We start from the raw sequence: 56680 nt of genomic DNA on the forward strand, positions 1-56680 counted from the left end.
CGTGGGCCGCTGCTCGTCCGGGTTCCTGCCGGTGGCCCGGCGGCTCGTCACCACCGTCCCGTGGTGGGACACCGTCGACCTGCTCGCCGCCCATGTGGTGGGTCCGCTGGTCGCCGCCGAGCCCGGACTGAAGGCCGACATGGACGTCTGGATCGCGGACGACGACCTGTGGGTCGCCCGGACGGCCCTGCTCCACCAACTGCGCTACAAGGAACGCACCGACACCGAACGCCTCTTCTCCTACTGCCTGCGCCAGTCCGGGCATCCCGACTTCTTCATCCGCAAGGCGATCGGCTGGTGCCTGCGCGAGTACGCCAAGACCGACCCCGGGGCCGTGCGCGACTTCCTCGCGCGGGAGCGGGGGCGCTTCGCGCCGCTGTCGGTGCGGGAGGCGCTGAAGAACGTCGGGCCCTGATCCGGTCCCACCGGGTTCCGTCTCGACGAATCGGTCGATCTCGGTAAATCATTCGACGCGCCGGGCGGCGTCGGCGAGTATCGACGTCATGTTCCGGCACGCCTTCCACCTCGCAGCATCCGCGGTCGCGGATGTCCCGAAGGCTGCCGTCCTGATCCTCCAGGCCGCTGTCGACGGCGCCCGAAGCTGACCCTCCCCGGAACGTCCGGCGGACCCCGCAGGGGGAGGGTCGGCCGGTCACCGGGGTCCCAGCCACCATCGAGACGCTTCGAGGTATCGCCATGCCCAAGACGGCTTACGTGCGCACCAAACCGCACCTGAACATCGGCACCATGGGTCACGTCGACCACGGCAAGACCACCCTGACGGCCGCCATCACCAAGGTCCTCGCCGAGCGGGGCACCGGCACGTTCGTGCCCTTCGACCGCATCGACCGCGCCCCGGAGGAGGCCGCCCGCGGCATCACCATCAACATCGCCCACGTCGAGTACGAGACCGACACCCGGCACTACGCGCACGTGGACATGCCCGGCCACGCCGACTACGTCAAGAACATGGTCACCGGCGCGGCGCAGCTCGACGGCGCGATCCTCGTCGTCTCCGCGCTCGACGGGATCATGCCCCAGACCGCCGAGCACGTGCTGCTCGCCCGGCAGGTGGGCGTGGACCACATCGTCGTCGCCCTCAACAAGGCGGACTCCGGCGACGAGGAGCTCATCGACCTCGTCGAGCTGGAGGTGCGCGACCTGCTCACCCGGCAGGGGTACGGGGGCGACTCCGTGCCGGTCGTGCGGGTGTCCGGGCTGCGGGCGCTGGAGGGCGACCCCCGGTGGACCGCGTCCGTCGAGGCGCTGCTGGACGCGGTGGACACGTATGTGCCGATGCCGGAGCGGTACCTGGACGCGCCGTTCCTGCTGCCGGTGGAGAACGTGCTGACCATCACCGGGCGCGGCACGGTCGTCACCGGGGCCGTGGAGCGCGGCACGGTCCGGGTCGGTGACCGGGTGGAGGTGCTCGGGGCGGGCGTGTCGTCCGTCGTCACCGGACTGGAGACCTTCGGCAAGCCGATGGACGAGGCCCAGGCCGGGGACAACGTGGCGTTGCTGCTGCGGGGGGTGCCCCGCGACGCCGTGCGGCGAGGGCACGTGGTCGCCGCGCCGGACAGCGTGGTGCCGCGACGCCGGTTCACCGCGCAGGTGTACGTGCTGTCGGCGCGTGAGGGCGGGCGCACCACCCCGCTGTCCACGGGGTACCGGCCGCAGTTCTACATCCGCACCGCGGACGTGGTCGGCGACATCGACCTCGGTGAGGTCGCCGTCGCGCGGCCGGGCGAGACGGTGACCGTGCGCGTGGAGCTGGGGCGGGAGGTGCCCTTGGAGCCCGGCCTCGGCTTCGCGATCCGCGAGGGCGGGCGGACGGTCGGCGCCGGCACGGTGACGACCGTGGACTGAGGCGGGCGAAGCGGTGCGGGGCCGTCGTGGAGGAGGCGGCCCCGCACCGGCCCGGTCACCCGCACCGGCACAATGGAGCCGTGAGCGAGCCGATACCTGTCAGCCGAGTCGTCGATCACGGCACCGCCAAGCTGATGCCGGACGTCGACCGGGAGCGGGCCTGGCTGCTGACCGTCGACGGGGCTCCGCAGTCCTACGTCGACCTGGACGAGCCGACGCATCTGGAGTTCGAGTACGTGCGACGGCTCGGACACGTGCTGGACGGCCTCGCGGCGGCGGGGGCCCCGCTGGACGTCGTGCATCTCGGCGGGGGCGCGCTCACCCTGCCGCGGTACGTGGCGGCGACGCGGCCCGGCTCGCGGCAGGAGGTCGTGGAGGCCGACAAGGGGCTGGTGGAGCTGGTCGGCGCGTATCTGCCGGTCGCCGAGGGTGCCCGGATCGCGGTGCACGTCGCGGACGGCCGGGACTGGCTCGCGGGTGCCCCGGCGGACTCGGCGGACGTCGTCGTCGGCGACGTCTTCGGTGGCTCACGGGTGCCGGCCGGGTTCACCTCCGTCGGCTACGCCCGTGCGGTGGAGCGGGTGTTGCGCCCGGAGGGGGTCTACACGGCCAACCTGGCCGACGCCGCGCCGTTCGCCTTCCTCCGCTCCCAGCTCGCCACGTTCGCGACCGCGTTCCCCGAACTCGCGCTGATCGCCGAGCCGGCCGTGCTGCGCGGCCGGAGGTTCGGCAACGCGGTGCTGCTCGCCTCGCACCGTCCGCTCGACACGGCGGCACTCGCGCGCCGCACCGCCGCCGACGTCTTCCCGGCACGCGTCGAACACGGGCCCGCGCTCCGGAGGTTCATCGGTGACGCCCGCCCGGTCGGGGACGCGGACGCCGTTCCCTCACCCGAGCCCCCCGACGGGACGTTCGGCATCGGCTGAGGCCGGCTCGCCCTTGGCCACCGCATGGGTACGGCGGCGCAGGTTCCGCACGTCCGGGACGCACAGCACCGCCGCCGTGACCACCACCACGAGCGTCGCACAGCCCCACAGGGCCGCCGTCCGGCCGAACGCCACCTCGGCCGGGCCCGCCATGGCCGTCGCCAGCGGAACCATCGCGACCGACCCGAACCAGTCGTAGGCCGCCACGCGGGAGAGCTTGTCCTCCGCGATCTCCTGGTGCAGGGCCGTCATCCACGAGACGCCGAAGATCTCCAGGGTCACCCCGGTCACGAACATCACGGAGCACAGGCCCCAGACCGGCACCGGCACCGCCAGCGCCGCGGACGGCAGTGCCAGCGGGAAGACGCCGAGGGTACCCGCGAGCAGCAGCCGACGGGGTTTCCAGCGGGTCATCAGCAGCGCGCCGACCACCGTGCCCGCCGCGAAGAAGCCCAGGGCCAGACCCCAGGGCGCGGCTCCGCCCAGATGGTCCTGGGCGACCAGCGGACCGTAGACCGCCTCGGCGGCCGCCACCACCGCGTTGGCGATCGAGAACTGGACGACGACGCCCCACAGCCAGGGCCGCCCGGCGACCTCGCGCCAGCCCTCCCGCAGATCCGCGATCAGTCCGCCGCCCGGCTCGCGCGGCGGGATGTGGCTGACGTCGAGGAAGGCGCGCAGCGCACCGGCGACGGCGAACGCGGCCGCGTCCGCGGCGAGCACCCAGCCCGGTCCGATCGCGGCGACCATCGCGCCACCGACGGCCGCACCGCCCAGCGCCGCGCCCTGCATCGCCATCCGGAACACCGCGAACGCCCGGCTGACCTGATCGCCCTGCACGGAGGACATCAGCATGCCTTCGGCGGCGGGGCTGAAAAACGCCTGTCCGGTGCCGCCGAGCGCGCTCAGCAGCATCATGTGCCACAGCTGCGCCTCGCCGGCGAGGACCAGCACGGCGAACAGGCCTTGCGAGACACAGTTGAGGGCGTTGGCGGCGACCATCACGTGGTGCCGGGGCAGACGGTCCGCGACCGCGCCGCCGATCAGCAGGAAGAGCACCAGCGGAAGGGTGCGGGCCGCCGCCACGAGGCCCACGTCACCGCCGTCGCCGCCCGCCTCCAGCACGGCGAACGCGGCGGCGACGAGGGCGCCGTTGCTGCCGAGGTGGGTGACGACCGCGGAGGCCGTCAGCAGGCTGTAGTTGCGTCCCGCCCATGCGGGTCTGCGGGGGCGGGAGGCTCCGGTGACGGTGTTCACCGGCCGACTATCACCGCCCGACCCCCGACTTGCCAAACCGGTTCTGCGTCAGCCTCCGGTGGGCTCGCCGTGCAGCCGCACCGTGCTCAGGATCTGCATGATGGTCGCCTTGGGCACCTCGCCCGTGACGCCCTTGGCACCGTAGAAGTTCCACGACACGAAGTCACCGACGGAGTTCTTGAAGCCGAACGTGACCGCCTTGCCGTCGCTGGCGCACTTGCCCTTCTGGGGCGTGTTCGTCGACTCGGCCCAGGCGATGCTGCCCTCGATGCCCGACTTGGTGGTGTAGGGCTCGGCCTTCTCCTCGAACTTCATGCTCTTCTTGTCCGGCTGGGTGTAGCCGCCGTAGACCCACCAGGGGACCGTGTTGATGGCGACCTCGTCGGTGTCTTTGGCGCCGTCGGCCCCCTTGGTGCCCACCGCGGCCAGGTGCGTGTCCTCGGTGCGGCCGTCCTTGTTCTCGTCGGTCGTGCACCACTTCGACTTGTAGTACGCCGGCGCCGACATCACGATCAGCGGTTCACCGCTGTCCGACTTGTCGTCCTCGAAGCCGATGGTCACGCCCGGCGACTCGACCTCCCAGTCCGCCGGCACGTCGAAGGCCACGCCGCGCTTGGGGTTGATGACGACCTTCCAGCCGTCGATCGTCGGCTTCGCGGCCTCGCCGCCCCGTGGGTTGTCGTCCGAACCGGACGCGGAGTCGCTGGGCTCCGTGGACGTCGAGGGCGACCGGCTCGTCTTCGGCTTGTCGCCGCCGCCGGCCTTGTCGTCCTTGTCGCCGCCGAGAACCAGGAAGCCCGTGACAGCGGCGGTGAGGACCACGGCGGAGGCCGCGATGATCGCCACCAGCTTCGTCCGGTTGCCGCCGCCGCTGCCGCCGGGCTGCGGCTGCGGCGGCCCCATCGGCGCGGGCGTGCCCCACTGCGGCTGCTGCGCATAGGGGTTGGGCTGCTGGTAGCCCGCCTGCTGATACGGATTCGGCTGCTGGTACCCCGGCTGCTGGTACGGGTTGTTCTGTCCTTGCGGGTTCTGCTCGCCCCCGGGCGGCTGCTCTCCTGGCCACATGAGCGGTAACCCTAGTAGGGCCAGGGACACGATTCGGTCACCGGGCTTTGTCAGGGACGTAGCAATTCAGGATTCCCCGCGGCCGCCCCGCCGCCGCATGCGTCACGCCGCCGTGACGATCGTCGCGAGGACCTGGCCAAGCTGAGCTACTCGTGGGTAACATGCGGTCATGAGCGCAGACCAGATGTCGATCGGCGAACTGCTCGCCGCCACGGTGCCGATGGTTCGGACGCTGAACCTCGAGTACCTGGAGACCACTCCGGAGAAGGCCGTGCTGGCCCTGCCGGACCAGAGCGAGTACCGCAACCACGTCGGCGGGCCGCACGCGGGCGCCATGTTCACCCTGGGCGAGTCGGCCAGCGGCGCGATCGTCCTGGCCGCGTTCGGCGACCAGCTCTCGCGGGCCGTGCCGCTGCCCGTGCATGCCGAGATCGCGTTCAAGAAGATCGCCCTGGGCCCCGTCACGGCCACGGCGACCCTCGGACGCCCCGCCGCCGAGGTCGTGGCCGAACTCGACGAGGGCAAGCGTCCCGAGTTCCCCGTGACGGTCGCCATCCGGCGTGAGGACGGGGCGGTGACCACGGAGATGACGGTGGTGTGGACCCTCCGGCCCAACGGCTGAGACGTTCCGCGCCTGAGAGGGGCCCCGGCGATCCGCGAGGGCCCCTCTTGTTGTTCGACGACAGTTCCTGCGCGACGAGTTGAAGATCGTGTGCGCCGATGAGCCCGCTGGGAACGAGGCGTCCCCGGCATCGCATACGGGTGCGGATACCTCAGGTGACCTGGCACGTCCGGTCCGGAACTGGACCCCGCCGGGTGGGTACGAGAGCTGGGTCCGTCAGGTCGGTGGGAGGGGCCGTGACGCCGGGACGGGTGGGGCGGTGGCACCCGGTAGGCTGCGCGGCGTGCGCCCAGGTCCGGGCACACGCCGTCCGTGCCCAGGGCGCGACTTCAGGAGGAACCGGCCGTGCACGTCCAGGAGTGGCTAGAGACCGTACCGGCGGTCGCCATCTACGCGCTGGTGGGAGTGGTCATCGGCCTGGAGAGCCTGGGCATCCCGCTGCCGGGCGAGATCATCCTCGTCTCCTCGGCGCTGCTCGCCTCCCAGCACGGTGACATCGACCCCTTCGTCCTCGGCGCGTGCGCCAGCGCCGGCGCGATCATCGGTGACTCCATCGGCTACGCGATCGGCCGCAAGGGCGGCCGGCCGCTGCTCGCCTGGCTCGGCGGGAAGTTCCCGAAGCACTTCAGCGAGGCGCACATCGCCACGGCCGAGCGCTCCTTCGAGAAGTGGGGCATGTGGGCCGTCTTCTTCGGCCGGTTCGTCGCCCTGCTCCGCATCTTCGCGGGCCCGCTCGCGGGCGTGCTGCGGATGCCGTACTGGAAGTTCCTGATCGCCAACGTCTTCGGCGGCATCCTCTGGGCGGGCGGCACCACGGCGGTCATCTACTACGTGGGTGTCGTCGCCGAGGCATGGCTGAAGCGCTTCTCGTGGGTGGGCCTGGTCCTCGCGGTCCTGATCGGTCTGACGTCGATCCTGATCATGAAGCGCAAGGCCAGGAAGGTGACGGAGTCGCGGCCCGCCGCCGAGCCGGAGCCTGTCGGCGCCGCGGAGTAGACCACCTCAGGGGTGGTGCACGTCCCGGTGCACCTTGCCGAGCTCCGCGTACATCGTCCCGTTCAGCGTCACGCCCTCCCGCTCCTCGGCACTCAGTTCCCGTCGCACCTTCGCCGGCACCCCCGCCACCAGTGACCCCGGCGGCACCACCATCCCCTGCGGCACCAGGGCCTGGGCGGCGACCAGCGATCCCGCCCCGATCACCGCGCCGTTGAGCACGGTCGCGCCCATCCCGATCAGGCAGTCGTCCTCGACGGTCGCCCCGTGGACCACGGCGTTGTGCCCGATGGACACCCGCTCGCCGACGCGCACCGGGAACCCGGGATCGGCGTGGAGCGTGCAGTTGTCCTGCACGTTGCTGTACGCGCCCACGGAGATCCGCTCGACGTCCCCGCGCAGCACGGCCCCGTACCAGACACTCGCGCCGGCGCCCAGCGTCACGTCCCCGATCACGGCGGCCGTCGGCGCGACGAACGCCTCCTGATCGACCCTCGGCTCCTTGCCGCCGATGCCGGTGATCAGTGCCTGGTGCGTCATTCCCAGCTCCCTCGTCGTCGGGTACGAGGGAACCGTACGCCACGCCGTGGGGTGAAGATCACAGGCGCATGCCCTCATGACCGGACCCGGCGCTGAGTAACGTGAGCGGGTGCCGAAGCGCAAGAACACGTTCTCATCCTGGCGCCGCCGCCACGTGCAGCGGGCCGTCCACGCGGGCTGGGCGTGGGTGCAGCGCACGGCGTCCGTCACCGCCGAGCACCCCGGTCGGTTCCGCTTCGGCGCGATAGGAACCGGTACCAGGCTCGCCTTCCCGCTCGGCACGGTCTTCGGCGAACCCTGGATCCATCTGGGCTCCCACTGCATCGTCGGCGAGCAGGTCACCCTGACGGCCGGTCTGATGCCGGACCTCGACCTCGGCCCGGAGCCGATCCTGCGCATCGGTGACGGGGTGGTACTCGGCCGGGGCAGTCATGTGATCGCCGACACGACGGTCACCATCGGCAGCGACTGCTACTTCGGGCCGTACGTCTACGTCACGTCCACCAACCACTCCTACGACGACCCGCACCAGCCCATCGGCAAGCAGTGGCCGCGGATGGAGCCGGTGGAGATCGGCCCGGGCTGCTGGATCGGCACCGGCGCGGTGATCCTGCCGGGCGCCCGCATCGGGCGGAACGTGGTGGTGGCGGCCGGTGCGGTGGTGCGCGGGGACGTGCCCGACCACGCGGTGGTGGCGGGGGCGCCCGCCCGGGTCGTACGGCGGTGGACGCCGGTCGAGGGCTGGCAGCCGCCGCTGCGCACACCGGCGCCCGTGCCGATACCGTCCGACGTCACCCCCGACGAGTTGCGCGCCCTCGCCGCCCTCGACGAGAAGACGGTGCAACGACTGGCCGAACTGGAGCCGGAGGCCTGACGCGCCGGGCAGGCGTGCGCGGCCCGGGCCCGCTTCAGTCGTGGGCCCGATCAGCCCGTGGCCAGCAGCAGGGTGCCGGCGAGGGCCAGTCCGGCGCCCGCCGCCTGGACGGCGCGCAGCCGTTCGCTGAGGAAGCCGCGTGCGGCCAGGGCCGTCACCACCGGGTAGAGCGAGGCGAGGACGGCGGCCACGGTGACCGGTCCGTGCTGGGCGGCGATCGAGTACGTGCCGTTGGCCGCCACGTCCGCGAGGCCCACGAAGGCCAGCGCCGGGAGCGAACCCCACGGGAAACCTTCGGAGGGGAGGGCGGGAGCACCGCGCCGCACCGAGACGTACAGGGCGGTGCCGCCCGCGGCCACGTTGGTCACCCGCTGGACGAACAGGGCGAGGAACAGCCCGGTGAGCGTCGCCGACGCCTCCGCGATCAGGGCCATCACCGCGCCGAAGCCGAACGCCGCGAGCAGGGTGAGCAGCACGGCCTGCCGCTGCACCGGCGCTCCCCCGAACTGCGGACCGCCCGCGAGGACGACGCCGACCACGGCGACCGCGATGCCCGCGACCTGCAACAGGCCGGGACGCTCGCCCAGCACCAGGCCCACGCCCACGGGGACCGCGACGCCGAGCGAGCCCAGCGGGGAGACGACGCCCATCGGGCCGAGGGCGAGGGCCTTGTAGAAGGAGAGCATCGCCACCGGGCCCACCAGCCCGGCGGCCACGGCGAACCAGAGCTGGGGTCCCGCCTCGCTCCAGGCGCCGGTCGCGACGACGATCGCGCCGAGGACGGCCACCGCGACGGACTGCGAGACGACCACCACGGTCAGCGCGGGCGTACGCCGGGTCAGCAGCCCGCCGCCGAAGTCGGCCAGACCCCACAGGAGGCTGGTGGCCAGGGCGAAGAGTGCCGTCATGGGAGTTGCCTCGCAGTACAGTTCAGTGAACGATGTGGTGCACCACACCGTAGTTCAATGAGTTGCACTCTGTCATTCACAATATTAGACCGCTTGACTAGGCTTAGGTGGCTCACCTGATGGACGGAACGTGTCGGACCTCGACCTGCTGACCCAGTCGCTGGCCCGGAACGTCAAGCGCTGGCGCGCCGAGCGGGGCTTCACCCTGGACACCCTCGCCGCCCGCGCCGGAGTCAGCCGCGGCATGCTGATCCAGATCGAGCAGGCCCGCACCAACCCCAGCCTCGGCACGGTCGTCAAGATCGGTGACGCGCTCGGCATCAGCATCACCACCCTGCTCGACTACGAACAGGGCCCCAAGGTCCGGATCGTCCCCGCCGACCAGGCCGTCCGCATGTGGCACACCGACGCGGGCAGCTACAACCGGCTGCTCGCCGGGACCGAGGCCCCCGGACCGCTGGAGCTGTGGGACTGGCGGCTGATGCCCGGCGAGAGCAGTTCCTCCGACCCGCACCCCGCCGGCACGGTCGAACTCGTCCACGTCACCGCGGGCGAGCTGACCCTCACCGTCGACGGCGCCGACCACTTCGTCCCGGCCGGCGCCAGTGCCTCCTTCGACGCCGGGGTGCCGCACACGTACGGCAACACGGGCGCCGAACCGATGGAGATGGTGCTGGCCGTGTCGGTGCCGCCCGTGCACTGAGACGCCCGGTCACGTCTCGCGCGGCGGCTGTTAGCGTGCCGCCATGCGCGCACCCATCGGACGCTTCGACCAGGCGACGCCCGCCCCCGACTGCCTCGACGAGCTGATCGGCCCGGTCGCCGACGCCGTACGGCACTGGCGCGGCAGCGTCCCCGCCGAGCAGATCGTCTACGTCGAGACCGACCCGCAATGGGCCGACACCGAGGTCTTCGTGGAGCACTACGGCCGCGAACTGCTGGAGCAGTCCGCGAACTGCGTGGTCGTCGCGGGCAAGCGCGGTGGCGAGACCACGCTGGCCGCCTGCGTCGTGCTCTCCACCACCCGCGTCGACGTCAACGGCGTCGTCCGCCGTCAGCTCGGCGCCCGCAAGGCCTCGTTCGCGCCGATGGACACGGCGACCGGCGAGACCGGCATGGAGTACGGGGGCATCACCCCGGTCGGGCTGCCCGCCGGCTGGCCGCTGCTGGTCGACTCGGCCGTCATCGACCTGCCGTACGTCCTGGTCGGCAGCGGGCGACGGCGGGGCAAGCTGCTGGTGCCCGGCAAGGCCTTCGCGGAACTGCCGGGCGCGGTCGTCCTGGAGGGGCTGGGCGCCGCCTGAGACCGGGGGTCACGCCGTGGCGTGATGGGCGAGCGGCAGATGAGGGTCCGCCTCGCCGGGCGTGTGCGCCGGATCGGCGTGCACCAGCGCGGCGGTGAGGCGCGGTACGGCGTGCAGCAGGGCGTGTTCCGCCTCGACGGCGATCACGTGGGCCCGCCGTACCGTCACCTCTCCGTCCACCACCACGGCCACCTCGGCCCGCAGCCGGTGCCCGATCCAGCGCAGTCGCAGCTCGCCCACCCCCTGCACGCCGGGCACCGTCCGCAGCGCCTGCTCGGCCCGGTCCACCAGCGCCGGGTCGACGGCGTCCAGCACCCGCCGGAACACCTCGCGGGCCGCGTCCCGCAGCACCAGGGCGATCGCCGCGGTGATGGCCAGTCCCACGATCGGGTCGGCCAGTCGCACGCCGAGGGCCGCGCCGCCCGCGCTCAGCAGCACGGCCAGTGACGTGAATCCGTCCGTCCGCGCGTGCAGTCCGTCGGCGACCAGCGCGGCCGAGCCGATCGAGCGGCCGACGCGGATCCGGTAGCGCGCCACCGCTTCGTTGCCCGCGAAACCGACCAGGGCCGCCACGGCGACCGCCGGGATCTGCTGCACCGGCCGCGGGTCGAGCAGCCGGTCGATCGCCGCCCACCCGGCGAACGCGGCCGACGCGGCGATCGTCAGCACGATCACGATGCCCGCCAGGTCCTCGGCGCGCCCGTAGCCGTAGGTGAAACGCCGGGTCGCCGCGCGCCGGCCCAGCACGAAGGCGATCCCGAGCGGTACGGCCGTCAGCGCGTCCGCGGCGTTGTGCACCGTGTCGCCGAGCAGTGCCACCGACCCGGACGCCACGACCACGACGGCCTGCGCGAGCGCGGTCGCGCCGAGCACCGCGAGCGAGACCCAGAGCGCGCGCATCCCGCGGGCCGAGGACTCCAGGGCGGAGTCGACCTTCTCGGCGCTGTCGTGGGAGTGCGGGGTGAGGAGGTGTCCCAGCCGGTGCCACGGGCCGGTGGGTGTGCGGTGCTCGTGCGCGTGGTGGTGCCGATCGCTCACGGGGGATCCCCTTCCGGTCCGCGGCCATGTCGGGCGCGAGGTGGCCTCGGTGGTGGACGTACCCGCGCCCGGCCGTCATCATGTGCGTATGAGCGCACGCATGCACCTGTCATCTGCGCACGATGCGCATCCGCGCACCCCCGGCGAGGAGCAGTTCGCGCTCGCCGCCGAACTGCTGGCCCTGCTCGGCGACCGCACGCGCCTCGCGCTGCTGCACGCGCTGAGCACGGGGGAGGCGGACGTCTCGACGCTCACCGAGGCCTGCGGCGCGGCCCGGCCCGCGGTCAGCCAGCATCTGGCGCGACTGCGGCTCGCCGGGCTGGTCACCACGCGCAAGGAGGGCCGCCGGGTGATCTACTCCCTGCGCGACGGGCATCTGCGCAGGGTCGTCGACGAGGCGCTGAACCTCGCCGACCACCGCCTGACCGGCCGTCCGGAGCACGGGTGACGACCGGCCGACGTGCCGGAGGCCGGGTTCAGAGCCCGGGGTCCACGCCGAGGTACTGCTCCGCGAACGCGGAGGCGGCGACCGGTGAGCCGACCAGGCGGCGCAGACGGGCGAGAGTCGTGCCGGCCCGGTACGGATCGCCCGAGGCGGTGCCGTGGTACACGTCGGACAGCCACTGGGAGAACTCCTGGTAGTCCCAGACCCGGGCCAGGCAGGCGGCCGAATAGCCGTGCAGACCGCTCGCGTCGCCCTTCGTGAGCCGGGCGACGAGGGCGTCGCCCAGCAGGAACGCGTCGTGCAACGCGAGGTTCATGCCCTTCGCGGCGATCGGCGCGGTCAGATGCGCCGCGTCGCCGGCCAGGAACAGCCGCCCGTACGCCATCGGCTCGACCACGTAGTTGTGCATGTCGAGCACCCGCTTCTCGATCAGCCGGCCCTCGGTCAGCGGTGGGGCGTCCCGCGCGCCCATCCGCTCCTGGAGTTCGGCCCAGACCCGCTCGTGGGACCAGTTCTCCGGGTCGTCGCCGGGCGGACACTGGAGGTAGTACCGGGTGACCTCGGGGCTGCGGGCCATGTGCCCGGCGAAGCCGCGGGGATGGATGCCGAAGACCACGCAGTCGGAGGACGGCGGCGCCTCGGCGAGCAGCGCCAGCCAGCCGATGCCGTAGTCGAGGCGCGAGAGGCGGGACCGTTCCGGGGGCAGGGCGCCGCGGGTCACGCCGCGCGCGCCGTCGCAGCCCGCCACGAAGTCGCAGTGGATCACCTGGCGTTCACCGGTCCGCGGGCACAGGTACGACACCGCCGCCCGGTCGGTGTCCAGGTCGTGCAGCCGGACGTCGCGCACGCCGAAGCGGATGTCACCGCCGCGGACGTCGGCGTACTCCCGGACCAGGTCCGTCACCAGCAACGGCTGCGGATAGATCCAGTGGTGCTGCCCCGTCAGCTCGGCGTACGACAACCGGTGGCGCCCGCCCGCGAAGCGGAACTCGCACTGGGTGTGCCGCTGCGCCCGCGCCAGCAGGTTCCCCGTCAGGCCCCGTCGTTCGAGGCCCCGCACGGCCCACTCCTCCAGAACCCCGGCCCGTGGCCGCCGTTCGATGAACTCCCTGCTCTCCACCTCCAGCACGACACAGTCCACGGAGGCGGCCCGCAGGATGTTGCCGAGCGTCAGGCCGGCCGGACCGGCCCCCACGACGACGACCGGAATACGGTGCGGTGCGGGGGAGTTGGGGTGGGGGGAAGGTATGGCCACGCGTGCATTATGACGGTGGCCCCTCACGGCGATCCCCTTCAGGGGGGCGAGTGTGAGGAGCCCGTCGGGGGGCAGGCGGGACCGCGGGAGCGGCTTGTGCGGCCGGACACCGCTATAAACGTTCTGTGCGCCGCTGCCGTGGCGACGGTCGTGGGCCATGGGGAAGGAGAAGGCGCGTATGGAACCCGTCGTTGACGCCATGCCGCTTTCGGCATTGCTCGATGAGCGGCGGCATCTCGTGGAGGTCGCTCACTGGATGCTGGGCAGCCGCATCTCGGCGGAGCGCGTCACCGACGAGGCGTACCGGGAGTGGTACGGGCTCTCCGATCACCAGCGGGCGCGGATCGCCGTGCCGCGGGCCTGGCTGACCCAGGTCGTCGGCAGCATCTCGCTGACCCGACTGGCCCCGTCCGGCGACGACGGAGCCGCCCACGGTCCGGCGCACGCTCGGGTGCCGCACGACGTCGGCTTGGCGAACCAGGTCGACGCGGTGCTGCGGCAGGCGGTGGACAGGATGTCACCGGCTGAGAAGACGACGTTCATGCTCAACAGCCTCTTCGGGGCAGCGCAGGCGGCGGCGGGAGACGGCGAGCGGGGTCGCACCGACCCGGCCGACCGGGCCCGGCACAGCCCGGGCGTCCGGCGCGGACGGCCCGCGTCCCCGCGCCGACAGCACGAGATCGCGCAGGCCGTGCGGCAGGCGTGCGTCGAGGCGGACTCCGACCGTCTGACGTCACTCCTGGCCGACGAGGTCACCGCGTTCTTCGACGGCGGCGGCAAGGTCCGCGCTCTCACCAGGCCCGTCACCGGCAGCGATCACGTCGCCCGGAGCCTGCTGACCCTGCTCGCCCGGCAGCCCCGCACCACCCTGCACGCGCGCCCGGTCAACGGACGCACCGGGCTGGTCGTCCGCTACGGCGACCAGGTCGCCGCAGTGATCACCTTTGTCCTGGTCGGGGACCGTGTCGCCCAGGTCGGGGTCGTGCTCAACCCGGACAAACTGCATTCCTGGAACCGCCCTCGTGCCTGACGCGGCGCACCACGGTGTCAGCGGGCGCCGAAGTCGGTGTGGAGGGAGCGGGAGCGGAGGAATGCGGCGATCTTGCTCGGGTCGAAGACCCACATGACCTGGTGGATGCCCCGGTGCGTGGCCGCGACGGTCATGAACGTGGCGGGCCGGCCGTCCCGGTGGAGGAGGACCCCGCTACGTCCGTTGGCCTCGACCTGTTCGACCTCGACCGTCGGCCAGAACCGCGGATAGGCGGTCGACAGACTTGCCACGCGGGCTCGGCCGAGGACGGGGATCCGGGCCACTCCGCGCATGCCGTTTCCGTCGGACAGGCTGACCGCGTCGGGTGTGAGGAGTGCCTCCAGCGAGGTGACGTCGCCCTGCTGAGCGGCGGTGACGAACGCGTCGAGAAGTCTGCGGTGCTCGATAACGTCGACACTGTCCCTCTGGTCGTCGGTGAGATGCTTGCGGGCCCGGCTCACGATCTTGCGGACGTTGACGGGAGTGAGGCTCAGGATGTGGGCGATCTCGGGGTAGGAGTAGTCGAAGGCCTCCCTCAGGACGTACGCGGCGCGCTCGGTCGGGGGAAGCTTCTCCAACACCAGGAGCAGGGCCAGTTCCAGTGCCTCCGCCCGTTCGGCGCCGGCCTCCGGGTCGCTGCTGGTGTCGATGGGCTCGGGCAGCCACGGTCCGATGTATGACTCATGGCGGACCCGGGCGGACTTGGCCACGTTGATGGCCAGCCGCGTGGTCGTGCTCGACAGGAAGCCCACCGGACTGAGGACGACCGACCGGTCCGTCCGCTGCCAGCGAAGCCACACCTCCTGGACGACGTCCTCGGCTTCCGCCGCACTGCCCAGCACGCGATAGGCGATGCCGAAGAGCCGTGGTCTGAGCTCCACGAAGACGGAGACGGCCTCGCTCAGGTCGCCTTCCGCGGTGAACGCCTCTGGATGCATGTCCTTCGGTCTCCGATTCCTGTGGCCGGTGTCTTGACGGAGGCGACCGAACATCACATGTCGCCCGTACGTGACGGGCTGGTACCTCTGCTGCGAGGTCCCGCGACCCCCTCCGCTCCAAGAGACCGAGGGCGCGGACAGTTCGTTACAGGTCTCCCACCGTCTGTGTCGTGGGGCTCCGAGGACCGGGCCGTCGGCACCACCTCGATGTCACACAAGTGCCGATGGGGCGGTCCTTCCTTGTGAAGAGTCCGTTTTCTTCACAGGAGGTATTCCGTGGATTGGCGCACCAGGGGCCTGTGTCTGGGCGAAGACCCTGATCTTTTCTTCCCGATAGGCACCACCGGCGGTGGTCGGACGGCCGTACAGATCGACGAGGCGAAGGCCGTGTGCCGTCGCTGTCCCGTGGTCGAGCAATGCTTGTCGTGGGCCGTCGACGTCGGGCCCGTCGAGGGGATCTGGGGCGGCATGACGGAAGGAGAGCGCCGAGTCGTGCGCGTGCGGACAGTGCGTCGTGCCGTGATGACGCACACCGCGGTCTGAGCGGTCAAGGAGCGAGTGTGATGGTGGTCGGCGTGCCCCTCCATGCCATGCGCGCGTAGGGGCACAGGGCGTCGGCCCGCTCCATCAGGCCGGTGGCCGCCTCGCGAGCGACACCGGGCCACCGCACCACCAGATCGACATGCAGGAGATAGCCACCGTCCTCGGGATCGCGCCCGAAGGCGACGGTCGCCGACACGGAGATGGCCGCGGGGTCGAACGCTTCCTGCCGCGCCAGGAGGCTCAGCGCTCCGTGGTAGCACGCCGCGAAGCCGGCGGCGAACAACTGCTCGGGGTTGGTCCCCTGCCCGTCACCGCCCAGCTCGACGGGCATGCCCAGATCCAGGTCGAGGGTGCCGTCGGACGAGCGGGCCCGGCCCGAGGCCCGCCCGTGCGAGGCAACGCCGCCGTCGACTGTCACGGTCGTCGTGTAGAGGGGTGAGAATGCGTCGCCGTCGTAGTCCTTCTCCGTCGACAGGTCGGGCAAGGGGATCGGATCGGTCACGGCATGACTCCCACTTCGGCGGTCCGGGGGCTGACAACTGTATGACCGAGGAGCGCCCGCCCCCGTGACGCCGGCCCGCGGACCCCGTGGGAGGCCGACGGCCGGTCAGTCGAGGCCGTAGCGCTCGCGGGCCCGCGCGACCGTCGCGAAGGGGATCCGTCCGGTCCGGGAGAGCCTGTCCAGAGCGGTCACGACGATGGACTCGGCGTCCACGCGGAAGTACCGGCGCACGTCGTCACGGGTGTCGGACAGACCGAAGCCGTCGGTGCCCAGGGAGTAGTAGTCCTGCTCCACCCACTGACTGATCTGGTCGGGGACCTGTCGCATCCAGTCGCTGACCGCGAGTACGGGCCCCGGGGCGCCGGCCAGGGCGCGGGTGACGAACGGAACGAGCTCCTCGCCGCGCATCCGGGCGTCGTCGGCACGCATCGCGTCACGGCGCAGTTCCGTCCAGGACGTCACCGACCACACGTCGGCATGCACATCCCAGTGAGAGACGCCCGCCACTCGGCGGTCTCCTCCGCGTCGCGGTCCGGGACCTGGTCGAGCTCGCTGATCACCGGGGTATCAGTCGGCCGGGAGGGATCCCTCATGTCAGCTTTCCTGTCGGAGGGACGGCGCCTGCACATCGCTCGGTGACCGGCGTGGACCACGATCGGCGGCACCTCGTCGACTGCTGGACCGGTGGCTCTTGAGCCAGTCCGTGAAGCGGTGGTGGCCGAGATGGGCGTCAGCGCCGGGAAGCAGGGCCCGATTTTCGGGCACCGCACCGAAGAAGTGGGCCCGGGCGTCGGCGATCACCGGTCCCGGCAGGCCTCGGACGTCGAGCAGTTCGGCGGCGGCGTCCACGAGCCGGAGCTCTTCCGGTCCGGCCACCTCCAGCACGCCGAAGCGGGGCAGCCCCACCGCGGTGTGGGCGACCGCGGTCGCCACGTCGTCCGTCGCGACCGGGCGCAGCAGCAACGGCGGCACGTGTACGCCGTCGGCCCGGATGCCGGTCATCGTGGTCGCTTCCACGGACTCGAAGAACGGAGTGGCGCGCACCAGGGAGTACGGCACCGGGGCGCGCCTCGCCAGGCCTTCCTGCGCGGCCTTGGCCCGGAAATACCCCGAGTTGACGCGGTCGGCGCCGACCACCGAGAGCGCCACGTAGTGCTCGACGCCCGCCGCGGCGGCGGCCTTGAGGAGATTGTCGGTCGCGGCGAGGAAGAACTTCGTACTGACGCCCTCGTCCCGCGAGGGCGCGTCCGTGACGTCCACGACGACCTCGGCGCCGCGCAACGCCTGGTCCAGTCCCTGTCCGGTGCTCACGTCGACGCCTTCCGAGCGCGAGGCACGTCCGACCTCCACCCCGTGGTCACGGAGCCTGGCCACGGTCCTGGAACCGATCAGGCCGGTGGCGCCTACAACGACGACTCGCATCGGGATCTCCTTCGTCGGGGGCCGAGCCCTTTTCACCAGAGCTAGACCGTCACGAGCGGATTCCTGTGACACGTCCTGGAGCGGAGGACGCCGCCGGTGTCACATCCACGTCGGGCATCCGGTCACAAGGGCAAGCGGCCCGCATGGCCGCGACGGTCACGTGGCGGCGGATGACGTGCCGCGCGGACACGGTGCTTTCACGGAAGGTGCGACTCGGTGTCGGAGAAGTCACAGACCACCCACCACGGTCACCACGGGCACGGAACCGGCGGCGACGACGGCCCCAGCTGGACCCGAGCGGCGAAGGTGCTCCAGGACGCCTCGCCGATCACCGTGCCGGAGGGCGCCTCGGCCATGACCGTTCATGTGCGGTGGGAGCCCGGCGACCCCGGTACCCCGCCGCACCGCCATTCCGGCCCGGCGTTCGGCTACGTCGTCAAGGGCGCCGTTCGCTTCGAGCTGGAAGGTGAGCCCGAGCGTGTCGTCGAGGCCGGTGGCACCTTCTGGGAGCCGGGCGGCGACGCCATCCACTACCAGGACGGCAACGCACTGGACGACGCGCAGACGGAGTTCGTCGTCACGATGATGTGTGCTCCGGGCAAGCCCATGCTGGAGCTGGTCGACGAGGCGGAGCTGAAGGAGCGCGCCCACCTGCGCGCACCACGCCCTTGAGCGTGACGTGTGTCGCGGGTGCCTTAGCGGCTGACTCAGCCGAACATCCCGGGCGCGTGATCGCCGGCCGGCCGGTGATCAGGTGGAGCCGCCGCTGGTCCTCCCCCGGGGCGGTGGCGTCCTTCGTGCGCAGGTCGAGGCAGAAGTCGCAGCCGTTCACGGCCGGGTATCGTGTCCGCCGGGAGGCGGCCATGGTGAGGGGCGCAGCGCGGACCGGGCTGATCGGACGACACGATGAGTGCAGGACCCTCGACGACCTGCTCGCCCGGGCCAGGGCCGGACGCAGCGGCGTCGTGGTCGTGCGCGGTGAGGCGGGGATCGGGAAGTCCGAGCTGCTGAACCACCTGGTCGATCAGGCCACGGGATGCCGCGTCGTCAGGGCCGCCGGTGTGCAGTCCGAAATGGAGCTCTCCTACGCCGGACTGCACCAGCTGTGCGCCCCGCTGCTGTCCCACATCGACGATCTTCCGGAGCCACAACGCAACGCGCTGCGCACGGCGTTCGGTATGCAGGTCGGGGACGCCCCCGCCCGTTTCCTGGTCGGCCTGGCGACCCTGAGCCTGCTCTCGGCAGCCGTCGGGGACGAGCCGCTGATATGCGTGGTCGACGACGCGCAGTGGCTGGACCGTGTGTCCTCGCAGACCCTGGAGTTCGTCGCCCGCAGACTGCTCGCCGAACCGGTGCTGCTCGTTCTGGCCGTCCGCGAGTCCGGCCCCCGCGACATCCTGGCCGACCTGCCCGAACTTCCGGTCCGTGGACTGGACGAGCGTGATTCCCGCAGGCTCCTCGCCTCCGTGATCACCGGACCGCTCGACGTGCGGGTGCGGGACCGCATCGTCGCCGAGACCCGCGGAAACCCGCTGGCCCTGCTCGAACTACCCCGGGGCCTGACCGTCATGGAGATGGCCGACGGCTTCGGAGGCCCCCCTGCCCGGCCCCTGTCCAACCAGATCGAGGCGGGTTACCTCCGTCGTATCCGCTCCCTGCCCGCGCAGACCCAGCAGTTGCTGTGCATGGCCGCCCTCGAGCCGGTCGGGGACGTGTCCTTGCTGAGGCAGGCCGCCGAGCGCCTGGGGATCGCCGTGGAGACCGCTGTCGTCCACGCCGAGACGTCGGGTCTCATGTCGCTGCGCACGTGGGTCCGGTTCCGGCACCCGCTGGTGCGCTCGGCGGCGAAGCGCGCCGTCGGCTTCGAGGAGCGACGGCTTCTGCACCAGGCTCTGGCCGACTCGATCGACGGGAGTCTCGAACCCGAACGCCGCGCATGGCATCTGGCGAGTGCGGCGACGCAGCCGGACGAGGCGGTGGCGGCCGAACTCGTGGCGTCCGCGGACCGGGCGCACCAGCGTGGAGGGCTCACGGCAGCGGCGGCGTTCCTGCGCCGCGCCACCGAACTGACCCCTGATCCCGCACGCAGGGGGGTCAGGGCGCTGGCCGCCGCGCAGGCGAAGTACCGGGCCGGTGCGTTCGACGTCGCGCGGGCACTGGTCGACGCGGCGGAAGCGAGCCCGCTCGACGAGGTGGAGACCGGCCGGGCGTCCCTCCTGCGGGGACAGATCATGTCCGCTGCCACGAGCGCCGGCGCCGGACTTCCCCTGCTGCTCGAAGCGGCCAGGCAACTCCAGCCCTACGATTCCGTCCTGGCCCGAGGGGTATATCGGGACGCCACCTATGCGGCTCTGACCGCGGGCCGGCTGCCGGCGGGCGGGGTCCGCGACGTAGCGGAAGCGGTGCTGAGCGTGCCGGGCCGCGACCAGACCTCGAACCGCGAGGATCTCCTGCTGACAGGTATCGCCAGGGTGATCACCGAGGGGTACGCGGTGGGTGCTCCGCCAGTACTCGACGCCGTGTCCGCCTTCAGGAGGCATGAGCCCGCACCGGAGGACGAACTGGTGTGGCTTCCGCTTGTGTGCCGCATGGCGCACAGCATGTGGGACTTCGCCGCGTGGTCCGAGCTGTCGGCACGGCTGGTCGACCGCGCCCGCCGCGACGGCGAGATCGCCGTCCTGCCCTCCGCCCTCCTGCTGCGCCTGTCGAACCGTGTGTTCGCAGGCGACCTCCATGACGCCGATTCCCTCGCCGTGGAAGCCAACGCGATCGGTGAGGCCACAGGCAGCAGCTATTTCGCGCATTACGGGGCGCTCGTCGTGGAGCCCTTCAAGGGACGGGAGTCCACGACCCGGCAGGCGATCGAGGCCGTCACGTACGACCGTCTCCTCCAGGGCGAGGGCAAGGTGGTGACGGCCACGCAGTGGGCGGCGGCGGTCCTCTACAACGGCCTCGGCAGATACGAGGAGGCCTACGCCGCCGCGGAGCGTGGCTGCGAGAATCCGCAGGAGCTCGGCCTTTCGCTGCAGTCCAGGGTGGAACTCGTGGAGGCGGCCGCCCACCTGGGGTGGGGTGCGCGTGCGGCCGAGTCGGTGCGGATCCTCGAAAAAATGGCCCAGGTCTGCAGAACTCCCTGGGCACTCGGGATCTCCGCCGCCACCCGTGCCTTGGTGGCGGACGGGCCCGCTGCCGAAGATCTGCACCGCGAGGCGATCGAGCAGCTCGACGTGGCCCGGACCCGGCTGGAGGGTGCCAGAGCACGACTGCGCTACGGCGAGTGGCTGCGCCGCGCACAGCGACGCAAGGACGCCCGCGTCCCGCTGACCGAGGCCTACGAGATGCTCAGCGAGGCCGGCGCCGAGGCGTTCGCGGAGCGCGCGCGACGGGAACTGCGGGCCGCGGGGGCGAAGGTTCGCGGACGTGCCGGGACGACGTCGGTCGCGCTCACCGCGAAGGAGTTCGAGATCGCTCGGCTTGCCCGGGACGGGTTCACCAACCCCGAGATCGCGGCGCGGCTGCTCCTCAGCCCGCACACCGTCGAATGGCATCTGCGCAAGGTCTTCGCGAAGCTGGGCATTGCCTCCCGCAAGGAGATCGGCTCCGTCGACCTCCACGTCATGGCGAAGGTGACCTGACCCGGCGCCGTGGACGCGGCAGGCCGGTCCGTCCCTTCGTCCGCCCAGGACAGGGCGCTCACAGCACCGTGCGCAGTGACCTTCGGGAAGCGATGCCGAGCTTGGCGTACACCTTCCGCAAATGCCACTCCACGGTGTGGGGACTGAGGAACAGCTGGGCCCCGATCTCGGAATTGGTGAGCCCGTCCCGCGCCAGTTGGGCGATCTGGGCCTCCTGGTCGGTGAGCGTCGCCGTGGCGTGGCCGTCGCGTGGGGCCACCGTCTCGCCGGCAGCACGCAACTCGCGGACGGCGCGGTCCGCGAAGGCGTCCGCGCCGAATCGCTTGAAGAGGGTGTGAGCCTCGTGCAGTTGCTCCCGGGCCTCCGCCCGACGGTTCTCCTGCCGCAGCCACTCCCCGTACACCAGGTGGGCCCGGGCCAGTTCCGTGGTGATCCGGGTACGTCGCAGCCGTTCGACGGCCCTGCGGTAGTGCCCCTCGGCCGTGGCACCTTCGCTGAGCAGTGCCCGGGAGCGCGCCTGGATGCCCAGCGCCCAGCCCGTGCCGGTGGCTTCGGTGGACTCGACGAGCCGGGACAGCGCGGCCTCGGCCGCGTCACGCCGGCCGCTGCGCACGGCGGCCTCGACGACCTCGACCAGTCCCCAGTTGGCCACGACCAGGTCCTGGGGATGTGTGCTCGCCGACCGGGCCGCGTCGAACGCCTCCTCGAACCGGCCCAGCCCGTTGTGGAGCACGGCCTCGGCCCTGCGCGCGATGGCCACACCGATGCCCTCACCGCGCCGTACGGCGTCCTCCACACTGGCCCTGATCAGAGGGAGCGCTTCGTCCGGGCGTCCCCGCCAGGCAGCGAGCGCCATGGCCGCGTAGGGAACGAAGCCGCTGCCGACCGATTCCTGAAGGCGGGCGATCTCCGCCACGAGCAGGGCCGCCTGAGCCAGTTCACCGGCGCAGGTGTGGACGACGACCTGCGAGTTGAGGGCGAGGGGCAACTCGGTGAGTGCTCCGACGGTACGGGCGGTCCGTACGTGGCGTGCGGTCAGTTCGGCCCAGGCTTCGTCGTCCCAGGTCTCGGCCGCCAGCGCGGCGGCCAGCCACGACCAGCGCAGGATCTTCTCCGGGTCGGTCTCCCCACGGAACGAGCGCAGCATGAGCCGCGAGGTGGACACCGCGCCGCCGTAGCCGTCGGCCAGCCGGGTGGCCAAGGCGTCCAGCAGCGCGTCGGCGGTGCGCGGCGGTCCGGCGGGGGGTGACGACGTGTACTGGACCGGCGCCGCCTCGCGTGCGTCCGGGCCCGGGGCGAGGCGCCCGGCGAACAAGGCGGCCGACAGTGTGTCGAGGAAGGTCTCGTGGGCCAAGTCGGTGTCGAGTGGCACCAGGCGACGCGCGGTGGCGAGCAGCAGGGGGAGGGCCTCGTCCCTGTGGCTGGAGGCGAGGGCGATCTGCGCCTCGACCAGATCCGCGCGAGCGCGGCCGAGGTCGTCGAGGCGGCCGCTGCGGGCCAGCGTCAGGAGATCGCCTGCCGCGGCGGGAGTGCCGGCACGGATCTTCGCCTGGGCCGCGGCGAGGGCACGCGTCGCCTTGCGCCGCGGGTCGGACGTCAGCACGGCCGCGTGCGCGAGGAAGGCGGCCGCCGCCGCTCTGGCGCCGCGGGCCCGCGCCCGTTCCGCCGAGGCCTCCAGCTCGCCCGCGACCGCCTCGTCCGGTCGTACCGTCGCCCGCGCCAGGTGCCAGGCACGACGGTCGGGGTCGAGGACGGGGTCGGTCACCTCCGCCAGGACGCGATGGGTCTCCCGGAGCTCCGCGAGCCCGGCGGACCGGTAGACGGCGGAGCGCAGCAGCGGATGCCTGAACCGCACGAGCGCTCCGACGGCCAGCAGCCCTTCCGCCACCGCCGGGTCGAGCGCGCGCGGACTGATGTCCAGTCGCTCCGCGGCGCGCTGGAGCAGCGTCACGTCACCGACCGGTTCGGCGGCGGCGACGAGCAGCAGCTGCCGGGCCGCCGTCGGCAGCGCGTGGACCCGCGCGAGGTAGCTGCGCTCGATGCGGCCGGACACCGGTTCCGGGCCGGTCGGGTCGAGGACGTCGGCCGTGGCCACGTCCAGTCGGTCGTGCGGGAGTTCCAGCAGCGCGAGAGGGTTGCCACGTGCCTCGGCGAGAACGCGGTCGCGGATCCGTTCTTCCATCGGATCGCCGACTGTCGCACTGAGCAGCGCGCGGGCGTCGGTGTCGTCGAGGCCGTGGACCGTCAGCTGAGGCAGACCGGCCAGCTCGTCACGTCCCCCCTGCTCGCGCGAGGCGAAGACCAGGGCCAGTGGTTCGGCGAGCATCCGCCTCGCCACGAACGCCAGGGTCTGTGCGGAGACCCGGTCGAGCCATTGCGCGTCGTCCACGAGGCAGAACAGCGGTCGCTCGGCGGCCACGTCGGTCAGGAGACCGAGTACGGCCAGACCGACCAGGAACCTGTCGGGAGGCGGGCCCGCGCTGATCCCGAATGCCGTGGCCAGCGCTTCGCGTTGCGGAGGAGGAAGGGAGTCCACACGGTCGAGGAACGGGGCGCACAATTGGTGCAATCCCGCGAACGGCAACTCCATCTCCGATTCGGCGCCCGCCCCACGAGCGACGTGGTGTCCCGCGACGCGTGCTTCCAGGTGATGCAGAAGAGCGGACTTCCCGATCCCGGGGTCACCCCGCAGGACCAGTGCGGCGCTGCGTCCGGCCTCCACCTCCGAGACGAGTGACTCCAGCGCGTCCCGCTCGCGGCGCCGACCGCGCAGCTGATCCGGACCGCCCCCGCTGTTCACCCGGCCCCCTGCATGCGGTGAGCATAACAACAGCGCGTGCTGCCGCGGCCGTCACGGCGAGGGGCCGGGCATCTTTCATGACAACTACGGAAATTTACCGCGAAATGAAGCCCTCCGCCGCCCTTGCAGGGGCAGGGGGAGCGCTCTCCGTCGTATCGTTGGCAGCCTTGTCCTGACAATGCTGTGGGAGCTGTGCATTCCCAGAGGTTTCGAGGAGCCGCGTCGCATGATCCCCAGCCCGCTTCCCCGCCTGGTCGGCAGAGAACGTGAGTGTGCGGCGCTCGACGACCTGGTGGCCGATTCGGGCGAAGGCAGGTCTCACCTGCTGGTGGTCCGTGGCGAAGCCGGCATCGGCAAGTCGGTGCTGCTGGAGTACGCGGCCGCGCAGGCGTCGCGGGCGGACGTGACCTGGGCGCACGGGAACGAGGCGGACATGGAGCTGCCCTACGCGAGCCTGCACCAGGTGTGCACCCCTTTCCTCGGCCAGGTGGACGACCTGCCGGAACCGCAGCGCGATGCCCTGCGCGTAGCGTTCGGCACGGCCGCCGGAGACCCGCCCGACCGGTTCCTGGTCGGACTCGCCGTGCTCTCCCTCCTCACCCGGGCGTCCGAGAACCGGCCGATACTGGTTCTGGTCGACGACGCCCAGTGGCTGGACCAGGTGTCCTTGCAGACCTTGGAGTTCGTGGCCCGTCGGTTGCTCGCCGAGGCCGTCGCCATGGCGTTCATCGTGCGCGACCCGGAGGGCGAGTCCATCCTGAACGGCCTGCCGACCCTCCACCTCGAAGGCCTTGACACCGCCGCGGCCGGCCGGCTTCTGGAGGCCTCCGTCGGCGGGCGGCTGGAGAAGCGGGTCCGCGACCGCTGGGTGTCGGAGCTGGGCGGCAACCCACTCGCGCTGCTCGAGTTCTCCCGCGGTCGCAGCGCCGCGGAGCTGGCGTACGGATTGGACTCGTCGTTCCAGCCCAGCCCCCACGGATCGGTCGCGCACCGCGTCGAACAAGATTTCGCACGGCGGATCGCCGCGCTGCCTTCGGCTACCCGGACGCTGCTGCTGATCGCCGCGGCGGAACCGGTCGGTGACGCACGCCTGCTGGTCGGTGCGGCATCCCGGCTCGCCATCGTTCCCTACGCGGCGCCCGCCAAGGCGGCCGGGCTGATCTCCTTCGGAGAGTCCGTCCGATTCCGGCATCCGCTGGTCCGTTCCGCCGTGTACTGGGGAGCCCGGCCTGAGGAACGCCGCATGGTGCACCGCGCGTTGGCCGAGGTCACGGACCCCGTAGTGGACCCGGACCGGCGCGCCTGGCATGCCGCCCAAGCGGCCGACGGGCCGGACGAGGAAGTCGCCGCCGGGTTGGAGCAGGCCGCCGACCGCGCGCGTCAGCGCGGCGGCATTGCGGCCGAGGCCGTGCTGCTCGCGCGCGCGGCCGAGGTGACGCCCGACCCGTGGCCGCGAGGCCGGCGAGCCCTCGCGGCGGCCGAGGCCCATTTCTCGGCCGCCGCGCCCGACCGTGCCACGGAACTCGCCACGCTGGCCGAACTGTGCCCGCTGAGCACGCTGGACCGCGCCCGGCTGGCGAGGCTGCGGGCCAGAATCCTCTTCGCCCGCAGTCGCAGCGACGTGGCGGCACCTCTCCTGCTCGAGGCGGCCAGGCAGTTCACCGACTGCGGGTCACCGCTGGCACGGGAGACGTACCTCGAAGCGATCAGCGCGACCATCTTCGCCGGCCTGGTCCACGGTCCGACGGGTGCCCGTGCGGTGGCGATCGCGGCGCGTGACTGCGGGGCGCCCCCGTCGGGCTCCGCGGCAGCCGATCTCCTCCTCGACGGGGTGGCCGCGCTCTTGACGGACGAGTACGAGACCGGGCTCCTGGCTCTGTTCCGCGCGCTGGACCTGCTCGTACGCGAGGAGCCCGGAACCCGGGAGGAGGCCGTGCGCTGGCTGTTGCCCATACCGGTGGCACTGGAGGCGCTGATCCACTACGGGTTGGACCTGCCCGCGTGGGAAGCGCTGTCGAACCGGGCGGTGCGGCTGGCGCGCGACATCGGAGCGCTCGGCGCGTTGCCGTCGGCCCTCGTCTATGCCGGCGGGGTGCACATTCACCACGGGGACTTCGCCAAGGCCGCCCGGATGATCGACGAGGCCGACGCGCTCGCCGCAGCGACCGGGCAGGCGCCGCACCAGTACGGGACGCTGGTGCTGGCCGCGTGGCGGGGTGAGGCGGACGTCGCGGCGAGCATCCTCGACGAGACCAGGCAACAGGCCGAACAGCGGGGCGAGGTGTCCCTGCTGGGTGCCATGGGATACATCCAAGGCGTGCTGTTCAACGGCCTGGCACGCTACGAGGAGGCCATGGAGGCCGCACGCACGGGCATCGATCACGACGGATTCAACTTCACGAGTCTGTCTCTGGTGGAACACGTCGAGGCCGCCACCCGGTGCGGTGAACGGCAGCAGGCCCGGGCCTCGCTGGCCCGGTTGATCGAACTCACCCGTGCCGCCCACTCCGGATGGGCCCGCGGTGCCCGCGCCCGCAGCCAGGCGCTCCTCGCGGACGGCGAGGAGGCCGACGCCTGCTTCCGGACCGCCATCGAGGAGTTCGGCCGCGGCGGCGTGGCCGTGGAGGTGGCACGCACCCACCTGCTGTACGGCGAGTGGCTGCGCCGGAGCCAGCGCCGTTCGACGGCGCGCGAGCACCTGCGTACGGCCCACGAGATGTTCGACGGCATGGGCGCCCGGGCCTTCGCCGAGCGTGCCCGTCGCGAACTGCTCGTCACCGGCGAGCACGTACGGGTCCGCGAGGACAGGCCGACGAGCGCCCTCACCCCGCAGGAGTCCCAGGTCGCGACGCTCGCCGCCGACGGAATGACGAACGCGAAGATCGGCGCGGAGCTGTTCATCAGCCCGCACACCGTGGAGTGGCACCTGCGCAAGGTGTACTCGAAGCTCGGCATCAGCTCCAGGCGCGCCCTGCCGGCCGCTCTGGTGGACGCCCATCTCGCCGATCTCCAGGACGGGACCACGGAGCGCACCGCCTGACAGCCGGTGCGCGGTGGAGCGCGCCCCACAGGCTCGACCACGGTCCCCACGGGCAGCCCACGGGGCTCCACGGACTTGACCACGGGGAACAAGGGCGCGGGCGGCGGCGCCCCCGGGTCAGGGTGGAACGACCGCCCCCGAAGGGCGCACGTCCACGATGAGGAGCTCGCCATGCCCGCGCCCAGCCCGGGAGTGACGCCGCCCACCCAACATCAGGTCGGAGGACCGGCCGAGTGCGGCATGGGCATCGCCCTCGACACCTTCCTGGCCCAGCGCACACGGCTCTTCCGTATCGCGTACCGCATTCTGGGCGACGGCACGGGAGCGGAGGACGTGGTCCAGGAGGTCTGGCTGCGCTGGCAGCTCACCCAGCGCGCGAAGATCGACAATCCGACCGCGTTCCTGGTGGCGGCCACGACCCGGCTCGCCATCAACGTCGTCCGGTCCGCGCGGCACCGTCACGAGGAGTTGGTCGAGCCGCAGTGGGCGGACCTGGGTGACCGGTCCGCGCCGGATCCGGGAGCGAGCGCCGAGCAGGCCCTGGCCGTGGAGGCCGCGCTGGCCCTCCTCACGGCGCGGCTCACGCCGGATCGGCTGGCCGCCTACGTGCTGCGCAAAGGCTTCGGCTACCCCTATGCCGACATCGCCGCGCTGCTGCGCATCAGTGATTCCCACGCGCGGGTCGTCGTCCACCGGGCGCAGGCTCGTCTGGCGTCCGGCCGTGAGCGACGGGTCCCCGCCGCGCCGCCCCGTCGCCTGGCCGCCGCGTTCCGGGTCGCGGCCGACACCGGGGATTTTGACGGCCTCATGCGGGTTCTGGTCCCCGAAGACCAGGTCTGCCTCGTGCCGTCGTTGCTCGGGCCGGGCTCCTGACCTGCTTCCCGGCGGCGAGCGGTGGGCATGCGACGCGTCGCGGCCGTGGGCCGGACATGTTCCGGCTGCGACCGCCCGGGGGTCAGGGCGGAGGTTCCTCGCCTCGGGCGATCACCGAAGACGCAGCGATCAGCAGCGACGCGATGATGCCGGTGTTCAGTACCGCGTGCGTGGTGAACGTGGCGCCGAGGATGGCAAGAGCTGCCAGAGGCGGAAGGGCGGCCGCCGTGGCGGATGCCTGAGCAGCCTTGCGGTGCAGCAGCCACACGCAGATGACGAACAGGGCGACCGGCACCGTGTACATGGCTGCGGCTTGGACGTCGGTGAGAGCACGTTCACCGGTGACCTGGGCGACGTTGACGGTGAGTGCCACCCCCACGGCAGCCGCAGCGGCGAACACGGCGAAATGTCCGTAGCCCCACAGCATCGCCGTCTTCTGCGTCCTGAGGCGGCGCGGTGCGTCCTGGGCGAAGTACAGCCACCACAGCGCGAAGACGGTCAGCACCCCGCCCAGCGCCAGGAGCAGGACGGAGTCCAGGTCCTTGCCCGAGTCGAGGGCGGTGCCGACGGCGAGGCCGGCGGCCATGACGGACTCGCCGAGGACGATCAGGGTGAACAAGCCGTATCGCTCGGCGATGTGATGGGGGTGCCACGTGGTGCCCTCGGCACGTTCGGCCCATATCGGCACCGCGAGTTCGCAGCCGGCGAGGACCACGAACGAGGTGAACTCGCCGTCGAGCGGTGGGGCCAGCCGAGCCAGCCAGCCGATCTGCAGGACGAGGATGCCCACGGCGTACCGCAGTGCGGAGCGGCGGCGGTCCTTGTCCGTGTACGCGGCGCGCAGCCACTGGCCGACCATGGACAACCGCATGACGACGTAACCCGCCGTCATGATGGCGAAGTCCCCGTGCGCCAGGGCCTCGTCGACTCCTGCTGCCATGATCAGGACGCCGATGATCTGGACCAGGGTCAGCAGACGGTAGAGGACGTCGTTCGTGTCGTAGGCGGAGGCGAACCAGGTGAAGTTCATCCAGGCCCACCAGATCGTGAAGAACACGAGTGCGTAGCCGAGCAGACCATGTCCGGTGCGGCCCGCGGCGATCTCGTGCTCGAACGCCGACGAGGCCTGGGCGACGGCGGTCACGAAACAGAGATCGAAGAACAACTCCAGCGCGCTCGCCGAACGGTGCTCCTCATCAGCGGGGCGCGCGACCATCGGCCGGTACCAGGCGCTGAAATCGTACGGTGACTGAGGCATGGCGTCCTGATCTCTCGACCCGTCGGTGTCGGAGCCGGCGTCGCGGGAAGCGCGTCCGACGCTGTGTAGGACCGGGTCGGCCGGCGATGTGTGACAGCGTCGTGCCGACCCGGTGCGGAGCGCAGGACCCGGTTCGCTGCCGCGCGGTCAACTTCCGTGCCGGCGCGCGGGATTCCTGGGCGGACCGGTCGACGGGCCGGCCCTCGGCAGGTCGGTGACCCACGCGCGTCACACCTTCGGCGGACGCCCGGTCCTTGGGGTGAGAGCAGGCGTGAACTCTGCCGACCTGAGGAGCGCAGTGATGACCCCGCCCATACGTGGAAATCCGGACCCTGTCGGCCCGTGGGGGCTGCCACGTCCCGTGGCCGTGGTGGTGGGCGCCGGTGGTGTGCTCGGCGCGGCGCATGTGGGCATGGGATACGCGCTGGAGCGGCGCGGATTCGTGCCGGACATGATCATCGGGACGTCCGTCGGGGCCCTCAACGGGGCCATCGCGGCCGCCCACCCCGAGAGTGCCGCACCGTGGTTGGACCACGTCTGGAGCGGGCTTCGCCGTCGCGAGGTGTATCCGCTCGGCCATCTCCCCTCGCGTGCCAGCCTCTTCACCGACCGTGGCCTTCGGCGCCTGATCGCCCGGGCCGGACTCCCGCCGCGGATCGAGCAGTTGGCGATCCCCTTCACCGCGGTGGCCATGGACCTCGCCACAGGAGCTCCTGTGCTCCTCGACTCGGGGGACCTCCAGTCGGCGCTCCTCGCCAGTGCGGCGATCCCAGGAGTGCTGCCCCCGGTCGACAGGGACGGCCGGACGCTGGTCGACGGGGGAGTGGTCGCCTACGTCCCGGTGCTGGCCGCCCTGCAGGCAGGGGCCGCCAGTGTCGTGGTGGCCGCGACGGGGCCCGAGAGCTCACCGCTGCGTCCCCTCGACCCGCTCCGGCGTGCCGGCGCCGTCGCAGCCCGCGCCGGACTGCTGCTCCTGCACCACCAGATCGAACGCGACCTGCACGAGGTCGCCCGGCACATCCCGACCGTCGTGCTCCCGACCGGCATCGACACCTGGCCCGCGCCGTGGGACTTCGGTCATTCCCGGCGGCTGATCAGCACCGCGTCCCGCTCGGCAGGGGATTTCCTCGACGGACTGCACATCAGCGGCGCGGGCCTGTACCGCGTCGACGACCCGTCCGCGAGATCCACCGGCTCGTGCGGCCCAGCTCCTTCTTCGACAGTGGAGGCAGGCTCGTGAGTACCATCGCGTTCCTCAACATCGGCATGCACGGACACATCAACCCGACCTTGCCGGTCGCGGCCGAACTCGTCCGCCGCGGCCACGCCGTGACCTACTTCACCGACCGCGCGTTCCGTGACGAGATCGCGGGCACCGGTGCGAAGGTGCACGTCGACGCCGGAGGCGACCAGCCCTTCCCGGCCGAGCCGACGCCCTTCGCCTGGACGGAGGCACTGGCGAGCAAGACCCTGAGCCGGATGCCCGCCCTGCTCACCGAGCTCCGGCGCGACAGGCCCGACCTGATCGTCCACGACAGCGCCTGTCCCTGGGGGGCGGTCGCCGCGCGTGAACTCGGCATCCGGGCCGCCTCGTCGTTCACCACGTTCGCGTTCAACAGTCATGTGCCGAGCCCCACCCGGGGCTCCTGGGAGCTCTTGGCCGAGGTCAGGTCCCGGCCGCGCACGGTCCGGGCCTATCTGGGATCGCGGCGGCAACTGCGTCGGCACTTCGACACCTCAGGGCTGCCCCTGCTCGACCTGGCGAACATTCGTCAGCCGCTCAACCTTGTGTACACCTCGCGGGAGTTCCAGCCTGCCGCCGACGAGTTCGACGAGTCGTACAGCTTTGTCGGCCCCAGCATCGGCGCGCGTCGCGTCGACCCCTCCTTTCCGCTCGATCGGCTCCGGGGCCCGGTGTCGTACGCGTCGCTGGGCACGGTGTTCAACGGTCCGCGGCTGCTGCGCAGTTTCGCCACCGGGCTCGCCTCACTGGGCGGCACCGTGGTCGTGTCGACGGGGCAGACCGACCCGGACGCGCTGGGCCCCCTTCCCGCGAACGTGCTCGCGTGCCGCTTCGTGCCTCAACCCGAGGTGCTGTCCCGAGCGGCGCTGTTCGTCACCCACGGCGGGATGAACAGCGTCAACGAAGCCCTATATGCCGGAGTCCCCCTGCTGTTGGTCCCCCAGGGTGCCGACCAGCCGATGGTGGCCCGTCGCGTCGTCGAACTCGGTGCCGGCCTGTCGATGCGTACGCCGGACGTCACCCCGAGCTCGGTGGGCGCCATGGCCCGACGACTGCTGCGCGAACCGGGATTCAAGAAGGCGGCGACGATCCTGAAGGCCGCTCAGCGCAAGGCCGGTGGATATCAGCGGGCCGCCGACGCACTGGAACGGCACATGGACGTCGCCGGTCCGTACCGCCACCCGGTTCACGTCGATCCGTCGCGGCGAGGCTGACCGTGTCGGGTGTCGTCGTCGTTCTTCTGCTGCTCGCGGGGCTGTCCGAGGCCGTCGGGCGCATCCTGCCCCTGCTGGCGCGCAGGCCCGGCATGCCGCGAAGCCTCGTGGCCGGGTCGCTCCTGGCCGCGGGCCTCGTCGAGGGCGCCGTGTTCGCGCTGTGGCCACTGACAGCGTGGAACCTCGCGGAGCTGGTGGTGTCGTCCGCGCTGCCCGGCGGGGGCCTGGAGTGGACCCCAGGCCTGATGGCGCCGCTGCTGCTGTCCGCCGTCCTCGCGTTCCCGATGCTCGGCCCTCTGCTGCATCTGCTGCTCTTCGTGGCGGTGGGGGCCGCTCTCACCGATCCTCTGGCCTCGGCGGCCGGGATCGGCTGGTGGAGTGCCGCCGGGTGCGTGGCACTCGCCGGGTTCGGGCTAGGTGCCGCCGTGGAGACCGTTCGGCGTCTGGTCGTGAAGATCAGCACGCCCCGTGCACTGGAGCAGGTCGCATGAACACGCTGCTGATCTGGGTGATCGCCGTCGGGCCTGTCCTGCTCGCCGAGGCCCTGCTGTCGAGTCACGAGGTGATGGTCTACGGCGCCGGCCTGCGCAGGCCGCTGTCCCAGCTCCCGGCGGGCGTTCCCTACGCCCGGGGCGCGGATCCCGACCTGCCGCCGGACGCCTACCTGGTGTACCTGGACGGCATCGGGAAGCGGCGCGTGCGCGACACCCGGGACGGCGGCCAGCTGGTACGTGCCGTGCTCGCCGCAGCCCCCCGACTGCGGGTACTGGGCCAGGTGCAGCCCTACTCTCCGCTGGCCGACCCGCTGGCCGACCGGCCGGTGTGGGCGTGGCTGCGCCGGCACATCGGCCTGCTGCTGTTCCTGCACAACGTGATGCAGGTCTTCGTCGCCGCCGATCACCGGTACCGCCCCCTGTACAACAGGGCTGTCGGCCACCAGATCGCCACGCAGCTGCGACTCGCCGGGTACGGGATCGGCAGCGGTGTTCCCGTGGTGCTGCTCAGTTACAGCGGCGGAGCCCAGGTCGCCACGGGCGCGGTGGAGGAGCTGCACGCCCAGGTACGTGGCCCGGTCGTGGTCATCACCCTCGGTGGGTTCCACAACGGTGCCAACGACCTCACGCACGCTGAGCATGTGCATCAACTCACCAGCGCGAGTGACCGGATCGAGCGCCTCGGCAGGTGGATCTTCCCGCAGCGCTGGCGCCTGTTCCGCAGCAGCGGATGGAACCGCGCCCGGCGGGCCGGGAAGCTCACCGTGCACCGTCTTGATCCTGCCACGCACCTGGGGCCGCACAGCTACATCAGCCCCGAGGGCATGCTGCCCGATGGCCGCAGCTTCCTCGACCGCACCACCGCCCTCGTGATCGCGCTGGTCTGCGAACACGCGGCCGTGATGAAGGACGAACCGCTTCCCTGAGGCCGGCGCATATCCGGGGGACCGGATGGGACGGAGCCGCCGAGTTCGAGCATTCCCTCGAACTCGGCGAGCATTCCTGAAGCATGGCGAACGTCCCTCCGGAGAAGACCCCAAAGAAAAAGGTCCCCTGCCCGAGAGCAGGGGACCTTTCGCTGTCCTACTTCTGCTGCGCAAGCCAGTCGGTGAACCTGGTGGATGCGATCTGCGCGTCCGGACCCGGGAGGAGCGTGTTCGTCTCCAGTTCGGCACCGGAGTACGGCGCGTGCGGGTCCGTGACGACCGTGCGGGGGTCGTTCTTGGCGGCGAGCCCCCGCCGGATGAGCTCGTCGAGCTGGAAGGTGTCGGGCCCCGCGACCTCCACCATGGCGTTGAGGGGAGTGCCGACCGAGGTGCGGCAGACTGCCGTGGCCACGTCGTCCGACCAGATGGGGCGGATCTTCGCCGGGGACAGACGTACGGTGTCGCCCTCGGTCGACATGTCCGCGATCCCCTTCATGAACTCGAAGAACTGGGTGGCGTGGACGATGGAGTACGGGATGCCGCTGTCCTCGATCAGCTCCTCCTGGGCCTGCTTGGCCCGGAAGTAGCCGCTCGCCTGAAGGCGGTCCGTGCCGACCACGGACAGCGCGACGTGATGGGTGACGCCGGCCTCGGCCTCGGCCTTGAGGAGGTTGCTCGTGGAGACGCGGAAGAAGTTCATGGCCGCGCTGTCCTCGAACGACGGCGAGTTGGAGACGTCGATCACGACCGAAGCGCCCTTCAGTACCTCGGCCAGTCCTTCGCCGGTCAGGGTGTTGACCCCTGTGTTGGGCGCGGCCGCGACCGCCTCGTGCCCGTGCGCGGTCAGCTTCTCCACCACCTTCGAGCCGATGAGTCCGGTGCCACCGATCACTACGACCTTCATCGTGCATTCCTCTCGGAGATTTTCGCGGTGTCATGATGGGGACAAGGAAGCGGCCCTGTTCGTGACATGTGACATGAACGAGGGGGCGAATCTCCCTCTGGGGCAATGCGGTGAATCCGGAAGTCGGCGGTTCGCCGATTCCTCGTGCGGCACTGGGCGGGAGGGAGCTCGACCAGGTCGCGATTCCATCAAGCCCATGAACGTGACCCGACCGGTTCCGGCGCCGATGCCGAGCACGCCCGGGCCGGCGTAGCCCGTGTCACAGAAGTCCCGGGTGTCCGGTCATCACCTTTGAACGTGCGGGAAGCCCGGGAAGGCGCGGCGATCGCCGCCGAGTGATGTGGGGACAGAAGTGTTCGAGCACCGGACAGAGGCGGAGATGCGGCTGTACTCCGCGAGGATGGCCAAGGAACTCGCCCAGAGGAAGCGGCAGCAGGAGCACGGCGACGGCAGCGACGCCGCTCAGGAGGCGGAGGCAGCGCATGGCGACCTCCCGGAGGACGGGGACAGCGCCGAGAACGAGGAGGTCCTCGGCGGTGACTCCGTGGCCGGGGAGGCGCGTGGGCAGTGAATCCGGTGGACGTCGGCCGACCGTCGGTGCGGGGCCGGCCGGGCCCGGGACCTCGGGGCCGCCGCGAGCGCCTCAGACGCGGCGGCGCCCGAAGGAAGACGCCACGACGGCTTCAGCGCAGCGCGCTGATCTCGATCGCCGGGCAGCGGTCCATCACCATGTCGAGCCCCGCGGCACGGGTGCGGTCGTAGGCCGCCTCGTCGACGACACCGAGCTGGAACCAGACCGCCTTCGCTCCCTTGGCGACCGCCTCGTCGGCGACGGCGCCCGCCAGGTCGGCGTTGAGGAACACGTCGACCACGTCCACGTCGAAGGGGATGTCGGCGAGGGAGGCGTAGCCCTGCTCGCCGTGCACCGTCTCCGCCTTGGGGTGCACCGGCACGATCCGCTTGCCGAACCGCTGGAGCACCTCGGCCACGCCGTACGCCGGCCGGGACCGGTTCGACGACAGGCCCACCACCGCCCAGGTGTCGCCGAGCTCGGTGAGAATCCTGCGGACCGTCGCGTCGTCGCCGTACACCAGGGGCCTCCTTCGGCCAGGTCGCCTCGTCGTCACGTACTGCAACGGACGAGCCCGCGCCAGGATTCCCGGGCACGGACGGCCGTCGTACTTCCCGTCTCCCGCAGGCGGCCTGCCGATGCGGCCGGAACGCGCGTCGTGCGAACGACCGTCGGCGCGCCTAGGCTCTCTGGCGTGCTGCGCCTCATCGACGCCAGGACCGGACAACCCGTCGACGCCTCCCTGACCCGGCGGGGGCTGACGTGTGTCGAGGCCCACGCCCCCGCCCTCGATCCCACCGCCCTGCGTGTCCTGGTCGTCGCGGACGTGCTGGTCCGCGCCCTGGAGCTGGGCGGCACGCCGGTCTGGGGGCTGCTGTCCGGGGAGCGCGACCTCGCGGAACTCAGGGCGGCCGGCGCCGACCTCGGGGTCCGTCCGTTCGAGGACCGCCACGACGCCGGGGCGGGGCTCGGGGAGCGGCAGGTCATCCATGTGGTGGGGGAGGGCGGGGTGCGCCCGGACGGGGTGTGCGTCGCGGTGGCGCCCGTTCGCGACGCCGCGGGAACGCCGCCCTGGGACGATCCCACGGCGCTGCGTCTGGCGCTGCTCTCCCGGCGCCGCGGCGATCCCGCGCGCGTGGACACCCGGGCCCTCGACGAGGCACGCGACACGCTCGCCCGCTGGCGCCGGGCCGTCGCCGACTGGGCGCGGCGCCCGTCGCGGCCGGTCCCCGAGGAGGTACGCGGACGGCTCCGTGCCGCCTGGGAGGACGACCTGGACGTGCCCTCGGTGCTCCGCGTCCTGCGGGACGTGCGGAGCGACCCCGACCTGCCGGACGGCGCACGCTTCGAGACGTACGCCTACGCCGACCGGCTGCTCGGGCTGGAACTGACCCGTGACCTGGGAGCGCCCGCATGATCCCGCGCGCGGGAGGCGGCCCGCTGCGCCGACTGGTCGTGCTGCGGCACGCCAAGTCCGCCCGGCCGCCGGACGTCGCCGACCACGAGCGGCCGCTCGCGCCCCGGGGGCGCCGGGACGCGCCCGCCGCCGGTCGCGTGCTCGCCGAGAGCGACTGCCTGCCCGACCTCGCCCTGTGCTCCACCGCCGTGCGCGCCCGTCAGACCTGGCAGCTGGCGTCGGCCCAGTGGGCCACCCCCGCGCCGGTGCGCTACGACCACGCGCTCTACGGCGCCGAGGTGCCCGAGCTGCTCGCCGCGGTGCACGCGGTCTCCCCGGAGGTGGAGACGCTGCTCCTCGTCGGACACAACCCCGGCCTGGAGGAGCTGGTCCTCGCGCTCGCCGGGGACGCCGTCGGTGACACGCTGGACCGGGTACGGGTGAAGTTCCCCACCTCGGCGGTCGCCGTGCTGGCCGCGCACGGCAGCGGCTGGGACGCCCTGCGGCCCGGGGCGGCGCTGCTGACGGAGATGCTGGTGCCGCGGGGAAGGAAGTAGCAGGCGCCGGAGCGCGCCTCGCCCGTGGCGGAGGCGCGCGCGTGCAGCGCATAGGCTGGCCGGATGCAGGACGAGTACCGCACGGTCGCCCGCACGGGCGTGCACGAGACCGAGGTCAACCGCTCGCGCTTCCTGTGCGCCCTCGCCCCGGCCGCCACCGAGCAGGAGGCGCAGGACTTCGTCGCCGCCGTGCGCAAGGAGCACGCCGACGCCACGCACAACTGCTGGGCCTACGTCATCGGCGCCGACGCCGCGATCCAGAAGGCGAGCGACGACGGCGAACCGGGCGGCACCGCCGGTGTCCCCATGCTCCAGATGCTGCTGCGCCGCGACATGCGGTACGTCGTCGCCGTCGTCACCCGCTACTACGGCGGGGTCAAGCTCGGCGCGGGCGGCCTCATCCGCGCGTACGGAGGCGCGGTCGGCGAGGCCCTCGACGACCTCGGCACCCTCACCAGACGCCGCTTCCGGCTGGTCACGGTGACCGTCGACCACCAGCGCGCGGGCAAGCTCCAGAACGACCTGCGCGCCACCGGACGCGATGTGCGGGACGTGCGCTACGGGGAGGCGGTCACGATCGAGGTCGGGCTTCCCGACGCCGACGTGGACGCCTTCCGGTCCTGGCTCGCGGACGCGACCGCGGGGACCGCGGACTGCACGCTGGGCGGAGAGGCGTACGGCGACGCCTAGTTCACACGCTTTCCGTAGTAAACGCGGGTCAAATGCCCGTAACGGACAGGGGTGGAGCCGGTCATGACGGGCGATACAGGAGTAACCGCCCGTGCTGTCGGACCCGGCCGTTAGTCTCGGGGATCATGAGACTGCTGCACACTTCCGACTGGCATCTCGGGCGGTCGTTCCACCGGGTGAGCATGCTCGGCGCCCAGGCCGAGTTCATCGACCACCTCGTCGCGACCGTGCGCGAGCACGCCGTCGACGCCGTGGTCGTGTCGGGAGACGTGTACGACCGGGCGGTGCCGCCGCTGGCCGCGGTCGAGCTGTTCGACGACGCCCTGCACCGGCTCGCCGGCCTCGGGGTGCCGACGGTGATGATCTCGGGCAACCACGACTCCGCCCGCCGTCTCGGGGTGGGCGCCGGACTGATCGGACGCGCGGGCGTCCATCTGCGTACCGACCCGGCGGCCTCCGGCACCCCGGTGGTGCTGCGGGACGCGTTCGGCGACGTGGCCTTCTACGGGCTGCCGTATCTCGAACCCGCCCTGGTGAAGGACGAGTTCGCGGTGGAGAAGGCCGGCCACGAGACGGTGCTCGCCGCCGCGATGGACCGGGTCCGTGCCGACCTCGCCGCACGCGCGCCCGGCACCCGGTCCGTCGTCCTCGCGCACGCCTTCGTCACCGGCGGGGAGGCCAGCGACAGCGAGCGGGACATCACCGTCGGCGGGGTGGCCGCCGTGCCCTGCGGTGTCTTCGACGGCGTGGACTACGTCGCGCTGGGGCATCTGCACGGCTGCCAGACCATCACCGCGCGCGTGCGGTACTCCGGTTCCCCGCTGGCCTACTCCTTCTCGGAGGCCGGGCACCGCAAGAGCATGTGGCTCGTCGACCTCGACGCGACGGGCGCCGTCACCGCGGAGCGCGTCGACTGCCCGGTGCCACGGCCGCTCGCCCGGATCGCCGGCCGCCTGGAGGAACTGCTCGCCGACCCGGCGCTCGCCCGGCACGAGCAGGCCTGGGTCGAGGCGACGCTCACCGACCCGGTCCGGCCGTCCGACCCCATGGCCCGCCTCACCGAGCGCTTCCCGCACACCCTCGGCCTGGTCTTCGCCCCCGAGCGGGCCCCCGACGAGCCCGCGACGTCGTACGCCGGGCGCCTCGCGGACCGCAGCGACCAGCAGATCGCCGAGGACTTCGTGGCGCATGTGCGCGGCGCGGGACCCGACGGGCACGAACAGGCCGTGCTGCGGGACGCGTTCGACGCCGTCCGTGCCGACCTGACTTTGCGGGAGGTGGCCCGGTGAGGCTGCACCGTCTCGACATCACCGCCTTCGGCCCCTTCGGCGGGACGCAGCGCGTCGACTTCGACGCGCTGTCCGCCGCGGGCCTGTTCCTGCTGCACGGGCCGACCGGGGCGGGCAAGACCTCCGTCCTGGACGCCGTCTGCTACGCCCTGTACGGCTCGGTGCCGGGCGCCCGGCAGAGCGGTCAGGGCACCGCCCTGCGCAGCGATCACGCGGAGCCCGGCACACGCACGTCGGTGACGCTCGAACTGACCGTCGCCGGACGCCGCCTGGAGATCACCCGGCAGCCTCCCTGGGAGCGTCCCAAGAAGCGCGGCGCGGGCACCACGCTCGACAAGGCCCAGACATGGCTGCGCGAGCACGGGGCCGGCTCCTGGAAGGACCTCAGCCGCTCCCACCAGGAGATCGGCGAGGAGATCACTCAGCTCCTGGGGATGAGCCGGGAGCAGTTCTGCCAGGTGGTCCTGCTGCCGCAGGGCGACTTCGCGCGGTTCCTGCGCGCCGACGCCGAGGCCCGCGGGCGCCTGCTGGGCCGCCTCTTCGACACCCACCGCTTCGCCGAGGTCGAGAAGCGGCTCGCCGAACGCCGGCGGGCGGCCGAGGCGCAGGTGCGCGAGGGCGACGCCGCACTGCTCGCCGACGCCCACCGCATGCAGCAGGCGGCGGACGGCGCCATGGAACTTCCCGAGCTGGCACCCGGCGACCCGGGCCTGGCCGAGGCTGTGCTGACGGCTGCCGCGGTGGCCCGGAGCACCGCCAGGGAACGGCTGACGGCCGCCCGGTGCCGTCTAGTCGCGGCCGAGTCCGCTCGGGCCACTACCGCCGGCGCCCTGGACGACGTACGCGAAGTGGCGCGTCTGCAGCGGAGGTTCGCGGACGCCCGGGAGCGGGCCCGGCTGCTGGCCGAACGGGACGAGGCGCACCGGACCGACCAGCGGCGCATGGAGCGTGGCCGCAAGGCGGAAGCGGTCGCGCCCGCGCTCGAACTGCGGGAGTCGGCCGAGGTCGAGCACCGCGCCGCCGCCGCGGCCGAGTCCCGCGCGCGTGCCGCGCTGCCGGAGGGATTCGCGGACGAGGGCGCCACCGGGCTCGCCGCCGCCGCGCGCCGCACCGCCGAGGAACTGGGCGGGCTCGACTCCGCCCGCCGGGCGGAGCGGCGGCTGGCCGACGTCCGCGCGGAGCGCACCGAGCTCGACCGGGAGGAGCGCGCCGACGCGGACCTGCTGCACGAGGCCGAGACCTGGCTCGCCGGATGGGAGGCGACCCGGGCGGACCACCAGGGCCGTGTCGACGCCGCCCAGGAGGCGGCCTCCCGGGCCGAGCAACTCGCCGTGCGCCGCGAACCGGTGCAGAGGCGGCTGGGTGCCGCACGGATGCGTGACCAGCTCGCCTCCGACACCGAGCGGGCCCAGGAACAGGCCCTCGCCTCGGGGCGACGCGCCCTCACGGCACGTACCCATTGGCTCGACCTCAAGGAGCAGCGCCTGAGCGGCATCGCCGCCGAACTGGCCGCGGGCCTGAGGGAAGGCGAGGCCTGCGCCGTCTGCGGAGCCACCGAACACCCCGCCCCGGCACGGAAGGTGGCCGGGCACGTCGACCGGGCGGCGGAGGAGCGGGCACTCGCCGCCTCCCGGCGGGCGGAGGAGGTGCACGCCGAGGACGAACGGCGGCTGGGCGTCGCCCGCGAGGCCCTCGCCGCCGCGACCGCCGAGGCGGGCGACACTCCGACCGACCGGCTCGCCGAAGAGGCCGAGACGCTGGAACGGCAGCACACGCAGGCCCGGCGCGAGGCGTCCGCGCTGCACGCCGAGCGCGAGGAACTGCGCCGCGCCGAGCAGGAGCACGAGCGCAGGACAGCCGCGCGCCGGGAGGCCGAGCTGAGGACGGCGTCCCGGCTGGCGCGCCGCGACGCCCTCGACCGCGAACGGGTCTCGCTGGAAGGGGAACTGGCGCAGGCGCGGGGCTCGGCGGGCAGCGTCGCCGCACGCGCGGCCGAACTGGAGGGCCTGACCGCGCGGCTCACCGCGGCCGCCGAGGCCGTACGGCACGCCGAGGACGCCGCCCGGCGTCTCAAGGACAGCGACGCCCGGCTCGCCGACGCCGCCTACCGCGCCGGGTTCGACACCCCGCGGGCCGCGTCCGCCGCGCTGCTGGACGCCGACACGCACCGCGAGCTGCAACGGCGGTTCGACGCCCGGCAGGCCGAGGAGGCCGCCGTGCGCGCGGTACTCGCCGAGAGCGACACCGCGCAGGCCGCCCGACGGCCGCCCGCCGACCTCACCGCGGCCGAGGAGGCCGCCGCGGCCGCCGACCGGCGGGTGCGCGACGCGGCCTCCGCCCGCGACGACGCCGAGCGCCGCTGCGCCGCACTCGACCGGCTCTCCGCGCGGGCCGCAGCCGGGGTACGACGGCTCGCGCCCCTGCGTCAGGAGTACGACCGGGTGGCGCGGATCGCCGCTCTCACGGCCGGCACCTCCGCCGAGAACGAACGCCGGATGCGCCTGGAGTCGTACGTGCTCGCGGCCCGCCTGGAACAGGTGGCCGCCGCCGCGACCGCGCGGCTGCAACGGATGTCGTCCGGCCGCTACACCCTCGTCCACTCCGACGACCGCTCCGGACGCGGGCGCAGCGGCCTCGGCCTGCACGTCGTCGACGCATGGACCGGACGGGAGCGGGACACGGCGACACTGTCGGGCGGCGAGACCTTCTTCGCCTCGCTGGCGCTCGCCCTCGGCCTCGCGGACGTCGTCACCGACGAGGCGGGCGGTGTGCGACTGGACACCCTCTTCATCGACGAGGGCTTCGGCAGCCTCGACGACCAGACGCTGGACGAGGTGCTGGATGTGCTCGACTCCCTGCGCGAGCGGGACCGCAGCGTCGGGATCGTGAGCCACGTGGCCGATCTGTGGCGGCGCGTGCACGCGCAGTTGGAGGTCGTCAAGGGGAGGTCGGGGTCGGTGCTCCGGCAGCGGGGCACGGACTGAGCCGGACTCACCGACCGAGGGGACGCCTCGGCAGCGGCGACGAGTAGACGACGCTCGTCGTCACCGAGCCCAGCGCCCCGATCCTGCCCGACACCTCCTCCAGGTGGCGCATGGAGCGGGCGGCGACCTTGATGACGAAACAGTCGTCGCCCGTCACGTGGTGCGCCTCCAGGATCTCCGGGGTCGCGGCGACGAGGTCGTGGAACGGCTTGTAGTTGCCGGTCGGATAACGCAGCCGGACGAACGCCAGGATCGGCAGCCCCAGCCGGTCGGGGTCCACGACGGCGGCGTACCCCTGGATGACGCCCGCCTCCTCCAGCCGCCGTACCCGCTCGGTCACCGCGCTCGCGGACATCGAGACGGCCCGCGCCAGCTCGGCGAAACTGGCACGGCCCTCACGCTGGAGGACTTCGAGGATGCGCCAGTCGGTGGCGTCCGGGGAAAACGCGGTCATCCGCGATGGATAGCAGGGCGATCCCCGGCCGATCAAGGGGTACGCCGGGAAACTCTCCTTCAGGGAACGGGACGACAGGACGTACATTTCAGGCAGATCGAGCACGCACCGGCGGGCCCGCCCCGCCCGGCCCGCACCGCCACGCTTCGGAAAGGCCCTGCCGATGAGCCACACCACGACCGCCGGCAACCCCGTCCTGCGCGTCGCCCCCGCCGCCCGGCCGCGGCGGCCGCCCACTTCCGCGCGAGTCTCGCCTTCCACGCCGACGTCTCCGACGTGGCCGCCGCGCTCGCGGCCGACGGCGATCCCGGGTTCGTGCTCGTGGACTCCCGCTCGACGGAGTCGTGGGACCAGGGTCACATCCCCGGCGCCGTCCACCTTCCGACCGCGCTGATCCTCGGCCAGGCCGGGCAGCTCCTCGACAAGTCGGTGCCGCTGGTGACGTATTGCTGGGGCCCCGGATGCAACGGGGCGACCCGTGCCGCGCTGGCTCTCGCCGAACTGGGCTACCAGGTCAAGGAGATGCTGGGCGGCTTCGAGTACTGGGTCCGGGAGGGCTTCGCGTACGAGACGTGGCAGGGCCCCGAACGCCAGGACGCCGACGCGCTGACCGCGCCGGCGGGCGACTGCGGCTGCTGAGCGCCCTGGGGCCACCCTGGTGGCGAAATCCGGGTGCGTCCCGGGTGGCCGTCGCGCATCATGGTCGACCATGCCGCTCCTCCCCCCTCCTTCCCCCGAAGACCTCCGCCGCGACCCCCTGCCCCTGCGCGGCCGCAGTGCCCTGGTCACCGGGGCCAGCCGACGCGGCGGCATCGGACATGCCGTCGCCCGGCGGCTCGCCGCCCACGGCGCAAGCGTCTACCTGCATCACCACGTGCCGCACGACGCCGCGCTGCCCTGGGGCGCCGACCGGATCGAGGACGTCGTCGACTCCGTGCGCGCGGCGGCGGGCGACCCCGAAGCGCGGGTCGCGGCCGGGCCCGGTGACCTCGCTGGTCCGGCCGCGCCCGCCGAACTGATCGCCACCGCCGCCGGGGCGCTCGGCGGACGGTTGGACATCCTCGTCGCCAACCACGCCCGCAGCGGATCCGACGGGCCGCTCGACGCGATCGACGCCGACATGCTCGACGCGCACTGGGCGGTCGACACACGGTCGGTCGTGCTGCTGGTCCAGGCCTACGCGCGGCTGCGGCGGGAACTACCCGCGCGAACCCCCGGCGGGCGCGTGCTGATGATGACCTCAGGACAGGACATCGCGGGCGGTATGCCCGACGAGATCGCCTACGCCCTCCAGAAGGGCGCCCTCGCCTCCGTCACCCGCTCGCTGGCGACGACGCTCGCCGAGCAGGCGGTCACGGTGAACACCGTCAACCCGGGGCCCGTGGACACGGACTACCTGACCGGCGAGGTCTACGACGCCGTCGCCGCGCGCTTCCCCGCCGGACGGTGGGGCATGCCCGACGACCCGGCCCGCCTCATCGCGTGGCTCGCCACGGACGAGGCGGACTGGATCACGGGCCAGGTGATCAACTCCGAGGGCGGCTTCCGGCGCTGACGCGACTGTCCGCCCCGCGGGCCTCAGAGCCGGGACAGCTCGTCCACCAGGTCGTCCAGCCCCAGGGACCCCTGGGAGAGGGCGGCCATGTGCCAGGCCTTGAGGTCGAACGCCTCGCCGTGCCGCTCCCGCGCCTTCTCCCGGCCCAGCAGCCAGGCGCGTTCGCCCAGCTTGTAGCCGATCGCCTGGCCGGGGATCGTCAGGTAGCGGGTCAGCTCGCTCTCCACGAAGTCCGCCGGGCGGCTGCTGTGCGCGCCGAAGAACTCCTGCGCCAGCTCGGGCGTCCAGCGCTCCCCGGGACGGAACGGCGAGTCCGCCGGGATCTCCAGCTCCAGGTGCATGCCGATGTCGACGATGACGCGGGTGGCCCGCATCATCTGCGCGTCGAGGTAGCCGAGGCGCTGCTCCGCGTCGGTGAGGAAGCCCAGCTCGTCCATCAGCCGCTCCGCGTAGAGCGCCCAGCCCTCGGCGTTGGCGCTGACGCCGCCGATGGTGGCCTGGTAGCGGGAGAGGTCATCGGCGACGTGCGCCCACTGCGCGAGCTGGAGGTGATGGCCCGGGACACCCTCGTGGTACCAGGTCGACACCAGGTCGTAGACAGGGAACCGGGTCTGCCCCATCGTCGGGAGCCAGGTGCGGCCCGGACGGGAGAAGTCCTCCGAGGGGGGCGTGTAGTACGGCGCGGCGGCGCTGCCGGGCGGGGCGATACGGGACTCCACCTTGCGTACCCGCTCGGCGAGTTCGAAGTGCGTGCCGTCCAGCTCCTGGATCGCCTGGTCCATCAGGCCCTGGAGCCATTCCCTGACCTCGTCCACGCCCTCGATGTGCGTGCCGTGCTCGTCGAGGTGGGCGAGCGCCTCCCAGGGCGTCCGGGCGCCCGGGAGGATCTTCTCGGCCTCCTGCTTCATCTCGCCGAGGATGCGGTGGAACTCCGACCAGCCGTAGGCGTAGGCCTCGTCCAGGTCGAGGTCGGTGCCGTTGAAGTAGCGCGACCAGCGGGCGTACCGCTCCCGGCCCACCGTGGCCGGCGCGCCCTCGACGGTCGGCGCGTACACGTCGCGCATCCAGTCGCGCAGCTCCACCACGGCCGCGGTGGCGCCGCGGGCGGCCTCGTCCAGCTCGGCGCGCAGCGCGTCGGGACCGGCCGAGGCGAAGTCCTCGAACCAGCCGCGTCCGCCGCCGTCCGTGTCGGCCCACTCACCGAGCTGCTCGATGAGGGTGGCCGTCGGGCGCGGGCCCGCGTACAGCTTGCGTTCCAGGCCCAGCGCGAGGGACTCGCGGTAGCCCGCCAGCGCGGCCGGCACCGCGCGCAGCCGGTGCGCGATCGCCGCCCAGTCCTCCTCCGTGTCGGCCGGGGTCACGGTGAACACCTCGCGCACCGGGTGCACGATCGTCCCCAGGTTGCCGACCGAGCGCAGGCCCTCGTCGGCCTCGTGCACGGCGAGCTCGGCGGTGAGCCGCTCCCGCAGCAGGCGCGCACAACGGCGCTCGATGTCACTGTCCGCGCCGGGCGCGCGCTCGGCCTCGTCGAGCTTCGCGAGGGTCGCCCGCGCCAGCTCGGCGCGCGCTTCCTGGCCCGCGGGCGACAGATCCGGCAGGCGGCCGGAACTCTCCTGCACGCCGAGATACGTACCGGTGACCGGGTCGAGGGCGATGAGCTCGTCGACGTAGGCGTCGGCGACCTTTCGGGGAAGTGGGCTCTTGGTGTCTGACATGGGGGCCATCCTCGTACGAGGGGCCACTGTGCGTCACCCTGATTGTGCCGAGGGCGAAGGCGGCAGCAGCGGCCCGCAGTCCCACCGCTGGAATATCAACCGTGTCTCGACGCGTGCGACTTCGCGGTGGGCCGTGAACTCGTCCAGCACCAGCCGCTGCAGGTCCGCCATGTCCGCGACGGCGACGTGCACGAGGTAGTCGTCGGGACCGGTGAGGTGGAAGACGGTCAGCGACTCCGGCAGCGCCCGGATCCGTTCGACGAACGGTCGCACCAGCTCCCGTCGGTGCGGTCTGACCTGCACGGACAGCAGGGCCTGCAGACCGCGCCCCAACTTGGCCGGATCCAGCCGCAGCTGATGCCCGAGGATCACGCCCGCGCGGCGGAGCCGGGTCACCCGGTCCAGGCACGTCGACGGTGCCACGCCCACCTGGGCGGCGAGATCGCGGTAGGTCGTCCGGGCGTCGTTCTGCAACAGCCGCAGCAGATCGAGGTCCACCGGATCCAGTACGACAGATTCGGCCACCGGCCGAACGTAGCACGGGTTCCGCCCCCTGCGACCCGTTCGGTGTTCACCCTGCGGACATGGAGATGAGAGCGCTGGACAGCGTGGACACTGCCACAGGAGACACCGGGCGGACGGCGTCGGCCGGGGGCCCGGCCAGGCGGTTCGCGACCGAAGCCGTGCACGCCGGGCGGGACGATCTCGCCCGGCAGGGCCTGCACGCCCCGCCCATCGACCTGTCCACCACGTACCCCTCGTACGACAGCCGGGCCGAGGCCGCCCGCATCGACGCCTTCGCCACCACCGGCGCCGAACCGGACGGCCCGCCGGTCTACGCCCGGCTGGGCAACCCGACCGTCGCGCGCTTCGAGACCGCCCTCGCCCGGCTCGAAGGCACCGAGTCCGCCATCGCCTTCGCCAGCGGCATGGCCGCGCTGAGCGCGGTCCTGCTCGTACGGGCCTCCCTCGGCCTGCGCCACGTCGTCGCCGTACGGCCCCTGTACGGCTGCAGCGACCACCTCCTGACCGCCGGGCTCCTCGGCTCGGAGGTCACCTGGACCGACCCCGCCGGCATCGCGGACGCCCTGCGCCCCGACACCGGCCTCGTCCTCGTCGAGTCCCCGGCGAACCCGACCCTCGCGGAGGTGGACCTACGGGCCGCCGCGCACGCCTGCGGTTCGGTGCCGCTGCTCGTCGACAACACCTTCGCCACGCCGGTCCTGCAGCGCCCCGTCGAACAGGGCGCGCGACTGGTGCTGCACAGCGCCACCAAGTACCTCGGTGGCCACGGCGACGTGCTCGCCGGAGTCGTCGCCTGCGACGAGGAGTTCGCGGGACGGCTGCGGCAGGTGCGGTTCGCGACGGGCGGGGTGCTGCATCCGCTCGCCGGCTATCTGCTGCTGCGCGGACTGTCGACGCTGCCCGTGCGGGTGCGGGCGGCGTCCGCGAACGCGGCCGAGCTGGTCCGGCGGCTTGCCGCCGACCCGCGCGTCGCCCGCGTCCACTATCCGGCCGTAGGTGGCGCGATGGTCGCCTTCGAGGTGCACGGCGACCCCCACGAGGTCATCGCCGGCGTCCGTCTGATCACCCCCGCCGTAAGCCTCGGCAGCGTCGACACCCTCATCCAGCACCCGGCGTCGATCAGCCACCGCATCGTGGACGCGGACGACCGCCGGGGCGCCGGCGTCAGTGACCGGCTGCTGCGGATGTCGGTGGGGTTGGAGGACGTCGAGGACCTGTGGGCCGATCTGGACACGGCCCTGGGCGAGGAGCCGGTCGCCGCCCGGGCGGCGGCGGGGGTGTGGCACGCCTGAGCGGCCCGGCCCCGCCTCGGGGACGGCCCGGGTGAGTCCCGCACCGTCCCCGAGGCGTCGATCACCGACACCGTCGGGTCATTCGCGCACGGACCGCTCGCCGAGCCGTTCCCCGTCGTACGGCGGACCCGTACGGACCGGCGCCGCGTCCAGGCGGGCCGTGATCACCAGGGTGCCCTCCTCGATCTGGTAGTCGAGGGGCAGGCCCAGGCCGCGCATCGCAGCGACCATGCCGGTGTTGGACGACTGCGTCACGGCGTACACGCTCTCGCAGCCCGCCTCGACCGCCATGGACACCAGGCGGCCGAGCAGTTCCGCGCCGATGCCCCGGCGCTGCCAGTCGTCCTCGACGAGGAGCGCGACCTCCGTCTCGTCACCGTCCCACAGGAGGTGGCCGAGCCCGACGATCCGGCCCGAGGCGGTCTGCACGGCGAGCGTCCGTCCGTAGCGCGGACTCAGCAGGTGGTTGAGGTAGCGGTCGGCGTCCCCGACCGGGCCGTGATAGCGCATCGACAGGGTGCGCGGCGAGCACCGCTCGTGCATCGCCTTCGCGGCCTCGACATCACCGGTGTCGGCCCGGCGCACGGTGATGGCGCTGCCCTGCGGCAGGGTCAGTACGTCCTGGCTGCGCGGGACGCGCGGGCCGAGCCGGGCGTCCAGCTCCACCAGCGCCCTCGCCCGCGCGAACTCGGTCGGCGTGAACGGCAGATACGGCCGCTCCACGGTGATCACTCCGCCTTCCGGCGCTCGCAGTCGCAGCACGGTGTCCTCCAGGACACCCTCCACCGGCACCTCGTCCACCGCGCGGCGACCGCCGCCCATCGGGGCCGCGGGCAGCGAGCGGATCGTGCACCGGCCCAGCAACTGCCGCAGCGCGAGCGGTAGTTCGGCGGCGTCCAGAGCCGTGCGGGTGGCCAGGCCCAGCACCCGGGTCGGGGCGTCGACCAGATCATGGGCGTCGGCCCGCTCGATCCACGTGCCCGCGCCGCCCGCCCGCGCCGCCGCCCGCGTCAGCTCGGCCGCCGCGAGCCCGGCGGGGGCCCGCAGCAGGAACTCGTCCACCGTGCCGTCGCCGAGCGGGTGCGTCTGCAGGCTCAGGATGTCGATCCGCTGCCCGGCCAGCTCCGTGCAGAGCGCGGCGAGCGAACCCGGCTCGTCCTTCACCGTGGTGCGCATCCGCCAGAGCGTGCTCTCCGTGGGCCGGCCGGCCTCCGGACGCGCGGCGGCCGCGGTGGGCGTGGACGGCCCGGCCTGCCCCTTCGAGGAGGGCGGCCGGGCGCCGGTATCGCTGGTCGGCGGTGCGTGCCCGTTGCGGCGTGACCACCAGGTGTGGAACGTCGCCGTGGCGAGCAGGGCGATCGCGGAGATCACCAGCACCGCGGGGCCGTCGGGGCCGTGGCCGATCAGGTCGGCCACGGCGTCCGCCACCGCGACGGCGGTGAACAGGGCCGCGAGCTCCACGAGGTCCCGTCGCCAGTGGTGCACGGGGCGGCCGTGTTTCGTACGTGTCACGTCAGACATGTCTCGACTCATGCACCCACTGTGAAGGAATGGTGTTGCGTGATCACGAACGCTTTGTGACTGATCGGTAAAGCGTGGATCTGCCCTATTTGTTGTTCTTTTTATCAGTGCGCGGTCGGACGGTGACGACCTGCGAGGACGGATGTGTCCGCCCGCACCCCGGTACCAGGCCGTCTACGTCATGCGGCCACCCGCTCGCCCAGCGCACTGCGTAGCCGGCGCGCCTGCGACACCAGGCGTGAGGAGCCGCGCCGGGCCGCCGCCCGGGACAGGTGCGGCAGCTCGCCGCGTGCCCCGGACCGTTCGGCGCACTCGGCCGCCACCGCCAGCAGTTCCCCGAGGCCCCGGGCCGGCGTGGACGTCTCGCCGCTCGTCAGGTCGGCGAGCAGCTCGGGCAGCGTCCCGCTGAGGACGCTCCATGTCGTGGCGTTGGCGCCGGTGGCCGCCGCCGTGCGCATCGACTCGGCGAGCCGCTGCGACTTCACCGCGCCGCACCGGACCAGCTGCCCGAGGTCCGCGCCCAGCCGAGCCGCGTCCAACTGCTTGCGCGCGGCCAGCACCAGCAGCGCGTCCACCGCCGCGAGCCGGTCCTCGGGATGCCGGGCCCCGAGCCCGTAGGCGACACCCAGATGGAGGGCCTCGCCCGCCTGACCGCCGGACTCCGCGAGCGGCGGCAGCGCCGCGGCGGCACCCCGCGAGTCGTCCAGGGCGAGTTCGGACAGACCTTGCAGCAGCCGCGCCGCCACCAGCTCACGCCGCTCGGGGAGCATGGCCGGCCAGTGCTGCCGCAGGTCGTCCTCCCAGTGGTAGCACCACCGGTACTTCGAGGAGCCGCCGAAGGGCCTGCCCAGGGAGCGGAACTCCGGCGGGAAGTCCTCCTGCAGCTCCAGGACGTCGCCCAGCTCCACCAGGACGCGCCGCCCCGACGTCCGCCGCCAGGCCACGGGTGTCTCCGGTGCACCGGAGGTCAGCCAGGCCGCCAGCCGCGTCCCCTCCGCCGTGCCGAGAGCCGCCGCACGCAGGGCCGCCGAACCGGCCGCCTCCCGGTCCCCGCGGCGCACCCGCAACAGGGCCTGCGCGAAGTCGCCGTCCGCGACCCTGGCGCCCAGCCGGGCGTAGGTGGCGAGGCGTTCGACCAGGTCGGCCGGCTCCAGCAGGCCGGTGCTCCAGGTCGGGGTCGAGAGCAGGAAGGGCAGCGGGTCGGTCCGTATCCGGTACGCCACCTCCCACATGCGGCACTCGAACGCCCGGAGGAGGGCGCTGTGCACACAGTCCCGGGTGTCGGACCCACGCTGGACGCGGGTGTGCAGCGTGGCGGTGCGGACCGCGCCGCGCAGCGTTGCGAGGAGGAGGTCGAGGCCGCTCGCGGCGTCGGAGACGGCGCCGTAGGAGTGGCCGAAGGCGTCGCGCGCGACGGACCCGTCGGCACCGTTCCACCAGCGCCGCGCGACCACCGGCTCCAGGGCCGACAACAGGGCCTCACGATCCCCGTACGCGTGCCGCACCAGACCGTCCAGGGCCCGCTCGAAATCGGTGACGCCCGGCTCGGAGGCCAGCGCCGCGCCCACCTCCTCGGCCAGTTCCACGGCGGACGCGGCGGCGGGGGCCAGGCGCGCCGGCCGCGGTGCCGGGGGCAGCAGCTCCTCGTAGCCCGACGGCTCGGGGCCGGCCGGTGCCGCGCCCAGCGACTCGACCGCTCTGGCGCGCAGACCGGGGATCAACTGCTCGGCGGCCAGGGCCAGATCGGCCCGCGCCGGCACCGAGTCGAGCTTTTCCACGTGCCGTTCGACGAGCTTGAGCGCACGTTCCTGGACGTCCGCGTCGTCGTGCCCGAAGGCCTGTGCGACGGCGGGCAGCAGCTCCCCGGCCGCGGACGCGTTGCGTGTCAGCACCTTGCCGAGCAGCACCAGCTGGGCCCGCACGAGCTTGCGCTCGGTGCGGAACAGCACCGCCTCGGACATCTCCGCGAGCTCTCCCGGGGCGAGCCCGCCGTCCAGGGCCAGCGCCGCGAGGACCGACTGGGCGTGGGCGGCCACCGTCGACGTGGCGTCCGAGGCCAGTGCCGACAAGTCGGCCTTGCGCTCCCGCTCCTCGTCCCGGGTGAGCGCGAGGCACTTCAGCAGGCGCAGGAACGCCCGCTGATCGGCGGCCGTGCCACCGCGCAGCAGCCGGGCCACACACGCGTCGACCGTGACCCCACGGTCGAGGGCCCCCTCCACGGTCAGCTGCGCCAGCGCGCCGATCCAGCTGTCCGGTCCGTCGTGACGCGGCCACTGCAGCCGGCCGCCGATGTCGTCGGTCTCGAACACCGCGGTGACGAGCTCCCGCAGATGGGGGTCCCGCCGCAGCCGGTCGAGCAGCGTGCCCCCGCGCTGCCACGAGCCGTTCAGGTGGTCGATCCAGCCCCGGACATAGGCGTCGGTCGTCGGCACCGGGCAGCCGGAGAGCCGCACCAGCCCGGCCATGAGCTCGAACGGCACCCACGCGGTGACCGGACGCTGTGCCAACCGGTGCGTCACATCCGCCAGCCAGTCCGTCTCCCGGTCGCCCAGGACATGCAGCAGCACTCCCGGCGAGACCTGGGACCAGCGCATATCGGCGGCGGCGATCCAGCTCGCCACCGCGGCCGCACCTGTCTGGCATGCCGCCCCGGCCGCGTGCAGCGCGGGGTAGGCGCGCCGCGCGGCCGACTCCCAGGGCGCGGTCCGCAGCTCCTTGCGCAGCTCCTGCAACGCGGGCAGACAAGCGCGCTGTTCGGCATCCGTCAGCCCGTCGAGCAGGCCCACCACCTCGGCCGTACGGCCGGCCCGCACCAACTCCAGCAGCGAACTCATCGCACACCCCCGTCGACCCGCTCCGGCTGTCCCGCCCGCGCCACGGTGACCCCGCGCCGCACCATGCGCACCGCCAGCGCGTGTTTGCACGGTCCGCGCCCTCCCCGGTACTTCGCCCACCACAGGCAACTGCAGCTGAGCACCCCCGCCTGCTCCCGCACCCGGTGCAGGTGCCCGTCGTCCGCCGTCACCGTGGCCACCGCGCCGTCCAGGGCGACCGCGCCCGCCGCCACCAGCGCACGGGCGGACCGCAGACGCGGGTTGTGCCGCTCCACGCGCTCGGCGTCGTAGGGCAGTTCGCGGTGGAAGTAGGCGGCCTCCGCCACGTCGTACCCGACGCGCCCCGAGGTGCCGAGGCGGACCAGGGCGGCCCGGACGCGCCCGGCGCTCAGCCCGGAGGCGGCAGCGAGGCCGCCGACGTCGACGCGCGGCTCCCACGCGAGCAGGACCGCGATCAGCTCGGCGTCCTCGGCGGCCTCGTCGGTCGCCAGCGCGTCGAGGACGCCGCCCTCCCCGGAGAACCCGCGCGAGGCGTCGGGTGACAGCGTCAGGGTGAGCCGCATGCCCGGCAGGACGGCCTCCCAGGCCGCGGCGGCGGGGGCGGCGTCACCGCCGACCCCGGGGCCGTACACCCGCAGGGACGTCGCGTGCCGCAGGACGCGCTGGAGCGCGATCAGCCGCTCAGGGCCGGGCAGGCACACCGCGCCCGGCACGGCCCTCGTGCTCGGCCGCAGCCCGCGTCCTGCCGGCACCACCCAGCGGGCGCCGGCCGACACGCCGCGCCCGCCGCCCCGGGGCAGCGCCCGCAGGAACCGCACCGCCTCGGCTGCGGGCAGTTCGGCCCGCAGATCGAATCCGGCGGCGACGACCTGGGCTTCGGCGAAGCCCCGCAGCCAGCGGTCCGGAAGCGGGACCTTCTTCTCCACGACCGGCCCGTCCAGCGTGGTCACCGCCAGTTCGTCCGGGCCGACCCGCAGGTGGAGCGGATCGGCCGGACCGATCCGTGACAGGGCCTCGCGCAGCGGGTTGTTGACGTCGACGTTGGTCGTGCCGTGCCCCACCGCGTCGCCGTCGAGGCCCGCTTCCAGAACGTCCAGGCGCGCGTACACCCCGCCGCAGCCGGAGAAGGACTCGAAGCGCAGCCGGTCCCCGTTGCCCGTCACCACCGGGTCGAGCGAGGCGCGCAGCTGCCGCTGGTAGTACCGCGCGGCCGCGACGTCCGCCACCGCGAGCAGCCCCGCCGCAGCTGCTTGAGGGGTGCTCAGAAAGCCCGCGAAGAACTGCGGATGGTCGCGCACACCCGAGGGTGTCGCACCTCGTGAGGTCTCCAGTCCGAGGCGCTGTCCGTCCGCCGCGGACTCCAGCACGGAGGGTCGCCGATAGGCCACGGCCTGCAAAGATCGCGTCATGGAAAAACCGTAGGGGCGACCACTGACAATCGGCCTGACCTGTGACGAGGCGCCTCAGGCAGGGGAGTTGCAGGAGAACGCGAGAGTGCCGCGCACCGGGGGATGACGCCGGTGCGCGGCACGTCGGACGAGGGTACGGCAGACGCCGCCCCGGACGGGAACCTCGGACCTCGGACTTCAGCCCTCGGACCTACTGACCGACCCGTCCGGGCCGCAGCACCTTCGTGAACAGCACGGTTCCGTCCTGCTCGCGCAGCCGGACCGTCAGTTCGGCGCTGTCGCCGTCGATGTCGACCTCGCCGAAGAACTGGTAGCCCTCGGCGGGGGAGACGTTCGCGGTCGTGGGAGCTTTCACGAACACCCGCTCCGGACCGAAGGTGTCGTCCAGGGCGTTCGCCGGGAAGGCGCCGGCGTTGAGGGGGCCGGACACGAACTCCCAGAACGGCTCGAAGTCCGTGAACGCCGCCCGCGAAGGCTGGTAGTGCTGGGCCGACGTGTAGTGCACGTCGGCGGTCAGCCACACCGTGCCGGTGATCCGCCGGTGCTTGACGAACCTCAGCAGCTCCGCGATCTGCAGCTCACGGCCGAGCGGGACACCCGGGTCGCCCTGGGCGACCGCCTCGATGTTCGCCCGGCCGTCCCCGGTGTCCGGCACGACCAGGCCGAGGGGCATGTCGGAGGCGATGACCTTCCACACGGCCCGCGACCGGGACAGTTCCCGCTTGAGCCACTCCAACTGCTCGCGGCCGAGGATGCCCTGGGCGTCGCTGGTCTGGTCGTCGGCCGAGTTGGCGTTCCGGTAGGTGCGCATGTCCAGGACGAAGACGTCCAGCAGCGGGCCGTGGTGCTGCACCCGGTGGACCCGCCCGTGCGGGCGGCGCAGCGTCGAGACGGGGAAGTACTCCGAGAACGCCTGCCGGGCGCGCGCCGCGAGCACGTCGACGTTCTTCTCCGTGTACCGGCTGTCGGTGAGGATCTCGCCCGGGTACCAGTTGTTCGTGACCTCGTGGTCGTCCCACTGGATGATCGAGGGGACCTGGGCGTTGAACGCGCGCAGGTTCTCGTCCAGGAGGTTGTAGCGGAAGTTGCCGCGGAACTCCGCCAGTGTCTCGGCCACCTTCGCCTTCTCCTCGGTGGTGATGTTCCGCCAGGTCCGCCCGTCGGGCAGCGTCACCGTCTCGGTGAGGGGGCCGTCGGCGTAGACGTTGTCGCCGCTGCACAGGAAGAAGTCGGGGTCGAGCGCGGCCATCGCGTCGTAGATGCGGTAGCCGCCCAACTCGGGGTTGATGCCCCAGCCCTGCCCGGCGAGGTCGCCGGACCAGACGAACCGCACGCCGTCCCGCCGCCGGGTGGAGGCCGTGCGGAAGGTGCCGGCGACCGGCTCGCCGGTACGGCGCGGGTCGTCCGGGTCGGCCAGCAGCACGCGGTAGTGGATCTGCTCGCCGGACGGCAGTCCGCGCAGCGCGGTCGTGCCGGTGAAGTCGGTTCCCTTGCCGAGCAGCGGGCCGTACCAACGGCGCGCGTTGCGGAACGACTCGGTGGCGGAGGTCTCGACGATCATCCGGGCCGGTCGGTCGGAGCGCACCCACACGAGTCCGGAGTGCGTGGTCACGTCGCCCGTCTGCACGCCCCAGCCGGCCGCCGGGCGCCCCGACAGGGCGAGGGCCGGCGCCGCGCCGAGTCCGGTGGGCAGAGTCAGGGCCGCCGACGCGGCCAGAGAGCCGCGCAGGACGCTGCGGCGGCCGGGCAGGGGTGGGTGTGACATGGGTGCGCCTCCAGGACAGGACGGATCCGGCCAGTTGCGATGCCACAACTACTGGGACCCCGCAGCGCCCACGCGAACCGGGAGTGAACAACACGCCCCGGGCGGCACAGGAACAGGAACCGGTGCGGGGAGCGGTCGTGACGGGGACCGACGGCACCGGAGGCGAGACCCGACACCCGCGCGGCCCGATGCCCGCGCTGCGTGACGCGCCCCCGCTGCCCCGCTGCCCGCGCTTCGTGACGCGCCCCCGCTGCCCCGCTGCCCGCGCTTCGTGACGCGCCCCCCCCGCAACCCGACGCGCCCCCTACCCTCCGCTCACCGCCTCAGCCATCGCCCGCACCCCCTCCCGGATCCGTCCCGGCGGCACCTGCGCGTACCCGAGGACGAGCCGCACCGCCTCCTCCTCGTTCCCAGGGAGACGCGCAGGCGTGTGGGCGCACTCCGACAGCGCCCGTACGGCGACCCCCGCCGCCCTCACGCGCGCGAGGAACCGCTCCTGCGGCCCGTACCGTCGTGGCAGTGTCGCGATGACGTGCAGTCCCGCGGCGATCCCGGACACCTCGGCACCGGGGAAGTGCTCGTCGAGCGCCGCCACCAGGGCGTCGCGCCGTTCTCGGTACGCGCGCCCGCAGCGCCGCAACTGGCTGTCGTACTCGCCGCGCTCCAGGAACCGCGCGAACACCGCCTGGTCGAGGGCGGGATGGCCGAGGTCGAGGGTCTGTTTCCGGGCGATGACGTCGTCGGCCAGCCACTCGGGAAGAAGCAGCCAGCCGAGTCGCAGTCCGGGCGCGAGGGACTTGCTGACCGACCCCGTGTAGGCGACGCGCTCGGGGTCGAGGCCCTGAAGGGCGCCCACCGGTGCCCGGTCGTAGCGGAAGTCTCCGTCGTAGTCGTCCTCCAGCACGATGCCGTCCACCGACCGCGCCCAGTCGAGGAGTTCGGCCCGGCGCCGGGCCGAGTAGGCGATCCCGGTCGGGAACTGGTGCGCCGGAGTCGTCACCACGGCACGCACCCCGGACGACCGCAGGGGACCCGTCGCGAGGCCCTCGCCGTCCAGCGGCAGCGGCACGGAACTCACGCCGGCCGAGGCGTACATGCCGGCGTGCTGCGGGCTGCCCGGATCCTCGACACCGATCGCACGGGTGCCGCGCGCCCGCAGCACCAGGGCGATCAGCGTCGTCGCCTGGGTCACGCCGGAGACGACCACGATCCGCTCCGGGTCGGCGACCACGCCCCTGCGGCGCCCGAGCATCTCGGCCAGGGCGGTGCGCAGCCGGGGGAGCCCGCGAGGATCGGGGTAGCCGAGGCCGTGGTGGGGCAGTTCCGTCAGCACGTGGCGCTGTGCGGCGGCCCAGGCGGCGCGCGGGAACAGCGACAGGTCGGGTGTCCCCGGCACGAAGTCGGCGCGCGCGGCGGCGGCGCGGGGAGCCAGGTCACGCGCGCGCGGGTGGGCGTCCCGGGCCGCGTCGCCCACCCAGGTCCCCGCGCCCCGGCCGCTGCGCAGATATCCCTCCGCCGTCAGCTGCTCGTAGGCCTCCGTGACCAGCCCGCGCGAGACACCGAGGTCTGCCGCGAGGTCCCGGCTCGACGGCAGCCGGGTGCCCGGCGCGAGCCGCCCGGAGCGGACCGCCGCCCGCAGCGCCGCCTGGAGCGAGCGGCCACGCGCGCGTGCGGGCGCCGAGGCGGCGGGCAGCAGCAGCTCCCACGCGGCGGGGCCCTGGTGTCGCGCACCGTCGGTCTGCGAGGGCTTCATGGACGGGACAGTAGCGGGGCCCGGCGGCGTCGCCCTGGGCCGCCGAGCCCCCTGCACGTGACTCAGGGAGTCTGCCGCGCGGCGGACCGGCTGCCGTCGAGCAGCACGCGCGCGACGAGCGCCGGGTCGTCGTTCATCGGGACGTGACCGCAGCCGGGCAGCCGGACCAGTCGGGCCCTGGGCAGGATGTACTTGGCGCGGACGCCCTGCCGGGGCACCAGCAGCCGGTCCCGGCTTCCCCAGGCCACGGTCACCGGGATCCCGGTGATGTCGTCGGTGAACCGCACGTCCCGGCCGCTGCGCAGGGTCTCCGTGAATCCCTGGGCGCGGGCCAGCGCGAGCGTCTCGGCGACCACGGCCTCGGGCGAACGGCGGGCCGGGCGGGCGTAGATGGCGCTTGTCAGCAGGGTGCGTCCCACGGCGGGCCGGGCGAGGGCCTGGACGACGGGCGGCGG

General features: G+C 72.8%; 49 protein-coding genes and 2 pseudogenes (2 of these 51 running past the window's edge). 28 read left to right on the forward strand and 23 right to left on the reverse strand.

Annotated features, from left to right (window positions below; translation table 11 throughout):
- The 3 genes from ACZ7LV_RS35195 to ACZ7LV_RS35205 all read left to right on the forward strand — a co-directional run.
- Positions 1-415: the 3' portion of a DNA alkylation repair protein gene (locus ACZ7LV_RS35195; RefSeq protein ID WP_471945423.1), read on the forward strand. The gene continues 308 nt to the left of window position 1, outside the view; 415 of the gene's 723 nt are visible here — the last part of the coding sequence; its start codon lies beyond the left edge, outside the window; it ends in the stop codon at positions 413-415.
- A 281-nt stretch (positions 416-696) separates the two neighbouring features.
- Positions 697-1866, forward strand: a complete 1170-nt coding sequence (tuf, locus tag ACZ7LV_RS35200; RefSeq protein WP_471945424.1) for an elongation factor Tu — start codon at positions 697-699, stop codon at positions 1864-1866.
- Positions 1867-1946: 80 nt separating this feature from the next.
- The gene (locus tag ACZ7LV_RS35205; RefSeq protein WP_471945425.1) at positions 1947-2792 is read left to right on the forward strand and encodes a spermidine synthase; all 846 of its coding nucleotides are present in this window, start codon (positions 1947-1949) and stop codon (positions 2790-2792) included.
- Here the strand turns inward: ACZ7LV_RS35205 and ACZ7LV_RS35210 are convergent.
- On the reverse strand, positions 2754-4049 hold the full coding sequence (locus ACZ7LV_RS35210; RefSeq protein ID WP_471945426.1) for an MFS transporter: 1296 nt from the start codon (positions 4047-4049) through the stop codon (positions 2754-2756). The two genes, ACZ7LV_RS35205 and ACZ7LV_RS35210, sit on opposite strands and share 39 nt — an antisense overlap.
- A 48-nt stretch (positions 4050-4097) precedes the next feature.
- Entirely contained in the window at positions 4098-5114 is a 1017-nt protein-coding gene (locus ACZ7LV_RS35215) for a DUF8017 domain-containing protein (protein WP_471945427.1), read from the reverse strand.
- A 184-nt stretch (positions 5115-5298) separates the two neighbouring features.
- Between ACZ7LV_RS35215 and ACZ7LV_RS35220 the strand changes: the two genes are divergently transcribed.
- Together ACZ7LV_RS35220 and ACZ7LV_RS35225 are read left to right on the forward strand one after the other, a co-directional pair.
- A complete protein-coding gene (locus tag ACZ7LV_RS35220; RefSeq protein ID WP_471945475.1) occupies positions 5299-5736 on the forward strand; it encodes a DUF4442 domain-containing protein in 438 nt (145 codons plus the stop codon).
- Between the two features lie 345 nt (positions 5737-6081).
- Positions 6082-6732 carry a DedA family protein gene (locus ACZ7LV_RS35225; RefSeq protein ID WP_471945428.1) on the forward strand — a complete coding sequence of 217 codons (651 nt, stop codon included), beginning with the start codon at positions 6082-6084 and terminating at the stop codon, positions 6730-6732.
- Positions 6733-6738: 6 nt separating this feature from the next.
- Here ACZ7LV_RS35225 and ACZ7LV_RS35230 read toward each other — a convergent pair whose 3' ends face one another.
- Positions 6739-7269: a gamma carbonic anhydrase family protein gene (locus ACZ7LV_RS35230; protein ID WP_471945429.1), complete on the reverse strand. Its 531-nt coding sequence runs from the start codon at positions 7267-7269 to the stop codon at positions 6739-6741.
- 109 nt (positions 7270-7378) lie between these two features.
- Here ACZ7LV_RS35230 and ACZ7LV_RS35235 point away from each other — a divergent pair, with 109 nt between their 5' ends.
- Complete coding sequence (locus ACZ7LV_RS35235; protein ID WP_471945430.1) at positions 7379-8143, forward strand: acyltransferase; 765 nt, start codon at positions 7379-7381, stop codon at positions 8141-8143.
- Between the two features lie 50 nt (positions 8144-8193).
- Here the strand turns inward: ACZ7LV_RS35235 and ACZ7LV_RS35240 are convergent, their stop codons facing one another.
- Entirely contained in the window at positions 8194-9051 is an 858-nt protein-coding gene (locus ACZ7LV_RS35240; RefSeq protein ID WP_471945431.1) for an EamA family transporter, read from the reverse strand.
- 130 nt (positions 9052-9181) lie between these two features.
- Here ACZ7LV_RS35240 and ACZ7LV_RS35245 point away from each other — a divergent pair, with 130 nt between their 5' ends.
- Positions 9182-9754, forward strand: a complete 573-nt coding sequence (locus ACZ7LV_RS35245) for a helix-turn-helix domain-containing protein (protein WP_471945432.1) — start codon at positions 9182-9184, stop codon at positions 9752-9754.
- Positions 9755-9797: 43 nt separating this feature from the next.
- Positions 9798-10355, forward strand: a complete 558-nt coding sequence (locus ACZ7LV_RS35250; RefSeq protein ID WP_401672042.1) for a YbaK/EbsC family protein — start codon at positions 9798-9800, stop codon at positions 10353-10355.
- 9 nt (positions 10356-10364) lie between these two features.
- Here the strand turns inward: ACZ7LV_RS35250 and ACZ7LV_RS35255 are convergent, their stop codons facing one another.
- Positions 10365-11393: a cation diffusion facilitator family transporter gene (locus tag ACZ7LV_RS35255; protein WP_471945433.1), complete on the reverse strand. Its 1029-nt coding sequence runs from the start codon at positions 11391-11393 to the stop codon at positions 10365-10367.
- An 88-nt stretch (positions 11394-11481) separates the two neighbouring features.
- On the opposite strand from ACZ7LV_RS35255, the gene ACZ7LV_RS35260 reads away from it, so the two are divergent.
- The gene (locus ACZ7LV_RS35260; protein WP_401672037.1) at positions 11482-11841 is read left to right on the forward strand and encodes an ArsR/SmtB family transcription factor; all 360 of its coding nucleotides are present in this window, start codon (positions 11482-11484) and stop codon (positions 11839-11841) included.
- Positions 11842-11869: 28 nt separating this feature from the next.
- Here ACZ7LV_RS35260 and ACZ7LV_RS35265 read toward each other — a convergent pair whose 3' ends face one another.
- Positions 11870-13093: a 4-hydroxybenzoate 3-monooxygenase gene (locus ACZ7LV_RS35265; RefSeq protein ID WP_471945434.1), complete on the reverse strand. Its 1224-nt coding sequence runs from the start codon at positions 13091-13093 to the stop codon at positions 11870-11872.
- A 178-nt stretch (positions 13094-13271) separates the two neighbouring features.
- Here ACZ7LV_RS35265 and ACZ7LV_RS35270 point away from each other — a divergent pair, with 178 nt between their 5' ends.
- The gene (locus ACZ7LV_RS35270) at positions 13272-14123 is read left to right on the forward strand and encodes a sigma-70 family RNA polymerase sigma factor family protein (protein ID WP_471945435.1); all 852 of its coding nucleotides are present in this window, start codon (positions 13272-13274) and stop codon (positions 14121-14123) included.
- 17 nt (positions 14124-14140) lie between these two features.
- Here the strand turns inward: ACZ7LV_RS35270 and ACZ7LV_RS35275 are convergent, their stop codons facing one another.
- Positions 14141-15061: a sigma-70 family RNA polymerase sigma factor gene (locus tag ACZ7LV_RS35275; protein WP_471945436.1), complete on the reverse strand. Its 921-nt coding sequence runs from the start codon at positions 15059-15061 to the stop codon at positions 14141-14143.
- Between the two features lie 276 nt (positions 15062-15337).
- Here ACZ7LV_RS35275 and ACZ7LV_RS35280 point away from each other — a divergent pair, with 276 nt between their 5' ends.
- Positions 15338-15604 carry a WhiB family transcriptional regulator gene (locus ACZ7LV_RS35280; RefSeq protein WP_471945437.1) on the forward strand — a complete coding sequence of 89 codons (267 nt, stop codon included), beginning with the start codon at positions 15338-15340 and terminating at the stop codon, positions 15602-15604.
- Positions 15605-15608: 4 nt separating this feature from the next.
- Here ACZ7LV_RS35280 and ACZ7LV_RS35285 read toward each other — a convergent pair whose 3' ends face one another.
- The 3 genes and pseudogenes from ACZ7LV_RS35285 to ACZ7LV_RS35295 form a co-directional block, all read right to left on the reverse strand.
- On the reverse strand, positions 15609-16106 hold the full coding sequence (locus ACZ7LV_RS35285; protein ID WP_471945438.1) for an Ohr family peroxiredoxin: 498 nt from the start codon (positions 16104-16106) through the stop codon (positions 15609-15611).
- Between the two features lie 105 nt (positions 16107-16211).
- Positions 16212-16595 (reverse strand): annotated as a pseudogene (locus tag ACZ7LV_RS35290) (transketolase-like TK C-terminal-containing protein); the annotation flags it as partial.
- Between the two features lie 105 nt (positions 16596-16700).
- Positions 16701-17528 (reverse strand): SDR family oxidoreductase, encoded by an 828-nt coding sequence (locus ACZ7LV_RS35295; protein ID WP_471945439.1) that lies wholly within the window; start codon positions 17526-17528, stop codon positions 16701-16703.
- 216 nt (positions 17529-17744) lie between these two features.
- On the opposite strand from ACZ7LV_RS35295, the gene ACZ7LV_RS35300 reads away from it, so the two are divergent.
- Both ACZ7LV_RS35300 and ACZ7LV_RS35305 read left to right on the forward strand, forming a co-directional pair.
- Complete coding sequence (locus tag ACZ7LV_RS35300; protein WP_471945440.1) at positions 17745-18200, forward strand: cupin domain-containing protein; 456 nt, start codon at positions 17745-17747, stop codon at positions 18198-18200.
- Between the two features lie 191 nt (positions 18201-18391).
- Positions 18392-21163: an ATP-binding protein gene (locus tag ACZ7LV_RS35305; RefSeq protein WP_471945441.1), complete on the forward strand. Its 2772-nt coding sequence runs from the start codon at positions 18392-18394 to the stop codon at positions 21161-21163.
- Positions 21164-21221: 58 nt separating this feature from the next.
- Here the strand turns inward: ACZ7LV_RS35305 and ACZ7LV_RS35310 are convergent, their stop codons facing one another.
- Positions 21222-23963, reverse strand: a complete 2742-nt coding sequence (locus ACZ7LV_RS35310) for a helix-turn-helix transcriptional regulator (protein ID WP_471945442.1) — start codon at positions 23961-23963, stop codon at positions 21222-21224.
- 226 nt (positions 23964-24189) lie between these two features.
- Here ACZ7LV_RS35310 and ACZ7LV_RS35315 point away from each other — a divergent pair, with 226 nt between their 5' ends.
- Together ACZ7LV_RS35315 and ACZ7LV_RS35320 are read left to right on the forward strand one after the other, a co-directional pair.
- Positions 24190-27003 (forward strand): helix-turn-helix transcriptional regulator, encoded by a 2814-nt coding sequence (locus ACZ7LV_RS35315; RefSeq protein ID WP_471945443.1) that lies wholly within the window; start codon positions 24190-24192, stop codon positions 27001-27003.
- 171 nt (positions 27004-27174) lie between these two features.
- Entirely contained in the window at positions 27175-27876 is a 702-nt protein-coding gene (locus tag ACZ7LV_RS35320) for a sigma factor (RefSeq protein ID WP_471945444.1), read from the forward strand.
- 82 nt (positions 27877-27958) lie between these two features.
- Here the strand turns inward: ACZ7LV_RS35320 and ACZ7LV_RS35325 are convergent, their stop codons facing one another.
- Positions 27959-29134, reverse strand: coding sequence for a low temperature requirement protein A (locus tag ACZ7LV_RS35325; RefSeq protein ID WP_471945445.1), 1176 nt, complete (start codon positions 29132-29134; stop codon positions 27959-27961).
- A gap of 301 nt (positions 29135-29435) precedes the next feature.
- On the opposite strand from ACZ7LV_RS35325, the gene ACZ7LV_RS35330 reads away from it, so the two are divergent.
- From ACZ7LV_RS35330 to ACZ7LV_RS35345, 4 genes are read left to right on the forward strand one after another with little or no spacing between them, the layout of a single operon-like run.
- A complete protein-coding gene (locus ACZ7LV_RS35330; protein WP_471945446.1) occupies positions 29436-30374 on the forward strand; it encodes a patatin-like phospholipase family protein in 939 nt (312 codons plus the stop codon).
- A complete protein-coding gene (locus ACZ7LV_RS35335) occupies positions 30371-31591 on the forward strand; it encodes a macrolide family glycosyltransferase (protein ID WP_471945447.1) in 1221 nt (406 codons plus the stop codon). Before ACZ7LV_RS35330 ends, ACZ7LV_RS35335 begins: the two co-directional genes overlap by 4 nt.
- Before the next feature lie 2 nt (positions 31592-31593).
- Positions 31594-32082: a hypothetical protein gene (locus ACZ7LV_RS35340; RefSeq protein ID WP_471945448.1), complete on the forward strand. Its 489-nt coding sequence runs from the start codon at positions 31594-31596 to the stop codon at positions 32080-32082.
- On the forward strand, positions 32079-33011 hold the full coding sequence (locus ACZ7LV_RS35345; RefSeq protein ID WP_471945449.1) for a hypothetical protein: 933 nt from the start codon (positions 32079-32081) through the stop codon (positions 33009-33011). The genes ACZ7LV_RS35340 and ACZ7LV_RS35345 overlap by 4 nt, the downstream gene beginning before the upstream one ends.
- Positions 33012-33168: 157 nt before the next feature.
- On the opposite strand, the gene ACZ7LV_RS35350 is transcribed toward ACZ7LV_RS35345, so the two are convergent.
- Positions 33169-33915 (reverse strand): SDR family oxidoreductase, encoded by a 747-nt coding sequence (locus ACZ7LV_RS35350; RefSeq protein WP_471945450.1) that lies wholly within the window; start codon positions 33913-33915, stop codon positions 33169-33171.
- Between the two features lie 379 nt (positions 33916-34294).
- Between ACZ7LV_RS35350 and ACZ7LV_RS35355 the strand changes: the two genes are divergently transcribed.
- Positions 34295-34486, forward strand: a complete 192-nt coding sequence (locus ACZ7LV_RS35355; protein ID WP_471945451.1) for a hypothetical protein — start codon at positions 34295-34297, stop codon at positions 34484-34486.
- A 112-nt stretch (positions 34487-34598) separates the two neighbouring features.
- On the opposite strand, the gene ACZ7LV_RS35360 is transcribed toward ACZ7LV_RS35355, so the two are convergent.
- Positions 34599-35006 (reverse strand): CoA-binding protein, encoded by a 408-nt coding sequence (locus ACZ7LV_RS35360; RefSeq protein WP_471945452.1) that lies wholly within the window; start codon positions 35004-35006, stop codon positions 34599-34601.
- 174 nt (positions 35007-35180) lie between these two features.
- On the opposite strand from ACZ7LV_RS35360, the gene ACZ7LV_RS35365 reads away from it, so the two are divergent.
- The 5 genes from ACZ7LV_RS35365 to ACZ7LV_RS35385 all read left to right on the forward strand — a co-directional run bounded on the left by ACZ7LV_RS35365 (position 35181) and on the right by ACZ7LV_RS35385 (position 41402).
- Positions 35181-35903 carry a hypothetical protein gene (locus ACZ7LV_RS35365; protein WP_471945453.1) on the forward strand — a complete coding sequence of 241 codons (723 nt, stop codon included), beginning with the start codon at positions 35181-35183 and terminating at the stop codon, positions 35901-35903.
- Positions 35900-36439 (forward strand): SixA phosphatase family protein, encoded by a 540-nt coding sequence (locus tag ACZ7LV_RS35370; RefSeq protein WP_471945454.1) that lies wholly within the window; start codon positions 35900-35902, stop codon positions 36437-36439. Before ACZ7LV_RS35365 ends, ACZ7LV_RS35370 begins: the two co-directional genes overlap by 4 nt.
- A gap of 63 nt (positions 36440-36502) precedes the next feature.
- Positions 36503-37129, forward strand: a complete 627-nt coding sequence (locus ACZ7LV_RS35375; protein WP_471945455.1) for a YigZ family protein — start codon at positions 36503-36505, stop codon at positions 37127-37129.
- Between the two features lie 125 nt (positions 37130-37254).
- A complete protein-coding gene (locus ACZ7LV_RS35380; RefSeq protein ID WP_471945456.1) occupies positions 37255-38418 on the forward strand; it encodes an exonuclease SbcCD subunit D in 1164 nt (387 codons plus the stop codon).
- Complete coding sequence (locus tag ACZ7LV_RS35385; RefSeq protein ID WP_471945457.1) at positions 38415-41402, forward strand: AAA family ATPase; 2988 nt, start codon at positions 38415-38417, stop codon at positions 41400-41402. Before ACZ7LV_RS35380 ends, ACZ7LV_RS35385 begins: the two co-directional genes overlap by 4 nt.
- A 7-nt stretch (positions 41403-41409) precedes the next feature.
- Here ACZ7LV_RS35385 and ACZ7LV_RS35390 read toward each other — a convergent pair whose 3' ends face one another.
- Positions 41410-41856, reverse strand: coding sequence for an Lrp/AsnC family transcriptional regulator (locus tag ACZ7LV_RS35390; RefSeq protein ID WP_401672001.1), 447 nt, complete (start codon positions 41854-41856; stop codon positions 41410-41412).
- A gap of 163 nt (positions 41857-42019) precedes the next feature.
- Between ACZ7LV_RS35390 and ACZ7LV_RS35395 the strand changes: the two are divergent.
- Both ACZ7LV_RS35395 and ACZ7LV_RS35400 read left to right on the forward strand, forming a co-directional pair.
- A pseudogene (locus ACZ7LV_RS35395) lies at positions 42020-42495 on the forward strand (rhodanese-like domain-containing protein).
- A gap of 70 nt (positions 42496-42565) precedes the next feature.
- A complete protein-coding gene (locus tag ACZ7LV_RS35400) occupies positions 42566-43411 on the forward strand; it encodes an SDR family oxidoreductase (RefSeq protein ID WP_471945458.1) in 846 nt (281 codons plus the stop codon).
- A gap of 23 nt (positions 43412-43434) precedes the next feature.
- On the opposite strand, the gene ACZ7LV_RS35405 is transcribed toward ACZ7LV_RS35400, so the two are convergent.
- Both ACZ7LV_RS35405 and ACZ7LV_RS35410 read right to left on the reverse strand, forming a co-directional pair.
- The gene (locus ACZ7LV_RS35405; RefSeq protein WP_471945459.1) at positions 43435-45126 is read right to left on the reverse strand and encodes a DUF885 domain-containing protein; all 1692 of its coding nucleotides are present in this window, start codon (positions 45124-45126) and stop codon (positions 43435-43437) included.
- Positions 45127-45159: 33 nt separating this feature from the next.
- Positions 45160-45651, reverse strand: a complete 492-nt coding sequence (locus ACZ7LV_RS35410; RefSeq protein WP_365444835.1) for an Lrp/AsnC family transcriptional regulator — start codon at positions 45649-45651, stop codon at positions 45160-45162.
- A 65-nt stretch (positions 45652-45716) separates the two neighbouring features.
- Here ACZ7LV_RS35410 and ACZ7LV_RS35415 point away from each other — a divergent pair, with 65 nt between their 5' ends.
- Positions 45717-46943: a trans-sulfuration enzyme family protein gene (locus ACZ7LV_RS35415; protein ID WP_471945476.1), complete on the forward strand. Its 1227-nt coding sequence runs from the start codon at positions 45717-45719 to the stop codon at positions 46941-46943.
- A 78-nt stretch (positions 46944-47021) separates the two neighbouring features.
- Here the strand turns inward: ACZ7LV_RS35415 and ACZ7LV_RS35420 are convergent, their stop codons facing one another.
- The 6 genes from ACZ7LV_RS35420 to ACZ7LV_RS35445 all read right to left on the reverse strand — a co-directional run.
- Positions 47022-48464 carry a GNAT family N-acetyltransferase gene (locus ACZ7LV_RS35420; RefSeq protein ID WP_471945460.1) on the reverse strand — a complete coding sequence of 481 codons (1443 nt, stop codon included), beginning with the start codon at positions 48462-48464 and terminating at the stop codon, positions 47022-47024.
- A gap of 179 nt (positions 48465-48643) precedes the next feature.
- Positions 48644-51298, reverse strand: a complete 2655-nt coding sequence (locus ACZ7LV_RS35425; protein WP_471945461.1) for a DUF7824 domain-containing protein — start codon at positions 51296-51298, stop codon at positions 48644-48646.
- On the reverse strand, positions 51295-52707 hold the full coding sequence (locus ACZ7LV_RS35430) for an SWIM zinc finger family protein (protein WP_471945462.1): 1413 nt from the start codon (positions 52705-52707) through the stop codon (positions 51295-51297). Before ACZ7LV_RS35430 ends, ACZ7LV_RS35425 begins: the two co-directional genes overlap by 4 nt.
- A gap of 190 nt (positions 52708-52897) precedes the next feature.
- On the reverse strand, positions 52898-54472 hold the full coding sequence (locus tag ACZ7LV_RS35435; RefSeq protein WP_471945463.1) for an alkaline phosphatase D family protein: 1575 nt from the start codon (positions 54470-54472) through the stop codon (positions 52898-52900).
- A 304-nt stretch (positions 54473-54776) separates the two neighbouring features.
- Positions 54777-56225, reverse strand: coding sequence for a MocR-like pyridoxine biosynthesis transcription factor PdxR (pdxR, locus tag ACZ7LV_RS35440; RefSeq protein WP_471945464.1), 1449 nt, complete (start codon positions 56223-56225; stop codon positions 54777-54779).
- Positions 56226-56287: 62 nt separating this feature from the next.
- Positions 56288-56680, reverse strand: the end of a protein-coding gene (locus ACZ7LV_RS35445) for an alpha/beta fold hydrolase (protein WP_471945465.1). It continues 459 nt past the right edge of the window; 393 of the gene's 852 nt are visible here — the last part of the coding sequence; the start codon falls outside the window, past its right edge — the gene reads right to left on this strand; the stop codon is at positions 56288-56290.

Source organism: Streptomyces sp. NPDC107562, assembly GCF_055657325.1.

What these genes read in the sequence shown, in the direction of transcription:
- tuf (WP_471945424.1), top strand. Translation starts at nt 697, where the DNA reads ATGCCCAAGACGGCTTACGTGCGCACCAAACCGCACCTGAACATCGGC.
- ACZ7LV_RS35215 (WP_471945427.1), bottom strand. Translation starts at nt 5,114, where the DNA reads ATGTGGCCAGGAGAGCAGCCGCCCGGGGGCGAGCAGAACCCGCAAGGA.
- ACZ7LV_RS35220 (WP_471945475.1), top strand. Translation starts at nt 5,299, where the DNA reads ATGTCGATCGGCGAACTGCTCGCCGCCACGGTGCCGATGGTTCGGACG.
- ACZ7LV_RS35230 (WP_471945429.1), bottom strand. Translation starts at nt 7,269, where the DNA reads ATGACGCACCAGGCACTGATCACCGGCATCGGCGGCAAGGAGCCGAGG.
- ACZ7LV_RS35240 (WP_471945431.1), bottom strand. Translation starts at nt 9,051, where the DNA reads ATGACGGCACTCTTCGCCCTGGCCACCAGCCTCCTGTGGGGTCTGGCC.
- ACZ7LV_RS35250 (WP_401672042.1), top strand. Translation starts at nt 9,798, where the DNA reads ATGCGCGCACCCATCGGACGCTTCGACCAGGCGACGCCCGCCCCCGAC.
- ACZ7LV_RS35260 (WP_401672037.1), top strand. Translation starts at nt 11,482, where the DNA reads ATGAGCGCACGCATGCACCTGTCATCTGCGCACGATGCGCATCCGCGC.
- ACZ7LV_RS35270 (WP_471945435.1), top strand. Translation starts at nt 13,272, where the DNA reads ATGGAACCCGTCGTTGACGCCATGCCGCTTTCGGCATTGCTCGATGAG.
- ACZ7LV_RS35275 (WP_471945436.1), bottom strand. Translation starts at nt 15,061, where the DNA reads ATGCATCCAGAGGCGTTCACCGCGGAAGGCGACCTGAGCGAGGCCGTC.
- ACZ7LV_RS35295 (WP_471945439.1), bottom strand. Translation starts at nt 17,528, where the DNA reads ATGCGAGTCGTCGTTGTAGGCGCCACCGGCCTGATCGGTTCCAGGACC.
- ACZ7LV_RS35305 (WP_471945441.1), top strand. Translation starts at nt 18,392, where the DNA reads ATGGTGAGGGGCGCAGCGCGGACCGGGCTGATCGGACGACACGATGAG.
- ACZ7LV_RS35315 (WP_471945443.1), top strand. Translation starts at nt 24,190, where the DNA reads ATGATCCCCAGCCCGCTTCCCCGCCTGGTCGGCAGAGAACGTGAGTGT.
- ACZ7LV_RS35320 (WP_471945444.1), top strand. Translation starts at nt 27,175, where the DNA reads ATGCCCGCGCCCAGCCCGGGAGTGACGCCGCCCACCCAACATCAGGTC.
- ACZ7LV_RS35325 (WP_471945445.1), bottom strand. Translation starts at nt 29,134, where the DNA reads ATGCCTCAGTCACCGTACGATTTCAGCGCCTGGTACCGGCCGATGGTC.
- ACZ7LV_RS35330 (WP_471945446.1), top strand. Translation starts at nt 29,436, where the DNA reads ATGACCCCGCCCATACGTGGAAATCCGGACCCTGTCGGCCCGTGGGGG.
- ACZ7LV_RS35345 (WP_471945449.1), top strand. Translation starts at nt 32,079, where the DNA reads ATGAACACGCTGCTGATCTGGGTGATCGCCGTCGGGCCTGTCCTGCTC.
- ACZ7LV_RS35350 (WP_471945450.1), bottom strand. Translation starts at nt 33,915, where the DNA reads ATGAAGGTCGTAGTGATCGGTGGCACCGGACTCATCGGCTCGAAGGTG.
- ACZ7LV_RS35355 (WP_471945451.1), top strand. Translation starts at nt 34,295, where the DNA reads ATGCGGCTGTACTCCGCGAGGATGGCCAAGGAACTCGCCCAGAGGAAG.
- ACZ7LV_RS35370 (WP_471945454.1), top strand. Translation starts at nt 35,900, where the DNA reads ATGATCCCGCGCGCGGGAGGCGGCCCGCTGCGCCGACTGGTCGTGCTG.
- ACZ7LV_RS35375 (WP_471945455.1), top strand. Translation starts at nt 36,503, where the DNA reads ATGCAGGACGAGTACCGCACGGTCGCCCGCACGGGCGTGCACGAGACC.
- ACZ7LV_RS35380 (WP_471945456.1), top strand. Translation starts at nt 37,255, where the DNA reads ATGAGACTGCTGCACACTTCCGACTGGCATCTCGGGCGGTCGTTCCAC.
- ACZ7LV_RS35390 (WP_401672001.1), bottom strand. Translation starts at nt 41,856, where the DNA reads ATGACCGCGTTTTCCCCGGACGCCACCGACTGGCGCATCCTCGAAGTC.
- ACZ7LV_RS35400 (WP_471945458.1), top strand. Translation starts at nt 42,566, where the DNA reads ATGCCGCTCCTCCCCCCTCCTTCCCCCGAAGACCTCCGCCGCGACCCC.
- ACZ7LV_RS35405 (WP_471945459.1), bottom strand. Translation starts at nt 45,126, where the DNA reads ATGTCAGACACCAAGAGCCCACTTCCCCGAAAGGTCGCCGACGCCTAC.
- ACZ7LV_RS35415 (WP_471945476.1), top strand. Translation starts at nt 45,717, where the DNA reads ATGAGAGCGCTGGACAGCGTGGACACTGCCACAGGAGACACCGGGCGG.
- ACZ7LV_RS35420 (WP_471945460.1), bottom strand. Translation starts at nt 48,464, where the DNA reads ATGTCTGACGTGACACGTACGAAACACGGCCGCCCCGTGCACCACTGG.
- ACZ7LV_RS35425 (WP_471945461.1), bottom strand. Translation starts at nt 51,298, where the DNA reads ATGAGTTCGCTGCTGGAGTTGGTGCGGGCCGGCCGTACGGCCGAGGTG.
- ACZ7LV_RS35430 (WP_471945462.1), bottom strand. Translation starts at nt 52,707, where the DNA reads ATGACGCGATCTTTGCAGGCCGTGGCCTATCGGCGACCCTCCGTGCTG.
- ACZ7LV_RS35435 (WP_471945463.1), bottom strand. Translation starts at nt 54,472, where the DNA reads ATGTCACACCCACCCCTGCCCGGCCGCCGCAGCGTCCTGCGCGGCTCT.
- pdxR (WP_471945464.1), bottom strand. Translation starts at nt 56,225, where the DNA reads ATGAAGCCCTCGCAGACCGACGGTGCGCGACACCAGGGCCCCGCCGCG.